At 39.9% G+C, this 46,016-nt stretch carries 32 protein-coding genes; 9 read left to right on the top strand and 23 right to left on the bottom strand.

What is annotated here, in order from left to right; genetic code table 11:
• Nucleotides 1-534: 534 nt before the first annotated feature.
• Nucleotides 535-1,299, top strand: a complete 765-nt coding sequence (locus D0T85_RS17855; protein WP_163214889.1) for a carboxypeptidase-like regulatory domain-containing protein — start codon at nt 535-537, stop codon at nt 1,297-1,299.
• A gap of 42 nt (nt 1,300-1,341) precedes the next feature.
• On the opposite strand, the gene D0T85_RS17860 is transcribed toward D0T85_RS17855, so the two are convergent.
• From D0T85_RS17860 to D0T85_RS17925, 14 genes are all read right to left on the bottom strand, one after another.
• Nucleotides 1,342-1,680, bottom strand: a complete 339-nt coding sequence (locus tag D0T85_RS17860) for a type II toxin-antitoxin system HicB family antitoxin (RefSeq protein ID WP_163214890.1) — start codon at nt 1,678-1,680, stop codon at nt 1,342-1,344.
• A gap of 1 nt (nt 1,681) precedes the next feature.
• Nucleotides 1,682-1,957, bottom strand: coding sequence for a type II toxin-antitoxin system HicA family toxin (locus tag D0T85_RS17865; RefSeq protein WP_163214891.1), 276 nt, complete (start codon nt 1,955-1,957; stop codon nt 1,682-1,684).
• A 108-nt stretch (nt 1,958-2,065) separates the two neighbouring features.
• Nucleotides 2,066-4,312, bottom strand: a complete 2,247-nt coding sequence (locus D0T85_RS17870) for a GH92 family glycosyl hydrolase (protein WP_163214892.1) — start codon at nt 4,310-4,312, stop codon at nt 2,066-2,068.
• A 121-nt stretch (nt 4,313-4,433) separates the two neighbouring features.
• Nucleotides 4,434-6,692, bottom strand: a complete 2,259-nt coding sequence (locus tag D0T85_RS17875) for a GH92 family glycosyl hydrolase (RefSeq protein ID WP_163214893.1) — start codon at nt 6,690-6,692, stop codon at nt 4,434-4,436.
• A 1-nt stretch (nt 6,693) separates the two neighbouring features.
• The gene (locus tag D0T85_RS17880; RefSeq protein WP_163214894.1) at nt 6,694-7,692 is read right to left on the bottom strand and encodes a glycoside hydrolase family 130 protein; all 999 of its coding nucleotides are present in this window, start codon (nt 7,690-7,692) and stop codon (nt 6,694-6,696) included.
• A gap of 92 nt (nt 7,693-7,784) precedes the next feature.
• Nucleotides 7,785-9,041 carry an MFS transporter gene (locus D0T85_RS17885; protein ID WP_163214895.1) on the bottom strand — a complete coding sequence of 419 codons (1,257 nt, stop codon included), beginning with the start codon at nt 9,039-9,041 and terminating at the stop codon, nt 7,785-7,787.
• Nucleotides 9,042-9,134: 93 nt separating this feature from the next.
• A complete protein-coding gene (locus tag D0T85_RS17890; protein WP_163214896.1) occupies nt 9,135-10,937 on the bottom strand; it encodes a DNA polymerase III subunit gamma/tau in 1,803 nt (600 codons plus the stop codon).
• A gap of 98 nt (nt 10,938-11,035) precedes the next feature.
• Nucleotides 11,036-11,620, bottom strand: coding sequence for a Maf-like protein (locus D0T85_RS17895; protein ID WP_163214897.1), 585 nt, complete (start codon nt 11,618-11,620; stop codon nt 11,036-11,038).
• Nucleotides 11,621-11,738: 118 nt separating this feature from the next.
• Nucleotides 11,739-12,260 (bottom strand): HAD family hydrolase, encoded by a 522-nt coding sequence (locus tag D0T85_RS17900; protein WP_163214898.1) that lies wholly within the window; start codon nt 12,258-12,260, stop codon nt 11,739-11,741.
• 3 nt (nt 12,261-12,263) lie between these two features.
• Nucleotides 12,264-13,085 carry a Rossmann-like and DUF2520 domain-containing protein gene (locus D0T85_RS17905; RefSeq protein ID WP_163214899.1) on the bottom strand — a complete coding sequence of 274 codons (822 nt, stop codon included), beginning with the start codon at nt 13,083-13,085 and terminating at the stop codon, nt 12,264-12,266.
• Nucleotides 13,072-13,608, bottom strand: a complete 537-nt coding sequence (locus D0T85_RS17910; RefSeq protein WP_163214900.1) for a nitroreductase family protein — start codon at nt 13,606-13,608, stop codon at nt 13,072-13,074. Before D0T85_RS17910 ends, D0T85_RS17905 begins: the two co-directional genes overlap by 14 nt.
• Before the next feature lie 699 nt (nt 13,609-14,307).
• Nucleotides 14,308-15,543 carry a sodium ion-translocating decarboxylase subunit beta gene (locus tag D0T85_RS17915; protein WP_163214901.1) on the bottom strand — a complete coding sequence of 412 codons (1,236 nt, stop codon included), beginning with the start codon at nt 15,541-15,543 and terminating at the stop codon, nt 14,308-14,310.
• On the bottom strand, nt 15,543-17,378 hold the full coding sequence (locus D0T85_RS17920) for a biotin/lipoyl-containing protein (RefSeq protein ID WP_163214902.1): 1,836 nt from the start codon (nt 17,376-17,378) through the stop codon (nt 15,543-15,545). The genes D0T85_RS17915 and D0T85_RS17920 overlap by 1 nt, the downstream gene beginning before the upstream one ends.
• An 11-nt stretch (nt 17,379-17,389) precedes the next feature.
• The gene (locus D0T85_RS17925; RefSeq protein ID WP_163214903.1) at nt 17,390-17,650 is read right to left on the bottom strand and encodes an OadG family protein; all 261 of its coding nucleotides are present in this window, start codon (nt 17,648-17,650) and stop codon (nt 17,390-17,392) included.
• An 899-nt stretch (nt 17,651-18,549) separates the two neighbouring features.
• Here D0T85_RS17925 and D0T85_RS17930 point away from each other — a divergent pair.
• The 6 genes from D0T85_RS17930 (at nt 18,550) to D0T85_RS17955 (ending at nt 27,259) form a co-directional block, all read left to right on the top strand.
• Nucleotides 18,550-19,704 (top strand): Gfo/Idh/MocA family protein, encoded by a 1,155-nt coding sequence (locus D0T85_RS17930; protein ID WP_163214904.1) that lies wholly within the window; start codon nt 18,550-18,552, stop codon nt 19,702-19,704.
• A 103-nt stretch (nt 19,705-19,807) separates the two neighbouring features.
• A complete protein-coding gene (locus D0T85_RS17935) occupies nt 19,808-20,800 on the top strand; it encodes a sugar phosphate isomerase/epimerase (protein WP_163214905.1) in 993 nt (330 codons plus the stop codon).
• A 165-nt stretch (nt 20,801-20,965) separates the two neighbouring features.
• Complete coding sequence (locus D0T85_RS17940) at nt 20,966-22,357, top strand: Gfo/Idh/MocA family protein (RefSeq protein ID WP_163214906.1); 1,392 nt, start codon at nt 20,966-20,968, stop codon at nt 22,355-22,357.
• 290 nt (nt 22,358-22,647) lie between these two features.
• On the top strand, nt 22,648-24,267 hold the full coding sequence (locus D0T85_RS23240) for a family 16 glycoside hydrolase (protein ID WP_370460003.1): 1,620 nt from the start codon (nt 22,648-22,650) through the stop codon (nt 24,265-24,267).
• Complete coding sequence (locus tag D0T85_RS17950) at nt 24,264-25,772, top strand: SUMF1/EgtB/PvdO family nonheme iron enzyme (RefSeq protein ID WP_163214907.1); 1,509 nt, start codon at nt 24,264-24,266, stop codon at nt 25,770-25,772. Before D0T85_RS23240 ends, D0T85_RS17950 begins: the two co-directional genes overlap by 4 nt.
• A gap of 104 nt (nt 25,773-25,876) precedes the next feature.
• Entirely contained in the window at nt 25,877-27,259 is a 1,383-nt protein-coding gene (locus tag D0T85_RS17955; RefSeq protein ID WP_163214908.1) for a family 43 glycosylhydrolase, read from the top strand.
• Here the strand turns inward: D0T85_RS17955 and D0T85_RS17960 are convergent.
• The 3 genes from D0T85_RS17960 to D0T85_RS17970 all read right to left on the bottom strand — a co-directional run bounded on the left by D0T85_RS17960 (nt 27,256) and on the right by D0T85_RS17970 (nt 32,152).
• Nucleotides 27,256-30,072, bottom strand: coding sequence for a hypothetical protein (locus D0T85_RS17960; protein ID WP_163214909.1), 2,817 nt, complete (start codon nt 30,070-30,072; stop codon nt 27,256-27,258). The genes D0T85_RS17955 and D0T85_RS17960 overlap by 4 nt on opposite strands.
• 18 nt (nt 30,073-30,090) lie before the next feature.
• Nucleotides 30,091-30,963, bottom strand: coding sequence for a FimB/Mfa2 family fimbrial subunit (locus D0T85_RS17965; protein WP_163214910.1), 873 nt, complete (start codon nt 30,961-30,963; stop codon nt 30,091-30,093).
• Nucleotides 30,964-31,036: 73 nt separating this feature from the next.
• Nucleotides 31,037-32,152 (bottom strand): hypothetical protein, encoded by a 1,116-nt coding sequence (locus D0T85_RS17970; protein ID WP_163214911.1) that lies wholly within the window; start codon nt 32,150-32,152, stop codon nt 31,037-31,039.
• 302 nt (nt 32,153-32,454) lie between these two features.
• On the opposite strand from D0T85_RS17970, the gene D0T85_RS17975 reads away from it, so the two are divergent.
• On the top strand, nt 32,455-33,420 hold the full coding sequence (locus tag D0T85_RS17975; protein WP_163214912.1) for a helix-turn-helix domain-containing protein: 966 nt from the start codon (nt 32,455-32,457) through the stop codon (nt 33,418-33,420).
• Nucleotides 33,421-33,495: 75 nt separating this feature from the next.
• On the opposite strand, the gene D0T85_RS17980 is transcribed toward D0T85_RS17975, so the two are convergent.
• Together D0T85_RS17980 and D0T85_RS17985 are read right to left on the bottom strand one after the other, a co-directional pair.
• On the bottom strand, nt 33,496-35,493 hold the full coding sequence (locus D0T85_RS17980) for a glycoside hydrolase family 97 protein (protein WP_163214913.1): 1,998 nt from the start codon (nt 35,491-35,493) through the stop codon (nt 33,496-33,498).
• A 20-nt stretch (nt 35,494-35,513) separates the two neighbouring features.
• Entirely contained in the window at nt 35,514-36,500 is a 987-nt protein-coding gene (locus tag D0T85_RS17985) for a glycoside hydrolase family 5 protein (RefSeq protein ID WP_163214914.1), read from the bottom strand.
• Nucleotides 36,501-36,696: 196 nt separating this feature from the next.
• Here D0T85_RS17985 and D0T85_RS17990 point away from each other — a divergent pair, with 196 nt between their 5' ends.
• Nucleotides 36,697-40,806: a hybrid sensor histidine kinase/response regulator transcription factor gene (locus D0T85_RS17990; RefSeq protein ID WP_163214915.1), complete on the top strand. Its 4,110-nt coding sequence runs from the start codon at nt 36,697-36,699 to the stop codon at nt 40,804-40,806.
• 58 nt (nt 40,807-40,864) lie between these two features.
• Here D0T85_RS17990 and D0T85_RS17995 read toward each other — a convergent pair whose 3' ends face one another.
• The 4 genes from D0T85_RS17995 to D0T85_RS18010 form a co-directional block, all read right to left on the bottom strand.
• Nucleotides 40,865-41,776, bottom strand: coding sequence for an Rpn family recombination-promoting nuclease/putative transposase (locus D0T85_RS17995; protein ID WP_163214916.1), 912 nt, complete (start codon nt 41,774-41,776; stop codon nt 40,865-40,867).
• Nucleotides 41,777-41,924: 148 nt separating this feature from the next.
• Entirely contained in the window at nt 41,925-43,172 is a 1,248-nt protein-coding gene (locus D0T85_RS18000; RefSeq protein ID WP_163214917.1) for a DUF2264 domain-containing protein, read from the bottom strand.
• 450 nt (nt 43,173-43,622) lie between these two features.
• Nucleotides 43,623-44,699: a dipeptidase gene (locus tag D0T85_RS18005; RefSeq protein ID WP_163214918.1), complete on the bottom strand. Its 1,077-nt coding sequence runs from the start codon at nt 44,697-44,699 to the stop codon at nt 43,623-43,625.
• Nucleotides 44,700-44,774: 75 nt separating this feature from the next.
• A complete protein-coding gene (locus D0T85_RS18010; RefSeq protein WP_163214919.1) occupies nt 44,775-45,860 on the bottom strand; it encodes a D-TA family PLP-dependent enzyme in 1,086 nt (361 codons plus the stop codon).
• Nucleotides 45,861-46,016 lie beyond the last annotated feature (156 nt).

The following is a 46,016-nucleotide window of genomic DNA, read 5'->3' on the forward strand; positions in this document are numbered from 1 at the left end:
GTATCTAGGCACAATTGAGAGACTATTCTTTTCCGTATTAACTACGAATATACAACACTCGGAGAAATAACGGATCATTAATGATGCAAATATACGAGATACGGAGTTTTTTTATTAGCATGTAAATTTTCATTCATTCGCAAATTGTTACTTTTTTGTTATGCAGCAAACCGTGATTTTAAAATGCAGCATTTCACACTTTCGAAATGCAGCATTTTGATTGAACGAAATGCAGCATTTCATCAATGCGAAATGCAGCATTTTGAAAATACAGGGTAAAATCGGCTCTGTGACGCGTGTAACGGGTGGTGAATAAGGATGTTTGGGGTGTTTGTTGTTCTTTTAGGGGTGTGAAATAAGTAAACAATGGGCTGCTTGTTGGAAAGATTTTTGAAGAATTTTAGACACGGATTGCGCAGATTACACGGATTTATAAAACACGGATTTATAATTTATCTTTTTTGATATTATATTGGTTTTGTATCTTTGTAAGCAGCAATGAATTCTTAAGAACCTAAAGTGAAGGAAAACCATATGACCAAACTATCAATCTATTTACTATCAATAGTTATACTGTTTGGCTGTACAAGCCGGGAAACAACGAAAGATACCATAATTATTTCCGGTATTGTAAAGGATTTTAATGGTAATCCGATAGATAGCAGTATTATAGATATCAAATATAAAGATTTTAGTACAGCTTATAAAACTTATACGGATGCCGAAGGTAGATATTCTATTGAAATTAAGAAAGGACGTTATGCCTCTATTTATGCTATGCGCCTGAATGAATATCCCAGAAATAATGCAGTACCCGAAGAAGATATGCGGCTTGAATTTTGGGCATGGAATGTAATAGCCGATAGGGATATGGAGATCAATCCACATTATCATAAACTTGAATTATACGGTACAACCGTTTTTAAAACAGTGGGTGGTTATCCGGGATATTTCGTTTATTTCCGTCCTATGAGTGTTACAAAGTATATATCTTATGATAAAGCAGTTTATCTTAATAAAGGCAAAGCCGAACAGGTATCTGATATTTCTATAAAACCTGAACATCTTAAAGTAAAAGTGTTTGCTGATGATAAGGCATTAACTGTGAATTCTGTGGTTCCAGTAGAAGAGTTTTCTGGTATTGGTAATATGACTATTACAGGATATGTAGTGCAAGTAGATGATCCTGGAATTGAAACAGACAAACCTTATATAATATTCAGGGTAGAGGCAGAGAATACTGAGTATAAAGAGTTTGGGGAGAATCTGTATTTTTATGAGATACCGGATTTTGAATAGAAATTCACCCCAAAAGCAAGAGGGCGAAGTCACCCTCTTCTATTATATTGTTTTAAGTTCCTTTTCTAATACCCTCCGTATAACTGTATTTACAGTAGTTCCGGTTTCCTCTGCAATCATGGCGATCTTGCCATGAATTTCGGATGGGATTCTAATGTTAAGCGTTCCTGAAAAAGCCTTTCTGGGTTTTACTCCTTTTCTTTCACACATTTCAAGATAACTATCAATACCAGCTTCAAAATCAGATTTTAATTCTTCAATAGTACTTCCTTCGTAGGTAATTGAATCTTTTGTCATTCCTAAGACCTTACCAAATAGGCAATTATCAGCTTCGCTATACTCAACACTACCAGTGTAACCTCTATATTTAAGATGTCCCATATTATTCCTCCTCTTCTTTAATTAATAAATCATTATCTAATAAGAAATCGAGAACTTGTCTCATAACATACATTTTGATAATGTTTGACGGATGGGGTTTATGTACACTATAAGATAGAACTTTTTCCTCATTAATGAAAATTACCCGAGATCCTGATGTCTTTCCCTTTGTATCAATGTAGAATCCCAAAGTATTAAATAAACGAGTTAATTCATTAAAAGAAAAATCTTTGGGTTGTAATAAAAAACGTTCAATCAGTTTATCTTTTTTCGTCATAACATAATCATTTATACAAAAGTAACTAATGATAGTTACATAATCAAGAGGAAGTAACAAAAAAATCCTCGGAAAATCCGAGGATTTAAGTATATTTATAGCAAGGTTTTAATTATGCGGTCTATCCTCCATATTCACTCCGAAAGTATTGGATGGAGCACTGCCCATTGTAAATTCAAGTGTACCACCAGCCATAATATCAGAGAAGTTAATATACGATTTGGTATATGGTTTGCCATTCAACTTAACACTCTGTATATACATGTTCTGATCACTATTATTCAGAGCAACAACTTTGAACGTTTTACCTTCGCCAACCTCAACAAGGGCTTCATCGAACAAAGGACTACCAAATACATACTCACCACCTGCCGGAGCAACTTGATAGAAACCTAAAGCAGACAGAATATACCAAGAAGACATCTGGCCAACATCTTCATTACCCGACAGTCCGGCTGGAGCATCAAAATAAAGCTCTTTCAATACTTGTCTTACTTTCTCGGCTGTTTTCCAAGGCTGACCAACATACGGATATAAATATAATATGTGGTGACTAGGTTCGTTACCATGAGCGTACTGACCAATAAGACCAGAAACATCCGGAGAGGCATGTTCGCCCATATCGCCTTCAACTTTGAAAAGTGAATCCAGTTTAGCAGTAAAAGCGGCTTCGCTTCCAAATAAATCAATTAACCCATAAACATCATGCGGAACAAGCCAAACATATTGCCATGCATTTCCTTCGGTATAATCGTTTACACGGTGGGCTGCATCGAATGGATCAAACGGCTCCTTAAACTTGCGGTCGCTGGAGAGGGCACGCATAAAGGTGGTATTTTTGTCGAAGTAATTAGTGTACGATTTGCTTCTTTTAAGGAAGTATTCGTAATCCTCAGTCTTGCCGAGTTTCTTAGCAACCTGTGCAATTGACCAGTCGGCCAATGCATATTCTAATGCTTTTGCAACGGTTTCGTTGGTTGGTTCTTTGTCGCAAGGAATATAACCATATTCTTTCAATAATCCCAAAGAACGCTCATCGAGTAGGGCAGAGGTTTTCATAGCTTCGAGGGCTTTTTCATTATCCATGTCATATCCTTTCAGAAGCATATCGGCCAATACTGGAATTCCCGGATTACCTACCATACAATCTGTTTCATTACCCATTAGGTGCCAAACCGGTAACTTGCCTTGTTCGTTAAAGATATGGAGCATGGTTTGGGCATAATCTTCCATAATTTCCGGATGAATAATTGTAGCAAGCGGATGAGCAGCACGATACGTATCCCACAATGAGAAAGTGGTGTAGTTAGTGAAAGGAGCATCTTTGTAAACCTTACCATCACTGCCTCTGTAATCACCATTTACATCACAGAAAATAGAGGGAGCAAACAACGAGTGGTAAAGAGCTGTGTAGAATACCCGTTTGTTTGTTTCGTTGTTTGTTTTAATGGTAATCTTATTCAGTTCTTCGTTCCATGCATGGTTGGCATAAGCAATGGTTTGTTCAAAATCTAATCCTGACTCGTAAAGTTCAGCTTTGAGATTCAGTTTTGCATTGTCGATGCTTACTGCCGATAAACCTACTTTTGCATAAATCACCTCGCCATCTGTAGTATCAAAGCTTAGTTCGGCAAATGCTGTTTTGTTTGTAACGGTTTTACCCTCATTATATGCTTTATCATCTTCGGAAACTTTGAACCCTTTTATTGATTTTGAGAATACAGCAGTGAAATAAACTTGCTGGAATTTAGCCCATCCTTTGGAATAACGGTAACCGGATACAACCGAATCGTTTTCCTGAACCAGATAACCTTCTGCCGGGCTATCCCAGCCAATGCCACGTTTCAAATCGATAATGATTTTAGATTGATTTGTTTTTGGGAAAAGATATTTGTGATATCCGCAACGTTCGGTAGCTGTTAGTTCAACTTTGATTCCGGATTCGGGAAATTTTATAGCATAGTATCCCGGTTTTACTACTTCATTAGCATGAGTAAACTTGTGCAAACGAGTATCATCGACTGTAGGGAGAAAGGTAATATCACCCAGATCGCCAATTCCCGTACCACTTAAATGCAGATGACTGAATCCGGCAATAAGAGAGTCGGTGTAGTGGTAACCCGAACACCAGTCCCAACCTTGTGTGGGCTGTGTAGGACCTAACTGAACAAATCCACGGGGCACATTTGCTCCCAGAAATACGTGACCATGATCTCCAGTACCAATATACGGGTCAACATACTGTGTTAGATCAACAGGTGTACTTTCTACTACTTTGTTTTCGTTTTTACACGAAGCTATTGTGAAGAGTAGAGTACACAATGCTGCGTTTTTAATTAATACTTTAATTTTCATAATTGTATAGTTTGTGATAGATATTTTTGAAACGCAGATTAACGCAGATTATCGCAGATTAAATTAAGATTAAAAATCTGCGATAATCTGCGTTAATCTGCGTTTCAAATGGATACAACATTTATTTTGATTTTAGTATATAGGTGATTTTACCCGCATGAACCAACTTATCGTGACTGATTCGGTATTCCGGAAAATTACGATCCCCCAACATAATTTTATCTATATAGATAGCTTCCTGATCCGAACGAACGGTTTCTATTACCAAACTTTCATTCTGATGCCACTTGGGATCTAGCTTAATTGTAACTTTGTCGAATACAGGCGAGGTTAGGGTGTATTCGGGTAATCCCGGACAATCGGGGTAGAAACCCATCATATTGAATACCGCCCATCCCGACATGGTTCCTGTATCATCATTACCAGGAATGCCGTTGGGCTTATCGGTGAAATACTGGCTCAGTAACTTTTGGGTTAGCTGCTGTGTGCGCCATTCTTCTCCTTTGAAATAACTGAAAAGGAATGGATAGGCAATATCCGGTTCGTTGGCCGGATCATAAAGTCCTTCATCGAAAACCATTTGCAGTTTATCTATAAACTTCTTTTTGCCTCCCATCAGTTTGGTTAATCCCGGAATGTCGTGCGGAACATAGAATGTGTAATTCCATGCACTGCCTTCGTGGAATCCCGGATTGGGTTCAAAATTCTCGCCCTGACGTGGATTAAACGGAGCGTGGAATGAACCATCGGGTAGCTTCGGACGGAAAGTCCCAAACTCCTTGTCGTAATAGTTCTTGTATCCCAATGAACGTTTGTAGAAATAGTCGGCATCTTTCTTTTTACCTAAAGCCGAAGCAAAACGAGAAAGTGCAAAGTCGGCAATATAATATTCCAACGCATGAGAAACCGAATTATCATACTTGCCACGTAATGGCACATATCCCAACGACATATAATCATCATTATCCGGTCGCATCAGATTCTCGGCTCCGGGCAAGGTAGCCGATTTATACATAGCTTCATAAGCCAGGTCAACATCAAAATCACGTAATCCTTTCATCCATGTATCTACAATAACAGGGATACTGGGATCGCCTTCCATGGTGAGGGTTTCGCGTCCGTAGAGTTCCCACTTGGGGAACCAACCATGTTCACGATACATATCGAGCATGGTTTGTACCATTTGCATTTGTTTCTCCGGATATACCAGGGTAAGGAGTTGATGTACATTTCTGTACGTATCCCAGAGTGAGAAGACTGTGTAACGATTACCTTTGGTGGTACGTATTTCATCACTTTCCATTGCCGGATACTGTCCGTTTACATCCTGTAGAATGTTGGGATGAATCAACATGTGGTAAAGTGCAGTATAGAAAACTGTTTTTCGTTCTTTGGTGCCTCCTTCAACAAGAATACGCGATAATTGCTCATTCCAACTGGCTACAGCTTCTTTATGGATGGCTTCAAAGTTTCTTCCTTTTTGTTCTGCTTCCAGGTTGAGGCGTGCATTTTCTATGCTAACAAAAGATACTCCCATTTGAACTTCAATCTGTTCGCCTTCCTCAGTTTGGAAAGTCAGGAAAGTGCCAATATCATCTCCTGCAATATCTCTGCCGTATTTGGTGTACAGTTTATATTTCCCCTGATCGGCATCCCAATCAGCTTCCCATTTGTGGGTAGGACGTTGTTTCTTCCAGTAACCACTGGATACAGGTTGTTTGTTTACCCGCATCACAAAGTAGATAGGAAATACAGCTTGCGGATTGTAACAGAATGTGCCTAATAGCTTGGTGCCTTCGTATTCTGTTTCGCTCACTTTCCGTAAATAGGCTCCCGATTCGTTTGTTAATCCTTCTCCAAGATTTAGAAGAATGTGGCTTTCGCCTTTGGGGAAAGTAAATCGGGTTATTCCAGTACGTGGAGTGGCCGAAACTTCACATTTTACGTTGTATTGAGTAAGGTAGTTTGAATAATACCCAGGTGAGGCTTGCTCTTCTTTATAACGGCTTCCGTAAGTTGTATAATCTACATTTAGTTCGCCCGTTGTGGGCATCAGTAGAAGAGAACCAAGCTCCGGACAGCCTACTCCGCTAAGGTTTACATGAGCAAATCCGGTGAAATAGCTGTTATTGATTTCATAAGGTGTTGACCACCAACGGGCGTCTTTATCATATTTATTGTCTTTAGAACCCATAACGTTAAACGGTACAACAGACATCATTCCGTTGGGACAAATGGCTCCCGGATTGGTTGTTCCATAATTGGTGGTTCCTATAAATGGGTCTACATAATCGGTAGGGTTAAGTTTAGTGTTATCAGTGCCGTAACTTACTGCACACGATAATGCTATGGCTAAGAGTGTTAAGTTTGTTCTTTTCATTTTAAACTATACTCGTTCTTTTTGTAAATTCAATAATCTCATGTATATATCCAAACGCCAGCGATGTAACCGTATCCGCACATCCGTAATAGATCGCTATCCTATCGGATTCCGGATCATGAAGCGCTGCACATGGAAAACAGACATTGGGAACATCGCCCATACACTCATAATCTTTCTGTGGAGATAACAGGTAAGGACCAGAGCGGTATTTTACTTTCCATGGTTCATCCAGATCAAGCAATGCCGAACCAAAACTGTAGACAAATCCGTTGCAGGATGCCAGTACACCATGATAAATCATTAACCATCCTTCTGATGTTTCTATTGGAATAGGACCGGCTCCGATTTTAGTGCATTGCCACGCACTCATTTCGAATGGTGCAGGCGACATTACATGCCTGTGTCTGCCCCAATATTCTAAATCGGGCGATTCGCTGTAAAAGATATCTCCAAACGGAGTATGTCCATTATCACTTGGGCGACTTACCATGGCGAAATTACCATTTATCTTGCGGGGGAATAATACGCCATTCCGATTAAAGGGAAGAAAAGCATTTTCCAGTTGATGGAAGGTTACAAAATCGAAAGTATAGGCTACCCCGATTGTAGGGCCATGATATCCGTTGCACCAGGTTACATAATAACGGTCTTCAATAAAACACACCCGTGGGTCGTATCCATATACCCATTCACCTATTTCAGGATTGTTGCATTGAAATTTCAGAGGTTCTTCGTTTATTTTCCAGTTGATGGCATCATCACTAAAACCTACATGAAGACGCATTCTGCGGTTGGTGTCGTCACAACGGAATACACCTGCATAACCATCTTTAAATGGTACTACTGCGCTGTTGAATATACTATTCGAAGTGGGTAACAAATCCCTTGGTATAATAGGGTTGTTTGAATAACGCCAAATAACATCTTTACAATTCTCCGGACGTTCTTGCCAGGGCATTGAAGGAAGACTGTCTCCCATAATTTTAATTTTTTCCATATTTTTAGTAGTTAGTAGATAGTTAGTAGCTAGTAGTTAGTAGATAGTAGCAACCGTATGGATTCTAGCTACTAGCTACTAACTACTAGCTACTAATCTTTATACGTAAACGGTACAAACCATGTTACCAGAAAAGAAGGTATTGTTGCAATCATTACCCAAATAAAGAATTTCTCGTAGCCCAGTACATCACTTAAATAGCCACTAAGCATTCCGGGAAGCATTACGCCGAGGTTCATGATACCTGTAGCAAAAGCATAGTGTGCCATTTTGTGCTTGCCGGGAGCTATTTGTTGCATCATGAAAAGCATCAGTCCAACAAATCCGAAACCATATCCGAAGTATTCAAATAGCACTGCCAAACCTATTACCCAAAGACTGTCGGGTTGGGCAATAGCTAGAATATAATAAACAACAAATGGTATATTGAACATGCAACAGAGTGAAAATAGCGCTTTTTTAAGCCCCAGAGCCGATATGTAATATCCTCCTAGAATGGAACCCAGAATAAAAGCAGCCGCACCAAAGGTACCATACACCAAACCGATATCCGAAGTATTCAGTTCTAAACCTCCTTCTTTTATTGGGGCTTTGAGAAACAAGGGGACAATTTTTATGGCAAACCCTTCTGCAAATCTGTAGAGGATGATAAATACAATATAGAAAAGTATGTGTTTCTTTGCAAAGAAGGAACGAATAACCTCCCATAGCTCTTTTATTGCTTCTGCTCCGGAAGTAATTTTATTTTCGGAAGTGCCGCCGCTGGGTAAAATGCGGATGTGATAAAAGCCTAGTATCATCATTAATCCGGCACAAATCAGCATAATAACCATCCATGCGTATGTAATGCCTAATGAGTTTTTAAGCATTCCTGCTGCATATACCAATCCGCCATTGGTAAGAACTTTGGCCAGATTGTAAAAAGCTCCCTGCCAGCCGATATATTTAGCTTGTTGGGTAGATGAGAGTTCGGTTAAGTAAACTCCATCACCAGCAATATCGTGCGTGGCTCCACTTATGGCAATAACTCCCATTAAGGCAATTGCATAACAAAAGAAATTGTTGAGGGGGAGAGAAAGTGCTACCAGGGCAAAGGCAACACCAGTAATCATTTGGGTGATAACAACGAAATGTTTTTTTGTTTTGAACATTTCGAGGAACGGACTCCACAGAGGTTTTAATGTCCATGGAAGCATAATTAAAGATGTCCAGAATGCAATTTGGGTGTTGGTTATTCCCATATCCGAGAACATCAGTACAGAGACCATCGATAAGGCTACAAAGGGCAATCCCATAGCGAAGTACACAGTTGGTACCCAAAGTACGGGATTCACGTTTTCTTTCTTCATTGTGTATTGAGTTTTGAGTAATGAGTTTTGAGTTGTGAGTTAACGATGCCGCATGGCAACTCAAAACTCATTACTCAAAACTCAATACTTTTTTTAATAAAATTCTAATCCAAACTCATTCTTTAAGGTTATAAGCGCTTGGTTTTTTTCGGCCATGGCCTGATATTTCTCAGCTTTTGATGTTGGCCGTCTTTTCTCTTCCGGTGCGCTGACACGGAAAATCATTTTTATTTGTTTGTTATGCAACTGTGTTCTCAGGTGCATTTCAATAGCTGGTTTTAGTGGCATGAACTGATCTACAACAAAATCATTTTCAACAACTGCTTCGAAAGTTGTGGCATCAAGCAGTTTGATGTTCATACCTTGCATTCTACCAGCCATTGCCCTATGTTCCAAAGGTAATTGCTGGGCAAATAATTGCCATTGATACCTTAAGTCGCTTTCATCAAAAGGATGATCTTTCTCCGGTTCAACATTGGCAATGGTTTGTTGGGTCGAAGCAGTTGATTGTTCCTTCTCGTTATTGAAGTTCCTGATAGAGATACCTTCTTTCTTTCGAACAGGAATCTTCTTTTCGGCTGTACCTTGCGATTGCTTCAATATATCGGGCATTTCGCGTGGTGCGGCAGGTGTTTGTGCCTGTGGCTGTGTAGTTGTAGTAGGCTGTGCCGCTGTTGTTTGTGCAGATGTAACAGGAGCTGCACTCTGTACAGGCTGTGCCGATTGTTGAGTCGTTGCAGCCTGATTTTTTGCTATGGGTTTAATCTGTGTAGGGCCAAGCCCATGGCTTGCTTCATCGCCTTCTGAAACAATTTGTGCAACCAGTATCAGTGTTAGTTCCACCAGCAGACGTTTGTTTTTACTTATGCGGTAATTCAAATCGCAGTCGTTGCACAACTTCAATGCTTTATAGAGAAACTTTACCGGACACTTTTGGGCTTGCGCCTGATATTTGTCGCGTATGCTGGCTCCAACCTCCAGTAGAGATACAGTAACTCCATCTTTACTAACCAGCAAATCGCGGAAGTGAGACGAAAGTCCGGTAATGAAATGGCCGCCATCAAAACCGTTGTTCAACACATCATTAAATAGTAATAATGCACTGCTAACGTTGCCTTCCAGAAAATAATCAGTCAGCCGGAAATAATAATCGTAATCCAGTACATTCAGGTTTTCAATAGCACCCTGATACGTAATGTTTCCTCCTGTGAAGCTAACTACCTGGTCGAATATGGATAATGCATCGCGCATACCACCATCGGCCTTTAAAGCAATTACGTTCAAGGCTTCGGGTTCGGCACTTACATTTTCCTTTTGTGCCACATACATCAGGTGGTTTACTGTGTCTTCAACTCCTATACGGTTGAAGTCGTAAATCTGACAACGAGATAATATGGTAGGAAGAATTTTATGCTTTTCGGTTGTAGCCAAAATAAATATGGCATGTTTGGGAGGCTCTTCAAGTGTTTTCAGAAAGGCATTGAAAGCCGAAGCTGATAACATGTGAACCTCATCGATGATGTAAACTTTGTAGTTACCAATCTGGGGCGGTATGCGAACCTGTTCAACCAACTGCCGGATATCATCGACCGAGTTGTTTGATGCAGCATCCAGTTCGTGTATGTTGTACGAACGTTGTTCATTAAAAGCCACACACGACTCGCATTGATTACAAGCTTCCCCATCGGCAGTGGGCGACATACAATTTATGGTTTTGGCAAAAATACGTGCACATGTTGTTTTACCTACTCCTCGCGGTCCGCAAAATAAATAAGCATGAGCCAGTTTATGGGTGGCGATTGCATTTTTTAGTGTAGTAGTGAGTGCCTTCTGTCCTACAACTGATTCGAATGTTGAGGGACGGTATTTTCTGGCAGATACAATATAGTTTTCCATGTTTTGGATATTATTTTCTTTGAGCCATGCAAAGATAATATTTACACTATTAAAATCACAGTGAAACGAATCTTTACTCTGTTAAAAAAAGAAAGAAGTTATAACTTTATTAGTTCCTTATACAATCGTTGTATTGGCAACCCCATTACATTATAATAACTTCCTTTTAAGCCATTTACGCCAATATATCCAATCCATTCCTGAACACCATACGATCCGGCTTTATCCATTGGACGGTATTTATGCACATAATAATCTATTTCCTCTTCTGTAAGTTTATCGAAAGTAACTTCTGTGGTTGCCGTAAAGCTTTTTTGCCATTCTTTAGTTGTTAAGCAAACACCAGTTATAACCAGATGGGTTTTGTTCGATAACAGTTTCAGCATATTTATAGCATCGGCTTCGTTTGTGGGTTTTCCAAGCACGTTACCATCTAACCAAACAATGGTGTCGGCAGTAATTACCAATTCGCCCGGATTGATGGCAGCTTTGTATGCCTCGGCTTTAGCCCGACAGATATAAAGAGGTATATCTTCACCCTGAAGAGTTTCCGGATAAGATTCGTCCAGGTCGGGCAGTACTTTTACTGTGAAATCTATATCTAATCCGGAAAGTAGTTCCTGTCGACGGGGAGAACCAGAGGCCAGGATTATTTTGTATTTGAAGTTTTGGAGAGGATTCATTTGATTTTAGATTAAGTTATTGAAACTTTTGAAACGCAGATTAACGCAGATTGTCGCAGATTGAGAAATAAATAATTAAAAATCTGCGTTAATCCGCGTTAATCTGCGTTTCAAATAACTACCAACCGAAAGCATCACCCGCCATCCATTTGTTTTGGGCACGCATTACCTGTTCCAGTACATCGCGTCCACAACCATAGCCTCCGGGACAATGAGATATATAACGAGCAATTTGTTTAATATCCGATACCGCATCTTTCGGACAGCAAGGTAGACCGCAGGTTTTCAGAACTTCCATATCGGGAACATCATCGCCCATATACAGAATTTCTTCGTCCTTTAAATTGTATTTATCCCGGAAATCTTTGTAGTCGTGTATCTTAACAGCCGATCCCATATAGATATCTTTTATGCCTAACGATTCGAAACGTAAGCGAACCGATTCGGTTTTGCCACCGGTTATTATTGCAATCAGTAGCCCTTGTTTTACAGCTAACTGTAAAGCATAACCATCTTTTACACTAACTGTACGCATGGGTTCACCCGAAGGGTGCAAAGGCATTACATCATTGCTCAGTACACCATCAACATCAAATGCCAATGCTTTGATGCGGGTAAGATCGTAGTTTATTGTCGACATATATTAGTTTTGAGTTTTGGGTTTTGAGTTTTGAGTTATGGTGTGGTTGTAGATGCTTTGGGATATCAAACGATATATATCTTGCATATCAGGGGTATCATTAAGCATCTCTAAATGACTATCGATTACATTTCTGTCGTAACGGACAGCCGGACCGGTTTGTGCCTCTTGTGGAGGTAGTTCGTGAACTTTGCGGGCAGTTTCATCTACCAAAGGAAGCATTGCATCAAAAGGAATATCTACCGATTTGAGTACCTCACTTGAAAGAGTGTACATGTGGTTAACAAAGTTACACGCATATACAGCAGCCAGATGAAGTTTCTTACGGCGATCAGAGTCAATCTCGTACACCTTTGAGGTAAGAGATAAAGCAATAGCTCTCAATATTTCAATATCGTTTTTATTGAAGGCTTCAATAAAAATAGATAGTTCATTAAAACTAACCTCCCGTTTTTTGCTGAATGTTTGCATGGGATAGAAAACCCCATAACGGTTACAATGAGGTTCCCATATATCCATGGGGATGCTTCCGGCTGTATGAACCCATAAAGCAGATTTGCGTTCTTTAATAAGCTGGGGTATAATTTCTTCCAGAACGCTGTCTTTTAATGCAACAAAATAGATGGCTGCTTTATTGGTTATCTTTTCACTATTTGTGGTCCATTCTGCTTCAACTTGTAGGGCAAGGGGCTTGGCCGATTCTTCGGTACGGCTGTAAATTTGTATTACATGGAAACCATGCTTATGCAAGGTTAATGCCAAGTTGTATCCCAGATTTCCTGCACCAATAACAGCAACAGGGATGTCTTGTTTATTGTCCACCATATTTATTGATATGTATTTTTTCCCATTGCAAATTGTCTTCGTTAAAAGGTTTACGTTCCATACCTTTATGTCCGATAGCAATGATAGAAAGTACTTGCAGCTGCAAAGGGATATCGAGAACACTGTGTACATAATCGTTTGCCGGTTCGCCTTGTGCAGTGAATCTTTCGCGAACCTGTACCCAACAACTTCCCAATCCTAAATCCTCGGCCTGGAGTTGAATCATGATCGAAGCAATCGAAGCATCTTCAATCCATACATCACTAGCCAATGGGTCGGCTGTTACTACAATGGCTAAAGTTGCATTGGCAATAAAAGATGCACTATGTTCTTTGCAATGGGCTAATTGAGCCAATGTTTCTTTGTTGTCGACAACAATAAACTGCCAGGCGTTGGTTCGTTTAGATGTAGGCGATATAAGTGCGGCTTTTAATAAGCTAACTACTTCTTCCTGCGTAAGTTCCTTGTCGGTAAATTTACGCATGCTACGACGTGATTTTATTAATTCATAAAAGTTTTCCATACCTTATTGTTTAAATGTTATTTTTTGATAAACAAAGGTACATTATATACTCTAAAAATAAAAAATATTCAAAATATTTATATTTGACGCTCAAAATTGAATATTTTGACCACTGTATGTTATTGAAAATCAGAACGTTGAAAAAAAGCAAGAATTCTGGTATTTATTTACGGTGAAATAGGACACTTTAAACTCAAAAAAACTTTGGTACAAGTAGTTAAATTGCATACTTTTGTAGTGTTAACCTTAAGTAATGAATGATTGACCTAGCTCAACACGAGATTATGACAAAAGTCTAATGTTAAAAATTTCATCTTAGCAATGGTTACTTTCAAGGGTGTAGCACTCCAAAATGCAGTTCGCTGTCTCAGTCGCTCAATTAGTCGTTGTTCACCCTTACACCTAAGATAGTAACATCGGATGAACTGGGTTGTATGATTTTCCGGAACTCTCTCTCTCGCCGGATGCATAATTATACAATATCAAGAAATCTGTTTTAGATAAATAAAATGCTAAAGTGAAGGAAGAACGGGGCCTCCGTGAGGAGTTCCCGTTTTTTTATGTTCTGATGTGTCGCATGGAAACCATCAAAGACCCTCAACAGTGTGAATAAAAAAATAGACGTTGCATGTATCCTGGAGGAGAATAATGCAACGTCTACAACGTTGATAAGAAATTATTGACTATTTCTGGACTTCTTTATCCCAAGAACGAAATCAACACCCCAGCCGCTACAGCCGAACCGATTACACCTGAAATGTTACTTGACATACAGTATTGTAATACGTGATTCTTCTTGTCGTATTTCAATGCAATTTCGTTTGCCACACGGCTAGCCATAGGCACTGCACTTAATCCTGTTGCCCCAATCAATGGATTGATCTTTCTCTTTGAGAACATATTAAACACTTTCACAAACAGAATACCACCTGTAATTGATAAAGCAAATGCAAGGAAACCACCCACAACAATACCAATAGTTGTCCAGTTAAGGAAAGCATCAACTGTCATGGTTGCACCCACACAAAGTCCCAGGAATATAGTAGCAGTATTCATGATGCTGTTTGAAGCCGCATCGAACAAACGGAATGTATTGGCACCAATTTCTTTAATCAGGTTACCAAACATCAACATACCCACCAAAGGAACCGCACTAGGCACAAACAAAGCAACAACTGTGGTTACAGCAATTGGGAAGATAATCTTCAACACACGCATGTTTTTAATTACTATTGTTGAAGGATTAGACTTTTCCTGCTCTTTCATGTTGATCATCAGCTCTTTCTTGCTACAGAATATACGTACAACAAGCGGAATAATTACCGGAACAAGTGCCATATACGAATAAGCAGCAATTGCAATTGGACCCAATAAATGTGGAGCCAACTTAATTGTTGTGAAGATAGCTGTTGGACCATCAGCACCACCAATAATACCCAAAGAAGCAGCTTCTTTCGGAGTAAATCCCATTAGGATAGCAACTAGCAATACGGTAAAAATACCTAGCTGAGCAGCAGCACCAAAGATAGATAAACGCAGGTTACGAAGCATCGGACCAAAGTCGGTCAATGCCCCTACGCCCATGAAAATAATCGGAGGAAGGAAACCTGTTTTTATCAACATATAATACAGGAAGTTCATAATACCCATTTCATGTGCAATATCATGCAATGGCATCTCCCATATATTTTTCATTATCCCATTAATGGCTACCATTCCGTTTTCATCGGCCTGTATAATTCCCATTTCACCACCGGGGAAATTTGCCAACAATACACCAAAAGCTATTGGTACCAACAACAGGGGTTCATATTGTTTTTTAATTCCCAGGTATAACAGTACAAAGGCGATGACATACATTACCAGGAACTGCGGTTGAGCAATAATGTTGCTAAACGCAGTCATATCATATAGATTCTTAAATATTTCTCCCATTACTGTATCTTCATTATTACGTCATCTTCAGAAACCGAATCTCCCGGATTAAGTAATATGGCAGTTACAGTACCACCAAACTCTGCACGAATGGCATTGTATGTTTTCATAGCCTCTACGTAACACAGCAAATCGCCTTCGTTAACAACATCGCCTACTTTTACAGGAGCTTCCGAGGTATCTTTTGTTAGGAAGAATTTTCCTTCCAACGGAGATATTACATCTTTACCTTCGCCACTTGCTACTGGTGCAGCAGCACCAGTTTGTGCTGGTAATTCAGTATCTCCATAAGCCACTGTTACTTTATAAGCCTGTCCGTCAACCTGCACTGTAAGCGTTTTTGGTTTGGCATCATCCAGAGGTGATTTATCTTTCTCGGCTTTTTTCTTGGCAACATCGGCAAGGAAATCTTCTTTGGCTTTTCCACTCTTGTAAGCTTCGTATTGAGCTGGGTGCATGGCATATTCAAAGAGTTCTTCGTCATCTTGGCCAAGTTCCCATTTGTTATCTTTCATCATCTTACGATACTTATCCAACGAATCAGGATAGTTTTCCTGTGGATCGCCATCAAAGAACTTACGACCTTCGCGCTCGGCTTTTTCAATGATTTCAGGAGCTAGTTTGCCCGGCAAACGACCGGCACGACCCAGAATCATATCCCAGATGTCATCGGCAATCATTCCCCAACGTTCTTTTCCTTTTTCCATAGCGATAACGTTCATCATGGCAAGGTTTTTTACGTACTGACTGAATGGTGTTACCAATGGAGGATAACCCACACGTGGCCATACATAAGCAACTTCATCGAACAGTTTGATAAGCAAATCATCCTGTGTCATAAACGGCAGGTTGCGTTTTGCTTTGTATTTGTTGATTGATTCAAGATTGCTTTCAAGGTCGGCCATAAGACTTCCCATCATACCTCCTGGTAATCCCGGAGCAATAAGCAATGAATTCATCAAACGGTTTTTCGGACTGATGTACAGGCCAAGGAAATCATCCATAAACTCCTGAACCATACTGCGAACCTTCATATAGGCTTCCATATTGATTTCAGGAACCTGATATCCGGCATCTTTCAACATAGCCTGAACACTGATCAGGTCGGCATGGCCTGTTCCCCACGAAAGAGGTTCCATACCCACATCAATATAATCGCAACCGGCATTACAAACTTCGAGGATAGTAGCCATATTGAAGCCCGGACCTGCATGACTATGATATTGAATTGGAATTTGAGGATGCGCTTTCTTTATATTAGCCACAATCTTACCCAACGATACCGGACGACCGATACCTGCCATGTCTTTGATACAGATTTCATCGGCACCAGCAGCAATCAGTTCGAGAGCCATATTGGTGTAGTATTCTACCGTGTGAATTGGAGAGTGTGTGATACTCAACGCACACTGCGAAATCATTCCTGCATCTTTGGCATATTTAATAGAAGGAATAATATTGCGAACATCATTCAATCCGCAGAAAGTACGTGTAATATCTGTACCTTGTGCCTTTTTAACCTTGTAGAACAGTTTACGTACATCGGCAGGAACAGGACTCATGCGAAGCCCGTTTAAAGCACGGTCTAGCATGTGAGTTTGGATTCCGGCTTTATGGAAAGGTGCAGTCCAGTCGCGTACTGCTTTATTGGGGTTTTCTCCGAATAATAAATTTACTTGTTCAAAACCTCCACCATTTGTTTCTACACGGGCAAAACAGCCCATCTCTATAATGGCTGGAGCAACTTTTACTAGCTGATCTACACGGGGTACATATTTACCGGCCGATTGCCACATATCCCTGAAGACCAAGCTGAACTTAACTTCTCTTTTCATGTTTTAGCGTATTAATTTTGTTTTTCTATTTTCACTATTTTTCCTTTGTTATGCGTTACAACATTTACGGCAGCTGTAATTGCAGCTACAATATTAGGTTGTATAGGTGCTGGTCCGGTAGCCTTTTGTTTGGCAGCCACAACTTCTTCCGGTGCATATTTATTAACTAAGAAAATAAGGAGTTTCCCTAAATTGATGACTATCAATAAAATGGCGAAGACGGTAACCATCCCTACAACCATCAATAATAGTCCTGTCTGAAAATTTTCCATGGCGTTATTACTGTATTTATGATTTATAAAAGAATTCTTTCGGAATGCAAAAAAACGCCCGAAATTACCAATAAAAAGTTGAAATATAAAGGAAAAAGTTAATAAAAAATGCTAATGTGTAATATTGTGCTGAATATTTACTTCTGGGAAGTGGCGCGAAAGCGCGAAGATATGAAGGCACGAAAGGTGAAATGCTTTCTCCCTTTCACGCCTTCGCGCTTTCGTCCAGACAACAGCAACAGCAGCAGTTTCTTTTTCTTTTTCTTTTTCTTCTGCTGTTTTCTTTTCTTTTCTCTTCTTTTCTTTTCTCTTCTTTTGTTGTAGGGTCGCTATTACTTTTTGCCACTATCTGTCTCTTTTTTTACATATAAAACAACGGCTTATACTCTGTTTATCAAATAGTATCGTATTTTTTTGTTGAATCGTCGAACTTGTTAACAGGTGTTATTTTTGTTGTTACAGCGTTGCGTTTAACACTTTTTTAGGCACAAAACAATCACAATTATGATGTAAAACAGGCGCAGTTTTAATGTAGTTCGATCATTGTTTTGATGCACAACAACAGAAGTTCTAATACAAGTAAAATATCTTTCTATATAGACGAGCAGCTTCAAGCTATATAGCTTTGACCCCTTGTGCTATATAGCTTGAAGGTGCTCAGCTATATAGACCGAGACTGCTCTGCTATATAGTACAATTCTCTCATTCTAAGTAGTTTTTAATTGTAAAGACTGGTCTTGTTATCAAAACTCCCCCTATTATGAAACAATTCATGCTATACAAGGCCTCAAAAAAACACATTAAAATAGCCTTGTAAACCAAAACATTCTATACATTTGTAAATGAGCCGCTTCACTAATATTACGTGAAGAAATTAATACCATAAAACACCCTAATTTATGAAACGAAAACTTCGCATGGGCATGTTTGGAGGAGGAAATGGAGCCTTTATTGGGGCCATTCACAGATGTGCCGCTCTCATGGACAACAGTATTGAATTGGTTTGCGGATGTTTCAGCAGTAAACCGGAAGTTTCAAAACAATCGGGCCTGGAATATTTTCTACCCGAAAACAGAATCTATACTTCATATCAGGAAATGATAGATGCTGAAAAAGCTCTTCCTGAAGGAGAAAGAATGGATTTTCTTTCAATTGTTACACCCAATCATCTACACTTTGCACCAGCCAAAATGGCTTTGGAGAACGGCTTTGATGTTGTACTCGATAAACCAATGACTTTCTCTTTACAGGAAGCAAAGCAACTGAAAGATATTGTAGAGCAAACAGGGCAAACTCTTGCACTAACTCATACTTATTCCGGTTATCCGGCAGTAAAAGAGGCCAAAATGAGACTGGAAAGAGGTGATTTTGGAAAGATCCGTAAAATTTATACCGAATATCCTCAGGGATGGTTATCTACCCGGGCCGAACTGGATCCTAAGAGCAATGCCGGTTGGCGTACAGATCCGCAACGTTCGGGCAAAGCAGGATGTATGGGAGATATAGGAACACATGCGCTGCATCTGGCCGAATATGCATCGGGGTTGAAATGTACATCAATGTGTGCCGATCTGAAAACCTTTGTAGAAGGACGCTTGCTCGACGATGATGGAGCTGCCCTTTTACGTTTCAACAACGGAGCCACAGGTGTATTGATTGCATCGCAAGTGGCAGCAGGAGAAGAGAACTCCCTTAAACTGCGCATTTATGGCGAAAAAGGTGGCATTGAATGGAACCAGATGGAACCAAACACCTTATATATAAAATGGAGCGACAAACCCATGGAGATAGTAAGAACCGGCAACGGTTATATGGGCAACATCGCTAAGGCCAACACACGTACTCCCGGCGGACATCCCGAAGGATATATTGAAGCCTTTGCAAATATCTATCGCAACTTTGCCCGTACCGTGATGGCAAAGAAAGAAGGAATTCAACCCGAAGAAGCATGGCTGGATTTCCCCAGCATAGACGATGGCGTAAGAGGAATGCAGTTTATAGAAACCATTACAACATCCGGATACAATAATGAAACAAAATGGTTTGAGTTATGAGTTTTGAGTAGTGAGTAGTGAGTTTTACCATGCGGACTCACAACTCACTACTCATAACTCACTACTCATAACTCAAAACTCATAACTCAAAACTTAAAAACAAATGGCACGAAAAGTTACTTTATATACAGCACAATGGGGCGATATGCCTCTTGAAACAATTTGCGCAAAAGCAAAAGAATTTGGTTACGATGGATTAGAACTTGCATGTACCGAGAATCATCTGGACATTGAGAAACTGAGTCAGGAATATTGTGACCAGATTAAAGCTACATTGGCAAAATATGATCTTGAATTATATACCATTTCCAATCATCCTGTAGGACAATGTGTTTGCGACCGAATCGACAACCGCCATAAAGGTGTGCTACCTGCCCGTATATGGGGTGATGGCGATCCCGAAGGTGTACGGCAAAGGGCTGCCGAAGAAATGATAAAGATCGGCGAGGCTGCCCGGATGCTCGGAGTAAATACTGTAGTAGGATTTACAGGAAGCCCCATCTGGCATCTATTATATTCTTTCCCTCCCGTATCTGCCGAAGAAATAAAAGCTGGCTTTGACGAAGTGGCTACAAGATTTAAACCCATTGTAAATTCCTACCATAAAAATGGGGTGAGGTTTGCTCTCGAAGTACATCCTACCGAAATAGCATTCGACATCTCATCGGCACAAATGTTACTGGAAGCCATAGATTATCACCCGGCTTTCGGCTTCAACTATGATCCTAGTCACATGGGCTATCAGGGAGTAGACTATGTAGCCTTTATAGAAACCTTTGCCGATCGTATTTTCCATGTACACATGAAGGATGTATGGTGGTCGGATGTACCTACCCGTGCAGGTGTATTCGGAGGGCATCTACCTTTTGGGCATCGTGATCGTTTCTGGGATTTCCGTAGTATGGGACGCGGAAAGATAAACTTTGAAGAGATAATCCGCACATTGAACCGCATTGATTATCAAGGACCACTTTCTGTTGAATGGGAAGATAATGGCATGGACCGTGAACACGGTGCGGCCGAGTCCTTACGGTTCGTTAAGAATATAGATTTCCGTCCTTCGAATGTAGCGTTTGATGCGGCATTTAGTGGTTAGTAGTTAGTAGCTAGTAGCTAGTAGTTAGTAGTACGATGCCGCATGGATTCTTACTACTTGCTACTTACTAACTACTAACTACTAGCTACTAACTACTAACTACTACTAATAATAACTAGCTACTAGCTACTAACTACTAGCTACTAGCTACTAACTACTAACAACATGGCAAAAGAAAAAATTTCGAGAAGACAATTTCTTACCCGCTCGGCATTGGGTACAGTAGGTGCTGTAGGCAGCTTTACCGGTGTAAGCAGCATCGTATCATCTTGTAGCAGCGAAAGCACAAGTAAGTATAAACCACTTCAGTCCGACATCCCGGTGTATATCCCCGAAATGGGAGATAAAGCAATAGACGGCAAAACCATTCGTGCAGGCGTAATTGGGTGTGGAAGCCGTGGCTCGGGTGCTACAAACGATTTTCTGTCGGCAGGCGATGGTCTTACTATTGTAGCAATGGCAGATATTTTTGAAGACAGACTAGAAGGTTTAAGAAAACATCTTCGCGAAAAAAGAAATATTGAAGTTCCCGATGATAAAATTCATTATGGTTTTGATGCATATAAAAAGGTATGCGAAGATCCGAATGTAGATGTGGTTATAATTGCTACACCTTCTATCTTCCATGCCGATCAAACTAAATATGCTATAGAAAAAGGGAAACATGTGTTCTGCGAAAAAGCTGCAGGTATTGACCCCGTAAGTTGTCGTAACTTCAATGCTGCTATCAAGCAGGCACAAAGCAAAGGACTTTGTATCCAAACAGGGGCACAAAGACACCATGAACGCAGTTATATTGAATCGTACAAAAGAATACGTGAAGGACAAATCGGACGAATCACCGGTGGCGTAGTTAAATGGAATCAGGGTGCAATGACTTACCGGAAACGTCGCCCCGAGTGGACAGATATGGAATATATGCTACGCGACTTTTTCAGTTGGAACTGGCTGTGTGGCGACCATGTTATTGACCAACTTGTACATAATATTGATGTGTTTACCTGGTTCTCGCACCTTAAACCGGTATCGGTTGTAGGTATGGGTTCGCAACTTCAACGCCGTACCGGAGATATTTTCGACAACTTCAGTTTGGATATTGTGTACGAAGGAGGAGTAAGAGTCAATGCTCAGGCACGTCAGATTGATGGTTGCGATGGTGATGTGAGCGAAACAATAATTGGAACAGATGGTATATGGACCAGTAAAGATATGTCTATCCGCGACCATGATGGCAACCTGATTTGGCAATACGATTTTGATGCAGAGAAAGCTAAATATAAACAGACTAATCCGTATGTGTTGGAACACATGGATTTGATCAATCATATCCGTTCTGGAAAATCAATGACGTTGGAAGCCGAAACACTTGTAACATCATCCTTAACCGGAGCAATGGGACGCGAATCGGCATATACCGGCAAAGAATATAAATGGGACGACTTTATTGCATCTAACTTATCATTGATGCCAAAAGAACTGCATCTGGGTAATGTGGAAAACTTTGCAACAACGTATGTTCCACCTAAGATGGGTAAACTTGCTGCTGATATGGGATAATTGTTGAATTATTTGTAATCCCTCCAGCGGCTGTTAAGTTCTAGTTATAGAGGCCAACGGCCTCTGCGCAGTAGCGTAGGGCAAAGCCCTACGTTGGCAAATTATATTGTATTGTGACCCCAACGGGGTCAACTTTAAATACATTGCGTTGACCCCGTTGGGGTCTGTGGTACTGCCTCGGATACGTAGGGCTTTGCCCTACGCTATTGCGTAGAGGCCGTTGGCCTCTATAACTAGAACTAAACAGCTTTTGAAGGGAGGCCTACATAAAATATTTAAAACAAAACTATATGAATTCCAACCCTATTAAAAACATACTAATCATCATCTTCTGCATAGCTACACAATGTGTAGTTGCACAGAATTCAAAAGAATACCCCAAACCACCACAAATGACTCCACAAATGACAGAGTTCTGGACACCACAACCCAAAGTAATAACTCCTGCACCTTATGAATATGCTCCCGGTGCACCATCGGATGCCATTGTATTATTGGGTAACAACAATGATTTATCTCAATGGCAACACGATGATGGCAATCCTGTAAAATGGGACATCACTAATGGAGTGATGACAGTTACACCGCAAACCGGACAAATACGTACAAAGAAAAACTTTGGCGATTGTCAGCTTCATTTGGAATGGAGTGCTCCAACCGAAATAAAAGGAGAAAGTCAGGGACGTGGTAACAGTGGTGTGTTTTTACAAGGACTTTACGAAGTGCAAATACTGGATAATTACAACAACGAAACATATATGAACGGGCAAGCCGGAAGCATATACAAACAAACGCCACCACTTGTAAACCCCATACGTAAACCGGGTGAATGGAATACGTATGATATTATTTTCACTGCTCCACGTTTTAAAGAAGATGGTACACTTCAAAGTCACGGTAGGATTACAGTATTATTCAATGGAGTGTTAGTTCAAAATAACACATTGATACTGGGTACAACCGAGTATATTGGATTGCCACAAGTAAAAGCTCATGGCGCAGGACCAATTATCTTACAGGATCATGGTGATAAAGTAAAATTCCGCAATATATGGATACGAGAATTAGATAAAGAACCAATAAAAGCCCTTGTTGTAACAGGACAAAACAACCATAACTGGGAAGTTAGTCATATTGCAATTAAACAAATACTCGAACACTCCGGGCTTTTTACTGTTGATGTGGCTTTGACACCTGCTTCGGGTAAAGACATGAGTAATTTCAAACCCCGCTTTGCCGATTATCAGCTTGTTGTTCTCGATTACAACGGCGACCGATGGCCACAGGAAACCGATGATGCGTTTCTAACATATATCCGCAATGGCGGTGGACTAGTTGTATACCATGCAGCCGACAATGCTTTCCGTGAATGGAAGGAATTCAACAAAATAACCGGATTTGGAGGTTGGAACGAACGGAACGAAACAGACGGTCCTTACATTTACCTGAAAGCCGGTAAAGTGGTATATGATAACTCTCCCGGTATAGGAGGCTCTCATGGGCCTCAACACGAATTCGAACTAAATTGTAGCAATACAAATCATCCGATAACAAAAGGATTACCTGCAAAATGGTTGCATGCCCAAGATGAATTGTACGACCGCATGCGTGGTCCGGGAACTGTAAAGGATGTGCTTTACTGGGCACATTCATCCGATAAACAAAACGGATCGGGTCGTAACGAACTTACCATGTTTACAGTTGATTATAATAATGCACGCATTTTCCATACCACATTAGGACATGCCGGCAAAACCCTTGAAAACAACATTGCCATGCAATGTACCGGGTTTCAGGTAACCCTACTACGTGGAGCAGAATGGGCTGCAACCGGAAAAGTAACTCAAAAGATTCCCACAGATTTCCCTACGGAAACAACTGTGTCTTTACGAAAGAATTATAAAGAATGAAACTTCGAAAAAAAACACTGCTTACAATCGGCATAGGGATTGTTCTGGGCATACTTATTATATTGCCCATTAACTATGTATATATGACTACCTCTACCGATGAATCTTGCATGGCCTGTCATGTTCACCCACATGCAGAAGATAGTTGGCGCCTTTCCAGCCATTATAATAGTAAGAGCGGTACTAAAACCTCTTGTGTTGATTGCCATTTGCCACCGGACGGATCTATGCACTATGTACATGCAAAAGTTAAAACCGGAATGAAAGATGTATGGTCGTATTTGTTCAAAGATACTGCCGATATAGATTGGGAAGCAAAGAAAGAGTTTGATTATGCAAAGAAAATCGTATATAACGAATCGTGCGTTAAATGTCATGTTCAGTTATATCCCACATCATTAAGCGAAGATGGAATAACTGCTCATTTCTATTATGAGCAAAATGCAAAGAAACTCGATCTGCAATGTATAAGCTGCCACATGGATGTAGGCCATTACAATCCTAACTATACACATTCTAAAATGACGGGTATACCAATGCAAGAAGAAGATAGTGGTGAAATATTCTCAGAGGCAGCCCAAGTTACTGCTTTCGAGAATTATACCGAATATATTCCCGGCACCAATGTGTCTTTTGAGATGAAAGCAATTCCGGGTGGTAAGTTTAAGATGGGCAGCCCCTCGAAAGAGTCTTTGCGTAATGATAACGAAGGGCCACAGTTCGAAGTGCAGGTATCACCTTACTTTATTGCCGAAACCGAAGTTACCTGGAAACAATATTGGGCATTTTATGCTGAAACCATGTCGGAAGCCCGCACACCACCCGAAGTTGTATTTGCCAATAACTCGCAACCGGATGTTGATGTGATTACAGGTGCAACCGCACCCTTCGGCAATCCAGAACAAGGTTGGGGAGGTGGAAACCGTCCGGCTATAACTATGACTCATTATGCAGCCGAAATCTTCTGTTTATGGTTATCGAAAAAAATAGGTAAAAAGTATCGTTTGCCAACCGAAGCCGAATGGGAATATGCAGCACGAGGAGGCACTGAAACAGCTTACTTCTTCGAAGGAGATCCTAAAAAGTATTCCGATAAAGGTTTCTGGCGTAAATTCTTCGATGCAGATACTACACTGATAAACCGTTATGTAACTTATAAACATAACAGTAGAAACCGAACACAGGAAGGTAGAAAATTGCAACCCAACCCGTTTGGTCTTAAAAGTATGCTGGGAAATGTTATGGAATATACCTCAGACTGGTATTCGGATGATTACTCTCATCTTCACGATGGTATTGTTGATCCGAAGGGTCCCGAAACCGGAACAGAGCATGTGGTAAGAGGGGGCTTTTATGCAGATGATGCTTCGAATGTTCGTTCTGCTTCCCGCCGGCCTACGGAACATGATAACTGGATGAAAACCGACCCTCAACAGCCTAAAAGTATCTGGTGGTATTCGGATATAAAAGGAATTGGTTTCCGGGTAGTGTGTGAACCTTTTTGATTCAATAGCATACATATTTGACTCAATAATACCCCCTATTACTCATATTAAAATACGATTTTTGCATCATAAACATAAATAGTAACCTATTTTAAATTATTGGTATGAAAATACATCACTTACTTTTCGCAGGTTTATTTTTTCTATTAGGATGCAACAATGCTCCAACAGCCAATCATGCAAAAACTGTAGAGTTAAACAACCCCATTCTTCCAGGCTATTTTGCCGATCCTTCGCTGGTGCAATACGATGGAAAGTTTTATATGTATGTAACGGCCGATCCCTGGGGAACAGATTTTCTTTCCTGCTGGGTATCGGACGATTTTCAAAATTGGACATTCAACAAGCTAAACTGGCCTACCAAAGAAGCATGCACTTCGGCTAAGTCGGGAAACAGTATGGTTTGGGCACCCTCGGTTATTCAAAAAGGAGATATGTTTTACATGTATGTGTCGGTAGGCTCTGAGGTATGGTGCGGAAAAGCGTCTCATCCGTTAGGCCCTTGGGAAAATGCGTTAGGCGATGTTCCTATGATTGAATACGATCTTACTAAATACTATCATGTTATTGATGCCGAGGTTTTCAATGATGACAATGGCCGGAGTTATCTTTATTGGGGTTCGGGCTGGAACTGGATAAACGGTCACTGCTTTGCTGCTGAACTAAATGACGACATGAGTTCTTTTAAAACCGAAGCAGTTGAAGTAACCCCTACGCGTTATTTCGAAGCACCCCTTATGGTAAAACACAATAGCAAGTATTACCTTACCTATTCGGAAGGAAAAACCATGGACGAAACCTATGAAGTTCGTTATGCTGTTGGCGACAATCCGTTAGGGCCATTTACAGAAGCAGCCAATAGTCCGGTACTTACAATGAACGATAGTTTGAAAGTATACGGTCCGGGCCACCATACCATGTTTACGTATGAAGACAAGAATTACATTCTGTATCATCGTCATCGTTGGCCATTCGAAACAGGCACAGCGTATCGTCAAACCTGTATCAGTGAGTTCACTTTCAATGATACCCGGAACGAAATAAATACCATTATTCCTTATCATACCCAAACTTTCCCCAACATTGATAAACCCGGAAATCAATATTTACATCAGGTTTCTGTAACAGCAAGTTCACAAAGTGCAGAATATCATTCGGCAGCAAACGTTCTGGATAATAGCTATGCTACCCGCTGGGAAGCTGCCGAAGATGATAAAGCGCCATCGCTTACAGCATCCGTTAAAGAAGACAACCTGTTAAAGTTTGCAGAAATACTTTTTGAATATTCCTGGAAAACTTACTACTTTAAAGCAGAGTCTTCAAATAATGGCAAGGAATGGCACACTGTTGCCGATTTTACTGAAAGCGGAATATCAGGATCACCTGTGGTTTTCCCAATAACAGTAACAGGTAAGCAATTACGTATTACATTTGTTGATAATGAAAACGCTGCACAACCTTCCATTTGGGAGATAAGGTTTTATTAATCCTCTACACACCGTATCGGATAAGCTACTGCACGCCCTAAGTTCATTCCATTAGCATAATAGCCACTATTGAAAGATATTCCGCGAGCTATCGGAGCTTGCTCAGATGAATTTAGCAAATAATAGCCATGCTCATCTTTTCCATAGAGTGCATTACCAGAAACACGTTTGCCTGCAGCCGGATAAAACATAACATTGCTTGAAATCCCTATGGTAAACGTGTTTTGTATATAAGCAGTTCCCCATTTGTCTGTTGTTATTTGTTCTGACCATGACGAACCAACTGGCATTTTCCATCCTCCCTTCACTCTGTTTTTCAATGCAAGTGTACATGGATCACCGAATCCGTTAACCAAGTCTGTTGCAGGTATCCCAGCAGTAGTGGGGTACTGAATATTATCCCAAGTATCATTAATCATGCTAATGTCGTATTCTTCCGGAGCCCATGCAATCTGCGACGAGTTGAATTCTTCCGGACTTCCGGAGATAGCAATCAACGATCCCCATTTAAAGTAAACAATATAACCATCGCCATCCAGATTCAACTCTCCCTGATCATTTACTGCAAGTATATTTGCTGGAGCTTTTACACCTGTTGTAGGAGGCGTTGTGCTAAGTGCCTTTTGGGTAATAACTATCGGATGCTCCGTTTGCATTAAACTGTTATTGTCCTTAAAGGTGATAGTATATATTTTGTCCGCAGTTTCCGAAGCTGGCATTTTAGGAATTGTAACTACAACCTTTTGATTCCGTACACCATTTACCACATTAAAGTATTGCGAAAGTTCTTCTTGGTATAACACACCATTAATTGTAAGTATAGGCTTCCACCCGGCAAGGTTTGAACTCACAATAATTTCTTTTACCCCACCACCTTTTTGCACTTGTGCATTGTATCCGCCATCTGCAAGTTCTGCAAGGAGAATTGGCGATAATTGCAATACACTATAAATACGTGCCGAGGCTTCACTTTCGGATGATACGTGCCGAATGAAGAATTCACCAACACGCGCCTCTGGCAAAACATGTTCAGCTATCTCAATATAAATTACTTTTTTGGTTTCCGATATCTCGTTATAGTCGGGTATAAGTTGTGCTCCTTCGTCATACACATTGAGGAACATCGGATTATCGATATTGATTTTATAGGGATGTGTACTTTCTACCTCTATTTTTATAAATTGATGCATGCCATCAATTGCTATAGGAAAAACATGGTCGGGAAACGTTTGCAACCTGTATTTAATACTATTATCTTGCGAAATAGTTATTTTTACATGAAGCATATAGCCTTTAACTGTAAACGTACTCAAGCGAGCTACATCACCGTTATTTGCAGGTTTTGCTGTTATTGTAATTTCATAATCAGAATATTCGCCCAATGTAGCAGTTTTATTTACCTGTACAGTAAAATGACCATTTGTCCAACTATGTTCATTCAGTGGTTGCCAAAGTTTATCACCCGCTGCCGATGCAAAATCTGTAAATTCCTCAAACGTAAGTGTTGGTACATTGGTTCTAAGTGTAATAACCTGTTGATCCGGTTTGGCAAATTGCGAAAAATGAGCTGTTAGTTTCGAGAACTTGATTTCATGTGTTCCATTCCATACTCCTTCTAAATAACCACCTTCGTTCCACTCAATAACTTCGGCATCTAAATCGGTTGGCCCTGCCAGATAAGCATCCTCTATTGTTGAAAAACCTTCACCACCAATTTTACGGATCATGAACTTATATCTATGATTACGCAATAGGTTCAGATAATGCTTTTCCGAGTCGAGGAAATCCGCACGATAATAGGTTATCCGGTTACTTCTGTTGTATCGTCCACCAATAATTATACAGGGGCGGTTTCCACTATGCGTACCCGAGTCGGCTTCAAGCGTATATATTGTACCATTAAGCGCTGTACCTTGTGTGGTAAAATCATTTAAATCACTCCATTCAAGCCTGTTGCTTTCTTGCCAACCATAAACACTACCGGGGTCTGTAGGTAAACTTGTTTTAAGTGCCACACCTCCATTTTCGTTCGTCCAACTACCATCTTCGGCCGTAACACCCGGAACCAAGCGTCCTACTGTGTTATAGTTATGCAAACTTACATGAGTTAATTCGAACTTCGACATAGGGATTCCCGGATAAATATCCGGAGCATCAGGATCGGCTGTTCGCTGCACTTCTACATCAATCTTCACCAACATACGGTACAAATTTACTGTTCGGATGATATTGGTTGAAGAGGTCAGTACTTGAATATCGTCAAGCATTCCCCACATTGGCATACGATAAGCATTATTTGCATCGGTAGGGTCAACATTCCATTTATCCGTTACCGTTTTTTTTATGTCCATCTGCAAACGTGCTTTAGTAAATCCCAAGCTTGTAAAATCATCAGAAAAAACATCTACAGCATGCTTTTCCTGAAGGTCGTATATTAAATCTTCTGCATTGGCCAACACCCATAAATCCCATTGACCCGAGTAAAGTTCAACAGTAAATTGTTTGGTTAATCCCGTTCCATGAGCAGCGCCTACTGATTTTCCAATGTATTTCAATGGTGTATCCCAGTTAGTACCCGATCCTTTTTCAAAAGCAAATACGATGATACCTTCAACCTCATCCTCATGTTGAGGTTGAAGAGCACGCGACATAGGTGTAGCATTACCCGGAACGCGCACCTCCAGTTTAACCAGTGCACTACCATTATCCGGCTGTTTAACAGGTTCCAGCTGATCTCCATATGAACACGAAGCCAACCCTCCCACTACTATGAGTAAGATCAGTATATTCCGTATTATTGTTTTGACAGTCATTTTTGTTCTATTTATCATCTACCACTCTGGTTCAAGCGGCTTTTCTTCCCAACCGGGCATAACTATTTCAATCGAACCATTCATCAGATAATGTATCTCGATGTTGAATTCGTTTATATCATCTATTTTTAAAATATTATCGTCGACGTACTGTTTTAAATTTACAGTTGTCACTGTTTTATTATTGCTTTTGCTAATAACTTCTATCAGCATATCGTCAGTAAATGGGGTTATCATAGTGTTGAATGTTGCCATCATTCGCTGACCATCTGTGGTTATGGCAGGCGTTGATTGTGATTCGTAACTTCTTCGTAACGGATCGATATGCAGCAAAAAATCCGAGCAAACCGGTAGGTTATTGATACGGATTTCAGGTGTCATCGCCTCGTGTACTATTTCATAATCTTTCAAATATATGCCTATTGTGCGGTGGGCGCGGATAAAATATATATCCTGGGGTGTGACCCGATTGGGTGGAACAACGATTGTTCTTTGTATGGCATAATAGAGGCTACTACTTGTTTGGTTTGATATGGTTTCCAAATAACACTTTTCAAGAGGTAATTTGTTATCCAGTCCTTCGATTCGGGTTTCTACTCCGACGTTTGCCCAACACACAACATTATATTCGCCTGGGTCTACAGTGAAACTGATTTCCGGAAAATGACTCCCGCCATTTTTAGTAACTCTTGTATGAGCTACCATCTGGTGATCAATATCATATACAAATGCGTCTATACTACCCACCTTTTTAGTAAGTTCATCACTGCCATACAGGGCTGGATTCAAAATCAGTTTTCCATAAACCGGGCAATCCGATGAATCTTCTCCAATACATCCAGCCAGCAGTAAAGCAATAACCCCAATCGCTATTGTATAATATCGTTTCATGCTGTTTGTTCTTTGTATTAACCACAAACTGTCAATCTGTTAATCTGTGGTTAATACCTATTTGTCTATCTTTTTACCATTCAGGATAAATAGTTTTACTTTGCCAGTTGATAATATCAATGTCTACATATCCCATTACGCTGCTGCTTGATTCGGGCAGGTCTGAAATTTGATTTTCGTAATCCGAAATATCAATGTTTAAGGTGTACACATACCCGGCCTCGGCAGTAGCTACTGCTGTACCCCCAGTAGCTGCAGTACTATATTTTGCTACAGTGGCATACATATTTGTAACTTCTGCTTTATCCGTTACCTTCAAACTTGCAAAGTGTAATACAATGTGAGGCATGGTAGATGGGAAAAAGTTATAAGCCCAAAAGTTACCCGTCCCTGTAGGTTTAGCTGCTCCTGGTTTAATATCAACAACAGGAGAAAGCTCATCCTTCATTGTAAGATAGCTAGCATATCCAGTAGCAGCCGAATATTTTGCTTTATCAATACTGTAATCTACCAAATTAGTATCATCAAAAGAATTGGCAGCATTCATACTATGATAGAAACTGTTGATGTAGATACCTGCCAATTCCAGTTTTTCTACATTAGCGTCGGTACAGCTAATTTCACCAATCTGTAAACGAGAACCAATAGGCCCTACATTAAACTTAGATTCAAGCCTTTCGGGGTTGGTTGTTCCAGGTGCTACATCACCTTTTCCATATACAGGAACTTTGGCTACATTATTTTCAGTATTCTGAATATCAGTCAGTTCCCACATCAATGCCTCAACATTGGATAAACTACCATTTTCAACAGCTACCGAAGCAATATCCAAAGCTCCAGTGTTTCCATAAAGATATACATTTTTTGTATTGGCAGGGATTTTTCCAATCACAGTACCTGTTTCGAGATCCGAAACTGTAATTTCATCAGCTGCCGAAGCAGTTTCTACAATTTTGATTACCCGACCAATCTTATCGTTCGATGTAAAAATAAGATAACCGTCTGTGAACGATACCTGTGTTGCGTCCATATTGGCTCCTTCGGCACGATTCTTTATGCCAGGCTTTCCTATTTGAATGAAGAAAGATTGGGTTTCGTCCACACCCTGTGATGTTTCTTCATCATTGCTGCACGATGAGAGTGCCAGCATTGCCACTATTGCTGTAGCAAAAATTGTTTTGATTTTCATTGTTTGAAAGTTTTAATTGAACGTTTCTTCTTATGTAGTATAAAATTAGCACTGTTTATTTATGCTAATTTATCAGAGTTATTTAGGGATCATTTCATACTGCAAAGTTATTTCATTGCCACAGATTGATCAAGCACATAAATGCCCCATAAAAAGCAGCAATATGGAACAAAAAGTGATCGTTAAAGGATGTGTGTTTTTAATTCTGTCAGAAAGTGAACAAAATAACTTTTTTTATAAAGAAATTTTATAAAACCCGACTCTTTTTTATTACATTTATATAACCTAATAAAACCCACACTATGAAAGAAGAATCATTGACTACAGAATTTCTGCGTAAATTAAAGAAATTGCGCAAATCGAAATCTGCTCTCGTTCACGAAATCTCCAATATACTTGATATGGACGAAATATCTGTTTACCGCAGACTTAGAGGAGCAGTTAGATTTACTGTCGACGAAATGGGCTTACTGGCACAACGCCTCAATATTTCTTTAGATAACTTATTATCGGAACAGCCCGAAGGAGATTACCAGGCATGGAAAATGGATTTGTTATTGATTGCCAACGAAAACGGTTTGGATATTGATGCCATGGAACGAAACATTCCGATGATAGAAGATATTCCGGAAAAGGCCGAAATTGAAATCGGAGGATCTTTGGGATGCCTAACAAGACATTTCTACATGCACTACAAACAGTTATGGCGATTTATGCATTTTAAATGGGGACACTATTACAGCAAAAACAGTTACTATGACATGTTTAATTCGGTTCAGATACATCCACGGTTATCCAACCTGCTCGAAACACACTTATCAAGGTACGAAAGAATAAAACATTGCTTCTTTATATGGGATAGCCTGATTATTCAAAAGTTTGTAAATGATGTACAGTATTTTAAAAGCATGTCGTTATTAACCAACGAAGATGCATTACTTATTAAAGAGGATATAACCAAACTACTGAACGATTGTGAATATATTGCTGCAAAAGGAAAGTTTGAGAAGTGCGATAGATTTGATCTTTATATCTCTCCCATAAATATAGACACCTCGCATGTGTACACACATTATGGGAGGCACTGGCATTACTCTGTTGAAGTTTATGGTATAAGGCCCATGATCACATCTAAACCATATATCTGTGAAGAGTTTTGCCGAAGCATAAATAAGTTAAAGAATGCTTCAATTCTGATATCACAAAGTGCGGAAAGAGAGCGAAGAATGTTTTTTAATGAGCAACGTGAGTTGATAGATTTATTATAACAATTTGATTAACCAGAAATAAAGCTAGTGCCAAGCCCGTGGCACAGCTGTGCCAACGGGCTTGGTACTGCATCGTTACTTATTTTCTACCTTCAGAGCAAATCCGCCACCCGGAGCCAGATGTACAGTGAACGTTCTCTTCCCTTTCAGATTTACTGTTTCTTTCTTATAATCACTACCTTTACGATGTGCATTTTGTCCATCCCTGAATAAAACAGCATTATCATTGTGGTCTTTCAGAAAAGATAGATCAATCGTCAAATCACGTGCGTCCCAGTTTGTCATACCACCAATATACCATGTATCACCACAACGCCGTGCCATCAGTACATATTCACCCATTTTACCATCCAACACAATGGTTTCATCCCATACCGTTGGTATGTTGGCTATAAAAGCTAACGATTCCGGTTCGCGCATATAATTAGTTGGAGCATCGCAAAGCATATTGAAAGGAGATTCAAATACCACATACATAGCCAATTGGCGGCAACGCGTACCCTGACTCATTGGTTCCGAGTTTACTGGGTAATAATTGCCCTTTGAAGCATTACGCATAGCACCTTGTGTATAATCTATCGGACCAGCCACCTGACGTATAAACGGAATCATTACATCATAAGTAACCTGATCAACTGTAGCTGCCGACCACTTCATCTGCTCCAAACCGTGTACTCCTTCAAAGTTCAACACATTAGGATAAGTACGGTTTAAGCCAGCCGGTTTATACATTCCATGCAAGTCTATAAAAAGTTTATAACGGGCACAGGTTTCGGCTGCACGATGATTAAACTCAACCATTTCCTGATCGTCGCGATCCATAAAGTCTACTTTAAAACCTTTTATGCCCATAGCGGCATAATGCTTGCAAACATTTTCCATATCACGGTTAAAAGCATGATATCCGGCCCAGAGCACAATTCCTACATCTTTCTTTTTGCCATAAGCAACCAATTCTTTCAAATTAATTTCCGGCACAACCTGCATCAAATCGGCTTGTAGATTTACTGCCCAACCTTCATCCAGAATTACATACTCAATTCCATGCTTGGAAGCAAAATCAATATAGAATTTATATGTATCATTATTAATTCCTGAAGCAAAGTCTACACCATCAATGTTCCAGGCGTTCCACCAGTCCCACGCTACTTTACCTGGTTTAATCCATGAAGTATCTGCAATACGCGATGGTGAAGCCAGTTTATATGTCATATCACTATCGGCTAATTCCTTATCACTGGTAGATATAATGGCAGCCCGCCAAGGGAATGTACGTGGTTCTTCAACCTTAGCTATGTAATCTTCACGTTCGGTTACCTGAAACTGAAGCATATTGTGTCCTCCTTGTTCGGCGGCTTTGGGGTAAGCAGCAAAAACACCACTTAGTGTATGTTTTCCTTTGGCATTTGTTAAATACAGTCCGGGGTAACTTTCCAAATCAGATTCTGTTACCAGTAGTTTCTTTCCGTTACCTACATCGGCTACCAAAGGCAAAAACATCAGCCTTTCTTTGTTTAGTTGAGATATCTGAGCTGTTGTATATGTATTCTCGAAAGAATTGAAAAACTGCGATTCGTAATCACCATCGGCTCCTACTTGTACATAAGGTACAGAAGCTTCGACATCCTTTCCAAAGTTATAAACTACTTCTTCGCCGGCAATTGTAAATGGTCTTTTCCGCTGACTTACAAAACGGTAAGCAACACCATCATCATATACACGGAACTCAACACCCCAACGGCCACGGAAGTTAAGAGTTAGTTCATTGTATTCGTCCTTTATTTCACTTTTACGGTAAAATGGAGAAGGAATAGTTGCTGATACACGCTGCTTTTTACTACCGGATAATTTAGGATTCTCGCCCCACACTTCACCATCGCTCAATGTTAGGGTAATTGGAGAGGCATCAAGTACCAACTGCCCATCGTGAGTAATTGTATAGGTTAGCTTTTCATATAAACTAACGGTTGTGTTTATTCGTCCGTTAGGAGAAGTTACAGTGAATTGCTTTTGAGCAAAAGCTATTATTGAACAAAAGCAAGTTAGTAATAAGATGATTTTTCTCTTTTTCATTGATATTTTGTTTTAGACTGTTATTCTCCACTCAGTTCCTTCCTTATAATTTGTCCCCATTCCTTCAATTCCTTACTTTCCCAGGGGCCTTTCGAAGAAGCGGTAGCATACATCATTGAACAAGTTTCTTCTTTATCTGCTATAGACCAAGCTGCCCAACTAATGGAATGCTTATTCATCCATTTCAGCCATTCGTCCCACTCCTGATGATTAATAGGCCCATCGCCACTGGCCTCCATGCCTGCACACTCCGAAACAAACAAAGGTAATCCTTTGCCCAATGCATAATCACCTCTGTCTCTCAAGTACTGATGGTGTGTTGCAGCATAGAAATGCAGTGTGTACATAAGGTTATTGTATTCTGTGATTGGGTCATCGGCAGCCAGATGAATATCCTGATCCCAGTGGGGTGTACCAATAAGAATTACATTATTAGAATCTATTGCACGGATTGTTTTGATTATTTCTATGGAATAAGCCTTTACATCTGCCCATGAATCTTCTACCGGTTCATTAAACAACTCATAGATTACATTGGGAACACCTTTATATTTGGTTGCCATTTTTGCAAAAAACTCTTTGGCTTCTTCCGTGCGAATACCGTGGCTATGCCAGTCAATAATTACATAAATACCATTAGCTATAGCAGCATCTACCACTTTGGTAACACAATCAATACCTAGGGTAGGATTGTCAACATAAGCACCATTGGGTTCTACTCCCATAGCAGCCCGTACCACATTACATTTCCAGTTGTTAGTAAACACTTCCACTGTAGAGGCATTATAAAAACGAGGCCACCAGTTATGCCAACCATAGCTAACACCTTTCAGTACTATTTTATCACCTTTCTCATTAACCAAATAGTTTCCTTTTACTGATAGATGACCGTTTTGTTCTACAAATGTTTTCGGCATACCATTACCTTCTTTTGAAGAGGAACTGCCACAACCAATAAGAATTATCACCACAACCAACAGAATAATGTTGAACCTGTAATTTTTCATAATAGTATCAATTTAAATCTTTATGCATACGAATATAAAGCAAAAAATTAACACACACATTAACTAGTAGTACAAAGTGTTAGAAAATGAAAAGAAAGTATTAGTTGTATGACACTATGTATGTTTTTTATTTCAATTGCCACATAAATCGAACATTTTTTTTAAGTTTGTAATTTGTAAATCGTAACTAATACCTATGAAGATTCTTCTCATACTCGCTGTTCTGTTCGGTGTAGTGGATTACACATTTGCACAAGAGCAATTTATGTTTAAAAAGTTGGAAACCAAAGACGGACTTTCGCACAGTCAGATAAATTCTATTTTTAAAGATAGCCGCGGATTTATGTGGTTTTCAACCGCAAGCGGACTTAACCGCTACGATGGTTATGAATTTAAAGTGTATCAGCACGACGAAAACGATCCTCATTCACTGAGCGACACTTTTGTTGACGACATTCAGGAAGATGCAAACGGCAATTTATGGATACATATACCCACTGCCTATCTGGTGTACGATGTTCACAAGGAAATATTTATTCGTGATATTACCCCTATATTAGCAGAATATGGTGTTACCGGAACAGTGGATCTGCTTTATATCGACAACGAAAAAAATATGTGGTTTGGTATGGCCGAGGGAGGCGTTTACCAGTATCAGCTTGAATCAAAAACGGTACACTATTACCCTCAGGGAGGAGAAGAAGAACTAAGCAAAGGAACCCTTACGTGGATTCTGGAAGATGGAAATAATGTACTTTTTCTTTTCAATAACGGGTTGCTCGAAGTATTACATCGTTCTACAGGTAAAGTTGTTACCCGTTACAATTATATTCCCGAAAACTCAACCACACTATCCGACAAATATACATTATTCAAAGATACCGATGGAGATTACTGGATATATGCCAGAAACAACTCTGGATTATGGCTTTATCGTTCAAACGAACAAAAATGGGAACACATAACCAATCAGCCCGGAAGCAAGCCATTTGCCTTATCAAGCAATGTTATTCAGGGAATAGAAGAAGATAACAACAAACGAATCTGGATAGCAACCGACCATGGAGGCATAAACATTATATGTAAATCAACGAATTCTATCCTTAATCTGCAACACGACATTAATGATGAACGCAGTCTTTTACAGAACAGTATTAACTGTCTTTATCATGATGACATGGATATTATGTGGGTAGGAACCTATAAAAGAGGTATCTCTTATTATAGTGAAAGTCTTTTTAAGTTTGAGGTAAATCATTTATCGCATTTACGCCGAAACAACTTTGAACCGGATATTACTGTTGTTGAGAACGACAATCATGATAACTTGTGGATTGGTACCAACGGTAACGGACTGATTTATATAAACCGCGCTACCGGAGAGATGAAACACTATGAACACAATCCTGCTGTGCCTTCATCTGTGGCAGGCGATATTATTGTAGCTTTATGTTGTGCACGCGACGGGAAATTATGGGTTGGTACTTATTTAGGGGGTATGAGTTGTTTCGATGGGAAAAGCTTTACCCATTACCGCCATATACCCGAAAATCCCAATTCGATTGCTTCTAATGATGTATGGGCTATCAAAGAGGATGAAGATGGAGCCATCTGGATAGGTACATTGGGCGGTGGTTTACAACGACTTGACCCAAGAACTGGTAAATTCACTACTTTCCAAGGTTCAAATACACTATCTTCCGATTATATATCTTCTCTATATATAGGAGACAATACCATATATGTAGGTACAGCCGTGGGTATAAACCTGTTTAATAAAACCAACGAAACAATCGAAAAACTAGAAGGAAACAAAGCTGGTACCCAAAAGTTTTCAAATCTCAATACACAACAGGTATATTTGGATAGCCGTGGGTTACTGTGGGTAAGCACCCGCGATGGCTTAAATATTCTGGACCGGAAAAGTGATCATATTACCATTCTGAGAAAAACAGACGGACTAGCAGACAACTTTATTTGCGGCATTATTGAAGATAATGATAAAAACATGTGGGTTACCACTGCCAACGGTGTTTCTAATATAGTTATCAATGCAAATCCAAGAACAGGAGAATATACATACACCTGTTATAATTACGACGAGCTGGATGGTTTGCAGGGACAAGAGTTTAACTTGCGCTCTATTACAAAAACCAAAAACGGCGACATAGTAATGGGAGGTATCAATGGGTTTAATGTGTTTAATCCGCATACCATCAAATACAATGAAAGCCAACCACAGGTGTTATTTACCGACTTCCGGTTATTTAACCAGGAAATAAAAGTTGATGCCGAATACAACGGAAATAAAATTCTGGCCTCCTCTATTGCACAAACTAACAAAATTGAACTGGAATACAAACAGAATGTATTCTCAGTAGGTTTTTCGGGAATGAACTATATATTGCCCGAGAAAGCCAAATACCTTTGTATGCTCGAAGGTTTTAGTACCGACTGGCTTCCGGTAGATGGAAATGTACACCGTGTTACCTATACCAATCTGGCTCCCGGTACTTACACACTTAAAGTGAAAGCAGCCAACAGTGACGGTTACTGGAATGAGAAAGCCAGCGAACTTACCATTGTTATTCATCCTCCTTTCTGGCTTTCTACATGGGCTTATCTCATTTATTTTCTGATTGTTTTGGCCATACTTTGGTTTGCCCGTTTTATGTTGTTACGCAATGAACGTAACAAATTCAAATTAAAACAGGTTGAACTGGAAGCTGAACGTCAGCACGAACTGGATGATATGAAACTACGGTTCTTCACCAACATAAGCCATGAACTACGTACCCCGCTGTCGCTTATCATATCTCCCCTGGATAATATGATAAAACATGCTACCAACAACGATAATAAAGAGAAATTGCTGTTAATGAGACGTAACGCCATACGTTTACTCAATATGGTGAACCAGTTGCTCGATTTCAGAAAGAACGATGTAAAAGGCCACAAGCTAAATCTTTCTACTGGCGATGTAATTCCATTATTAAGAGGTATATGTCAATCATTTGCCGAACTTTCCGACAAGAAGAAAATCCGGTTTACATTTATTTCATCTGTGGAGTCTCTTATCATGGATTTCGATGAGGACAAGATAAGTAAAATCATGATGAACCTGCTTTCCAATGCATTTAAGTTTACACCCAACGATGGCAGTGTAGAAGTACGTGTAGCCATGCTTCCTGCTAACGGTGATACTCCCCGCCAGCTTCAGGTAAACGTAATTGATACCGGAGAAGGTATAAAAGACGAAGATAAAGAACATGTCTTTGAACGGTTCTATCAGGTAAACAGTACGTCTTCACATGCTTCGGGAAGTGGTATTGGATTGCATTTGGCAAAAGAATTTGTTAAGCTGCACGAAGGCAACATCTTTATACAGGACAACAATGAAACAGGTAGTATTTTTACATTCAACATTCCGGCAACATTGCGAAATATAACATCTGCCGAAACCGATAGTCCAATGGAAATGACTGTTCTGCAAGCTCCCGAAGAAATTCTTTCGGAAGAGAACGAAGATAATTCGCTGGCTTCCGATATTCCGCTTATCTTGATTGTAGACGACAATGATGATTTCCGCAGTTTTATGCGGTCAAGTCTTATTGGCGAATACAACATTCGCGAAGCTTCAAACGGACAAGAAGCTTGGGAAATGCTTCCTGAACTACAACCCGATATTATTATCAGTGATGTTATGATGCCCAGTATTGATGGTATTGAGCTGGCCCGCAAGGTAAAAAATGATTTGCGAACTTCGCATATTCCATTAATACTATTAACAGCCCGAACCGCCGAAGAGCATAAAGTAGAAGGCTTGGAAACCGGTGCCGATGATTACCTGACCAAACCCTTCAACTTTGATATTCTTTCTTTGCGCATCAAGAAGTTATTAGAATTGCGCAACCTGAAACAAGAAAAGTTTAACAAACAAATAGAGCCTGTACCCAGTGAGATAACCATCACTTCGCTCGACGAAAAACTTATTGGTAAAGCCATAAAATATGTAGAGGAGAACCTGTCGCGCAGTGAACTTTCAGTAGAAGAGTTAAGCCGTGAACTTGGAATGAGCAGAGTGCATCTTTATAAGAAGCTAACAGCTATTACTGGAAAAACCCCAATTGAGTTTATTCGCACTATCCGTTTGAAACGGGCTGCTCAGTTCTTACAAAAAAGTCAGATGAATATATCGGAAATTGCTTATGAAGTAGGTTTTAATAATCCGAAGTATTTTAGTAAGTATTTCAGGGAAGAGTTTGGGGTATTGCCTTCGGAATATAATAAAAAAGAAGGAAGATAGTTTGTATATGCAGCATTCGCACTTCGGAATGCTGCATTTTAATTGAACGAACGGAGTATTATAATTCGTTTATCTGTTTTTCCGTCAATCCGGTTACACTTATAATTGTTTCCATAGGAATGTTGGCTAGTTTCATATTGCGAACAATTGTCTTTTGGGCTTCTTCTATACCTTTTTTCATTCCTTCCTTTATTCCTTCCTCTCTGCCTTCCTCTCTACCTTCTTCCCTTCCTTCCTCTCTTCCTTCAATCCTTCCAGTCTCAATAACACTTGCCTGATAACGCAAAGCTTCCATGTGCGAGTTATACCGAAGCCTATCCTTATCACTAAGATGGCTAACATCAAGTATTTCTTTGGCTTCTTTCAGACCCTTGGCTTGCGGACGGGCCGGTATTTTTCCCGTTTTAAGAAACGCAATCCATTCATCGAGTGGAGTGAGGGCATGTTTATCGAATTCGTTTACACGAAGAACATAGTATTCGGGAAACAATTGTTCTACCTTTTGATAAGTAAACTGTTTTCGCTGACTGGCAGACAGTCCTAATGTATCTTTGGTATGGATACCTTGAAACTCGGTGCGACCGTGATATACATAGTCTTTACCTTGTCCTAAATCAAAATAGACGATGTTTATTGAATATACCTTACGTACTTTCGAGTAGAATTCTCCTTTACTTATGTATTCCGAAATGGCTTTCGATACTCCATAAAGCATACGATGAAAGTAATCGAGCTCACGGTTATTTTGTACTTCAATGATAACAAGCTCGCCTTTACTATTCTCGGCAAACATATCTACACGGTTAAACTTATCTGCTTCGTGCTCTTGGTTGCCTTCGCTCTCAAGCATGCGAACAATCTTAATGTCTTCGTTCAATAAAGTAGATAAAAAACCTTCTAACACTACGAAGTTGGACTTTTGACGCAATAGGCGTTTCATTGCCCAGTCAAAACTGATAAGATTTGCCATAATTATATGTTAAGAAAATGAATGAGATTACTTGTTATTACAAACTTAAATAAAAAATTTCGATTATACCAATTATATAAAAAATATATTCGCCACAGTACACACAGGACACAGAGTTATTTTTTCCTCTGTGTCCTGTTGTGAATTGTTATTCATGATAAGCCCGATCTTTGGGGAACTCCATACCTTCCCATGCTTTCTTTGATGTCCATGGCTGAGGTTCGTCTGTCCAGAAAGGATGGTTAGCAGGTAACCCTAATGGCAGAAAAGACAAGGAAGTTAAGTACATACTTCCGTTGTTACTGTATCCGTCGGATACTCCCGGCTGTGAAGTAGTAAATCCAATTGTAAGGAATCCTTTTTCGTTGAAATTACCCGAATTGGCGAACATACGTTTTAATACAGCAGTCAAACCAGCTCGTACTTGTCCGTTAGTCAACTCTTGTGGTAATTGGTTCTGCCAGGCAAGCATAGCAAGTGGTTGAAATGCAGCCGAACGGTATGTAATTGAACGTCCAAATACGGGGAAAGTACCTTCGGGTGAGATAAAACGCTCAAGTATAACACTATACCGTTGCATTCTTTTCAAAGCCTTGTCATAGTCTTTTTTTGTAACCACCCATCTTTGTAATTGCTGTGTAATTTCGTTCAAGCATTCTACATACATGGGTTGAATTACATAACTATTATAATAATCGAATGAGAACTCAGTACCATCGGCATACCAGCTATCGCCCACATACCATTCGTTTATTTTACGGAATGCAGAAGCTATCCGGTACATATCCGGTTCGGCTTTGGCCTTGAAAAGAAATGTTTCAACTGTTGCCGAAAATAACAGCCAGTTATTATAAGGCGGATTTATCCTGCGCAGTAATTTGAATTCGTTTATGTAACGTTCTTTGGTTACATCATCAAGTGGTACCCAAAGCTGATCGTAAGCACGGAGAAAACTACTGGCTATAAATGCAGCATCAACCAGTGGTTGACCTTCTTTTCTCCATAGCAAATAATCAGGACTGTCGGGGTTTACTGCATGGGCGTAGCTTTTAAGAGCCCATTCGCGAAGTTGTTTGCGTTGTGCCCCTTCGGCTGTATCATCATCGGGTAAAGAAAGCCAAGGTGCCAAACCCATCATCAAGCGACCGAAGGCTTCCATATAAGTCACCTTTTTATCGCGTCCATCCCAACGGGGGCTTACTTCAACCTGCATCTCCTGCTGAAGCTTGCCTTCACTCATATTACTGAGAACAGGTGTAGCTATGCGATACATTAAATCACACCAGTATTCGCGGTCGGTTTGTACTTTAGCTTTTTTCTTCTGGGCTTCAATAGTTTGAGCCGGCAATAACAACATTGCAACTAGTAAAAGAGATAGTAATTTTACTTTTTTCATAATGACTGATTTTATAGTTATAAGAAATCGCTGCTAAAGTACAAAAAATGAAATTACAAAGTTGCATTATGAGTACAGGTTAATGCGCATTTTGTACAAATCACTTGTACGATATACTACTGAACCCAAAATGCAGTTCATTTGTACCTCAAATGCAGTTCATTTACACCTCAAATGCAGTTCATTTAGCATGCAAATGCAGTTCATTTAGCATGCAAATGCAGTTCATTTAGGGTGCAAATGCAGTTCATTTGTGACACTATTCTTTCAGGTATTCAAATCAGATAGAAAAGGAGGTAAAGTGAGGTAGAGGAGGTAAAGTAGTTGAGTAGTGCGATGCCGCATGGAATTCCATACGGCATCGCCTACTTTACCTCCTCTACCTCACTTTACCTCCTTTACCTCACTTTTAGTTCACTTCAACCTCTAACTGAACCAAACAAATAAATATTAAAGAGCTTTTTTTAGGAATCTTAGCCAGTTGCCATTGGCTATCTTTTCAATATCTTCGTTTGTGTATCCTCTCTTTTCTAGTATTAAAGGCACTTTTTGAAGATCGGCAATGGTATGAAGATCGTAAGGACATTGTTCACGGCCGAAAGCCCCATCCAGGTCGCTACCAATTGCTACATGGTTGGCATTACCTGTAAGCTGACATATATGATCAATGTTATCGGCCATAATTTCGAGTGTACAATTCATGCTTTCGGGGGTTGAAACACCTCTAACCCAGTTAGGTACCATCATCCAGGCATCTAATGCAACACCAATAACAGCATCGCGTTCGGCAAGTGCTTTAATCATTTCATCACTGAATTGGCGGTTATGGTCTACTATTGCCCGGCAATTATTGTGGCTTGCCCATATATTTCCTTTATATATATGTAATGCATGCCAAAATGCATCATCGCATAAATGTGTAACATCAAGTATCATTCCCAAATCATCCATTCTGCGGAGCAATTCCTGTCCCATAGAATTTAATCTGCCCGATGAATCAGTTCCGTTGGCATATCTTCCTGGTCCGTAATGTGCTGGTCCAACGGCTCTTAGACCATAATTGTAGGCTCTTTCTACAAATTCCGGACGAACAAACGAGTCGGCTCCTTCAATACTCAATATATATCCAATCGGTTTATTATCATTGGGTTCGTTGTTCATCCAAAGTTTAAGATGTGCATCCAGTTCGGCACTATTGGTAATCATTACCATCTGGCCTTCTTCTTCCATTGCTTTGTACCAGGCAAGTTGCCCCTGTGTTTGTGCCCACGCCTGTTCGGGCGAGTGCCATCCGGGAAGTGGGTTATCCGGTGCTACATAGCGTCCGATTTGTGTTGCAACTATCAACCCAAGGTTCCCTTTACGCAATTCGGAAAAAGAAATGGTTGCTTTTGCTCTATCCGGTTTGTCGGTCATTCCGGTTTCCCGACGATTAATTTCTTCAATTGATTCGCGCAAATCCCTGTTCCATTCAAGGGCATTCATGCTTAAATCGAGGTGTGCGTCAATAATTAATGGTCTTTTCATGATGTTAAGTTTGTAATTTTTACTACTAGCCCTTTGGGGCTAAATTTGATTATTTGGGGGTATTAACTGGCCTGTTTAGCGTTTTCGGGCTATAACATCCCAGTTGGTAGTATACTTTTTATCTTCAATTACATGTACATTGTTATATAATGCAATTGTTGGACAAATATGCAGGGGAATTGCATACAGAATTGTACCAATAGGATATGTACTGTTGTTAGTAACTTTAAGCACCAGATGTTCTTCGCTATGCGATGCCTGAATGGCATCGGGTGCATTTAAAAAGTGCAGTCGGGGTAGGGGACTTTCGGCTGCAACGGCTTTGTACCCTAAATCTATGCATATATGATGTTGGTCTATAACAGAGATAACTCTGGATATAACAACAGCAGCATATTGAAAAGGTAATTCTTCAATCATTAGCTTGTATCCCCAATCCCAGAAAACAAATGTGCCGGGACTGCATTCGCATTCGGAACGTTTAGCATGAATAGAAAATGCTGGTGTGCCTCCTATTATTAGCGTTAACTGGTTAGGAATAATTTTTTGCAATGATTGTAATACACTGTGCGACTGCTGATAAGAGCTATCGGCTTGTTGTTTTCGTACATCAAAGTCTCTGTCGTTAATGTGTCCATCGTAAGCATGTACTCCTCTGATTGTTAGTCCGGGTAGTTTTACCGTTTTTTCGGCCAAACAGGTAACCCCGGTTAGAGATACGCCGGTTCTGTTCATTCCCACATTTACATCCAGGTAAACATCCAGAATAACATCTTCGGTTAAACAAGCCGAAGATATTTCGATTCCACTTTGTTCATTGTCTATTAAACAAGAAAAACGAGTTTCCGGATATTTTTTTACCAGATTGATGAGCCTTGCTATTTTAGGACCAACTGGTTGATAAGCCAATAACACATCGGGTGCCTTAATCGTGGCTAGCATTTCTGCCTCGGCAATTGTTGCGCATTTAAATTTAGTAATGCCTGAGTTTATCATCATCAGGCATACCTCACTTATCTTATTGGTTTTAACATGGGGACGCAAGCGGTTTGCATTACCCACCGTTTGAATGGCAAGATCAATGTTGTGTTGAATCCTGTCGGGATAAACTGCAAGAGCAGGAGAATCAATCTGATCAATATTTGTTATTTCGTACCACATAGTTTTAATGTGCCAATTGCTAATGTGCCAGTGTGCCAATTGCTAATGTGTCAATATAGAACACAGAGGTACTGTGTTGAATTCCAAATTAAATTAAATATTTTTTCTATCTTTGTCTCCGCCAAAGGAAGGCTTCATGCGATACTTTGTACTGAG

The sequence above is a fragment of the Bacteroides sp. 519 genome, from assembly GCF_010500955.1.
Classification (GTDB): domain Bacteria; phylum Bacteroidota; class Bacteroidia; order Bacteroidales; family Bacteroidaceae; genus Bacteroides.

What these genes read in the sequence shown, in the direction of transcription:
- D0T85_RS17990 (WP_163214915.1), top strand. Translation starts at nt 36,697, where the DNA reads ATGAAGATTCTTCTCATACTCGCTGTTCTGTTCGGTGTAGTGGATTAC.
- D0T85_RS17920 (WP_163214902.1), bottom strand. Translation starts at nt 17,378, where the DNA reads ATGAAAAGAGAAGTTAAGTTCAGCTTGGTCTTCAGGGATATGTGGCAA.
- D0T85_RS17855 (WP_163214889.1), top strand. Translation starts at nt 535, where the DNA reads ATGACCAAACTATCAATCTATTTACTATCAATAGTTATACTGTTTGGC.
- D0T85_RS17940 (WP_163214906.1), top strand. Translation starts at nt 20,966, where the DNA reads ATGGCAAAAGAAAAAATTTCGAGAAGACAATTTCTTACCCGCTCGGCA.
- D0T85_RS17975 (WP_163214912.1), top strand. Translation starts at nt 32,455, where the DNA reads ATGAAAGAAGAATCATTGACTACAGAATTTCTGCGTAAATTAAAGAAA.
- D0T85_RS17935 (WP_163214905.1), top strand. Translation starts at nt 19,808, where the DNA reads ATGGCACGAAAAGTTACTTTATATACAGCACAATGGGGCGATATGCCT.
- D0T85_RS17985 (WP_163214914.1), bottom strand. Translation starts at nt 36,500, where the DNA reads ATGAAAAATTACAGGTTCAACATTATTCTGTTGGTTGTGGTGATAATT.
- D0T85_RS17995 (WP_163214916.1), bottom strand. Translation starts at nt 41,776, where the DNA reads ATGGCAAATCTTATCAGTTTTGACTGGGCAATGAAACGCCTATTGCGT.
- D0T85_RS17930 (WP_163214904.1), top strand. Translation starts at nt 18,550, where the DNA reads ATGAAACGAAAACTTCGCATGGGCATGTTTGGAGGAGGAAATGGAGCC.
- D0T85_RS17895 (WP_163214897.1), bottom strand. Translation starts at nt 11,620, where the DNA reads ATGAATCCTCTCCAAAACTTCAAATACAAAATAATCCTGGCCTCTGGT.
- D0T85_RS17900 (WP_163214898.1), bottom strand. Translation starts at nt 12,260, where the DNA reads ATGTCGACAATAAACTACGATCTTACCCGCATCAAAGCATTGGCATTT.
- D0T85_RS17875 (WP_163214893.1), bottom strand. Translation starts at nt 6,692, where the DNA reads ATGAAAAGAACAAACTTAACACTCTTAGCCATAGCATTATCGTGTGCA.
- D0T85_RS17915 (WP_163214901.1), bottom strand. Translation starts at nt 15,543, where the DNA reads ATGGGAGAAATATTTAAGAATCTATATGATATGACTGCGTTTAGCAAC.
- D0T85_RS23240 (WP_370460003.1), top strand. Translation starts at nt 22,648, where the DNA reads ATGAATTCCAACCCTATTAAAAACATACTAATCATCATCTTCTGCATA.
- D0T85_RS17925 (WP_163214903.1), bottom strand. Translation starts at nt 17,650, where the DNA reads ATGGAAAATTTTCAGACAGGACTATTATTGATGGTTGTAGGGATGGTT.
- D0T85_RS17890 (WP_163214896.1), bottom strand. Translation starts at nt 10,937, where the DNA reads ATGGAAAACTATATTGTATCTGCCAGAAAATACCGTCCCTCAACATTC.
- D0T85_RS18000 (WP_163214917.1), bottom strand. Translation starts at nt 43,172, where the DNA reads ATGAAAAAAGTAAAATTACTATCTCTTTTACTAGTTGCAATGTTGTTA.
- D0T85_RS18010 (WP_163214919.1), bottom strand. Translation starts at nt 45,860, where the DNA reads ATGTGGTACGAAATAACAAATATTGATCAGATTGATTCTCCTGCTCTT.
- D0T85_RS17870 (WP_163214892.1), bottom strand. Translation starts at nt 4,312, where the DNA reads ATGAAAATTAAAGTATTAATTAAAAACGCAGCATTGTGTACTCTACTC.
- D0T85_RS17880 (WP_163214894.1), bottom strand. Translation starts at nt 7,692, where the DNA reads ATGGAAAAAATTAAAATTATGGGAGACAGTCTTCCTTCAATGCCCTGG.
- D0T85_RS17905 (WP_163214899.1), bottom strand. Translation starts at nt 13,085, where the DNA reads ATGGTGGACAATAAACAAGACATCCCTGTTGCTGTTATTGGTGCAGGA.
- D0T85_RS17960 (WP_163214909.1), bottom strand. Translation starts at nt 30,072, where the DNA reads ATGACTGTCAAAACAATAATACGGAATATACTGATCTTACTCATAGTA.
- D0T85_RS18005 (WP_163214918.1), bottom strand. Translation starts at nt 44,699, where the DNA reads ATGAAAAGACCATTAATTATTGACGCACACCTCGATTTAAGCATGAAT.
- D0T85_RS17950 (WP_163214907.1), top strand. Translation starts at nt 24,264, where the DNA reads ATGAAACTTCGAAAAAAAACACTGCTTACAATCGGCATAGGGATTGTT.
- D0T85_RS17885 (WP_163214895.1), bottom strand. Translation starts at nt 9,041, where the DNA reads ATGAAGAAAGAAAACGTGAATCCCGTACTTTGGGTACCAACTGTGTAC.
- D0T85_RS17865 (WP_163214891.1), bottom strand. Translation starts at nt 1,957, where the DNA reads ATGACGAAAAAAGATAAACTGATTGAACGTTTTTTATTACAACCCAAA.
- D0T85_RS17860 (WP_163214890.1), bottom strand. Translation starts at nt 1,680, where the DNA reads ATGGGACATCTTAAATATAGAGGTTACACTGGTAGTGTTGAGTATAGC.
- D0T85_RS17965 (WP_163214910.1), bottom strand. Translation starts at nt 30,963, where the DNA reads ATGAAACGATATTATACAATAGCGATTGGGGTTATTGCTTTACTGCTG.
- D0T85_RS17910 (WP_163214900.1), bottom strand. Translation starts at nt 13,608, where the DNA reads ATGGAAAACTTTTATGAATTAATAAAATCACGTCGTAGCATGCGTAAA.
- D0T85_RS17955 (WP_163214908.1), top strand. Translation starts at nt 25,877, where the DNA reads ATGAAAATACATCACTTACTTTTCGCAGGTTTATTTTTTCTATTAGGA.
- D0T85_RS17980 (WP_163214913.1), bottom strand. Translation starts at nt 35,493, where the DNA reads ATGAAAAAGAGAAAAATCATCTTATTACTAACTTGCTTTTGTTCAATA.
- D0T85_RS17970 (WP_163214911.1), bottom strand. Translation starts at nt 32,152, where the DNA reads ATGAAAATCAAAACAATTTTTGCTACAGCAATAGTGGCAATGCTGGCA.